The sequence below is a fragment of the Streptomyces nanhaiensis genome (genome assembly GCF_046614825.1).
GTDB lineage: Bacteria > Actinomycetota > Actinomycetes > Streptomycetales > Streptomycetaceae > Streptomyces > Streptomyces radiopugnans.
Genome location: NZ_JBKJFM010000027.1, coordinates 1 through 48,397 on the forward strand (window position 1 = coordinate 1; position 48,397 = coordinate 48,397).

Consider the following 48,397-nt stretch of genomic DNA (forward strand, 5'->3'; position numbering starts at 1 on the left):
CTCCGGCGACGGCGGTGGCAGCGGCGGCGGTGCGCTGGGGGGCCTGCTGGGCTGAGGGCCCTCGCGCGGGCTGCGGCCGCGGCTGCGGCCGCAGCCCCGGCGCCGCCCACCGGGGCCCTTGGAGCGGACGGGACCGGACCGACGGGACCGGGCTAACGGGAACGGCCGTGGCCCGCGAGCTCCCTGGCGGCCTCGCTGAGGTCCTTGGCGGTGTCGATGGCCCGCCAGTACGCGCCCTGCGGGATCTGGAAGCCCGCCAGGGCGCGTTCGCGCGCCAGCCGGGGGAAGGTGGTCCGCTCGTGGTCGCCGCGGTCGGGCAGCAGCGCCGTGAAGGGCGCGGAGAAGACGTAGACGCCCGCGTTGATCAGGTACGGCGAGGGCGGGGCCTCGATGAAGTCCAGGACATGACCGAACTCGTCGGTCTCCACGGCGCCCCAGGGGATGCGCGGGCGTGCCAGCGCGAGAGTCGCGGTCGCGTCGCGCTCGGCGTGGAACTCCGCCATCTCCCGCAGCGAGAAACGCGTCCAGATGTCCCCGTTGGTGGCGTACCACGGCTCGCCGGGGCGGGGGAGGGAGGCGGCGGCGTACTTCAGTCCGCCGCCGCGGCCGAGGGGCTCCTTCTCGACGACGGTCGTCACCCGCAGCGGCAGGCCGGCGCCGTCCAGCCACTCCTGGAGCACCTCGGCGAGATGGCCGCAGGAGACCACGGCGTCGGTGACGCCCTCGGCGGCCAGCCAGGCGAGCTGGTGGCCGATGATCGGGGTGCCCGTGCCGGGGATCTCGACCATCGGCTTGGGGCGGTCGTCCGTGTACGGACGCAGCCGCGACCCCTGGCCGCCGGCCAGGACCACGGCCTGGGTGGGATACGTGTGCGCGAGCTGGTCGTCGAGTGTCATGCGGCGACGATATGCGCACCCGCTCCCGGACTCCTCCGGCACCCGCTCCGCGCGGCCGCGCCCGAGCACGCGGGAGGCGCGGAAGAGGCCGGAGGCGCGGGACGTACGGCGGAACGGCCCCTCGCGCCCGGGGACCGCGCCGGCCGGTCAGCGGGCGTCGGCGACACCCGCGGCGAAGGAGGTGTCGCACACGGGCCGGGAGTAGGCGTGGGCCCGCGCGGGTCCGTACTTCTCGACCGCGGCCCGGCCCAGCGCGCGGGCGATGGAGGTGCAGTGCCGCGCCAGCGACGGCCGGCGGGCGATCTCCTTCTGCAGGCCCGTCAGGGCGGTGCCCGGGTCCTTCTGCTGGAGCTCGGCGACGAGCCGGTCGCGCACCACCTCGTGCGGGGCGCGGGGGCTGTCGCGGGGGGCCGTCCGCTCCGCGGAGGCGGTCAGCACCTGCGTCCCCGACTGCGGCGCCCAGGGAACGGCGGTGACGGCGAGGGTCCCGGACAGGACCAGGACGACCGGGAGGACGAGGGCGAGAGTTCGGCCGATGCGGCGCGCTGCCTGATTCACTGTGGAGTCTTCCTCGCGAAGGACGGTATCGGGTGTCGGGAGCCCGTTCCGGGGCGTTTGCGATGGTAGCGAGGAGTGGTGATTTGGCGACATTCGGTCACTCTCGCGAGTGACGGAAAACCCCGTAGTCCCAGGTGCGGCGGTGTCCTCGTGTTGACGCGGACCCGCGGAGCGCAGGCGGCGGACGGCGCGACCCCGGGAACCGCCGGACGACCGGGGGCCCGTACGCCCGCGGTTCGCGGAGGTACGGGCCCCTTGCCGGCCGTGTGGAGGACGGCCGCCCAGGCCGTCGACGGCTCGGCCGTGCTCGGTCGTGCTCGGCCGGTCAGTCGCTCAGGCGCTCACCGGTGGAGGTGGAGAACACGTGGGTCTCGCCGGCGCGCGGCACCACGTGGATGACCGCGCCCTTCTCCGGCACCTCGCGGCCGCCGACGCGGACCACCAGGTCCTTCGCCTCGCCGCCGACCTGGGCGGTGCCGTAGACGTAACCGTCGGCGCCCAGCTCCTCGACGACGTTGACGGTGACGGCCAGACCGGCGTCGCTGCCCTCGCCCGCGATGTCCAGGTGCTCGGGGCGGATGCCGACCGTGACGGTCTTGTCGCCCTTGTTGGCGGCCTCGGTGACGGCGTCGCGCTCGACCGGCACGATGCTGTTGCCGAACTTCACGCCGCCGTCGGCGATCGGCACCTCGACCAGGTTCATCGCCGGGGAGCCGATGAAGCCCGCGACGAAGAGGTTGGCCGGCTTGTCGTACATGTGGCGCGGCGAGTCGATCTGCTGCAGCAGACCGTCCTTGAGCACCGCCACCCGGTCGCCCATGGTCATGGCCTCGGTCTGGTCGTGGGTGACGTAGACCGTGGTGATGCCCAGACGGCGCTGGAGGCCGGCGATCTGGGTACGGGTCTGGACGCGGAGCTTGGCGTCGAGGTTCGACAGCGGCTCGTCCATGAGGAACACCTGCGGCTCGCGGACGATCGCGCGGCCCATCGCCACACGCTGCCGCTGACCGCCGGAGAGCGCCTTGGGCTTGCGGTCCAGGTACGGCTCCAGGTCCAGGATCTTCGCGGCGTCCTCGACCTTGGCGCGGATCTGGTCCTTCGGCACGCCCGCGATCTTCAGCGCGAAGCCCATGTTCTGGGCGACGGTCATGTGCGGGTAGAGCGCGTAGTTCTGGAACACCATGGCGATGTCCCGGTCCTTCGGCGGAAGGTGGGTGACATCGCGGTCACCGATGCGGATGGCGCCGCCGTTGACGTCCTCCAGGCCCGCGAGCATGCGCAGGGAGGTGGACTTGCCGCAGCCGGAGGGGCCGACGAGGACGAGGAACTCGCCGTCCTCGATCTCGATGTTCAGCTTGTCGACGGCGGGCTTGTCGCTGCCCGGGTAGATCCGGGTGGCGTTGTCGTACGTGACCGAGGCCATGGTCGGTTTCTCCTTCACCGGCAGGAACGTGCCGGACGATCCGAGTAAAGGTCGCGTTCCACAGGTGTGAACCTGTGTGAACGTGGGCCGACGGTAACCCGCCGGGGGTTGTCTTGTCAGTACCTCCACGGTCACGAAAGGCTCCGGGCCGGCGCCGGGAAGTAGGTACACTGCACACTGCGTACGCGCCGAGGCCCCGCCGGGCCCGCGGCGCCGCCGCACAAGCCGCCTTAGCTCAGCTGGTAGAGCGCCGCTCTTGTAAAGCGAAGGTCGTCGGTTCGAACCCGACAGGCGGCTCCACGCCCGAACAGGGAAGAAGCCCCGAGCCGTGATCGGCTCGGGGCTTCCGGCGTGCGCGGGTGCCGGGCGGTGCGGGCGAGTCCTGGCCGCCCGGCGCGGCGGGCGGACCGGTGGCCCCGGCCGGACTACCCTCCGGGAGCGGGCGGTGCGAAACGGGCGAAACGGATGTTCGCGGTGAGCGGCCGCCCCGCCGGGGGAGAGCACCCCCGGTGGTCCGCACACGGCCGGAGTCCGGAGCGTCACCCATGACCGAACCCTCCCCGGAGCAGACAGCGACCCCGCCGCACCGGTGGATCTCGCTGTTCGGGATCTGCGCGACCGCGGGGATCGTCTGGCTCGCCTTCGCCGACCTGGGTGTGGCGATCCCGCGGATCGCCGACGAGTTCGACAGCAACTTCTCGATGCTCCAGTGGGCGAACAACGCCTTCAGTCTCGTCACCGGAGCGCTCGTGATCGCCGCCGGCAAGTTCGGCGATCTCTTCGGGCGCCGGCTGATGCTCCAGGTCGGTACCGTGCTGCTGGCCGTGTTCTCCGTGGTCGCCGCGCTCTCGCCGGGCGTCGGATGGCTGATCCTGGGCCGCGGGCTCATGGGGATCGGCGCGGCTCTGATCCTTCCGGCCTCGCTCGCCCTCATCCCGCCCGAGTTCTCGGGACGGGCGCAGACCGCGGCGTTCGGGATCTGGCAGGCGGTGGCCTGGGGCGGGCTGTCCGCCGGGCCCGCGATCAGCGGCTTCGTCACCGACGGGCTGGGCTGGCGGTGGCTGTTCTGGCTCAATCTGCCGCTGGCCGTCCTCACCCTCGTCGTCGTACGGCTCACCACCCCGGAGTCGCGCGACCCCGAGGCCTCGGGCCACATCGACTGGCCGGGCCTGGCCAGCATCGGTCTCGCGGTCTTCGCGCTGCTGTACGCGCTCACCGAGGGGCCGAGCGTGGGCTGGGGCGACCCCCGCATCGTGGCGCTGCTCGCCGCGACCGTCGTGCTCGCGGTCGCGTGGTACCTGATCGAGCGCCGGGCACGCCTGCCGCTGGTGGACCTGCGGCTGTTCGGGATCCGCGCCTACAACGGGGCGCTGACGGCCAATCTGACGATGAACCTCGCCTACGCCGGCCTCAGCTTCCTCCTGGTGCTGTGGCTGCAGAACGTGCGCGGCTACAGCGCGGTGGAGGCCGGGTCGCTGATGATCCCCGCGACGGTCGGGGTCTTCCTGGGCATCCCGATCGGGGGCGCCCTCGACACCAGGCGGGGCGGGAGGCCGCCCGCGACGGTCGGCCTGGCGGTGGCGAGCGCCGGTCTGACCGCCCTCGCCCTCCTCGACACCGGCACCCCCATCGCGGTGATCGCCGCCGGGCTCCTCGTCGTCGGTTTCGGCCTGGGCCTGGTGAGCACGCCCGTGGCCAACACCGCAGTCGGGGAGGTCCCGGCCGATCTGGCGGGGACGGCCGCCGGCGTCTTCAAGATGTCCAGCATGCTCGGCGGCTCGCTTGGGGTCGCCGTCCTCACCGCGCTGGCCCGGGAGCTCACGGCGCGCGAGGCGTCCGGCGTGCTCGAGGAATCCGGGCTGTCCGAAGCGGAGATCACCCGGGTACGGCAGACGCTGGTGAACTCCGACTCCTACCAGGAGGCGATCGGCACCCTGCCGCCGGACATCCGGGGCGAGGTCGTCCGGGTGGCCGAGGAGTCCTTCTCGCTCGGTGTCGCGGACGCCATGGGCGTCACGGCGCTCCTCACCCTCCTGGCGGCGGTGGTCGTCTTCTTCGTGTGGCCCCGCCGCGCCCGTCGCGCCCCCTCCCGGACCGCCCGGGAGGCATGACGGCCGGGCGCCGTACCGCGGTCCCGGCCGGTAGGTTCCGACGCGTCCGGATGCGGGAAGTCCCACATCACGGCCGGGGGAAGGACGGGACGATGACACACGATCAGGCGGAGCGGGACGCGATCACGGTGGAGATCGGCTACGCCGTCGTCTCCGCGGCCCTCCTCGCGGGGGCGGTGTGGCTGGTCCTGGCCAGTCCGGTCCTCCTGTTCGGTGTGGAGGGCTCCGCCGCGAGGGCCGTCACGGGCACCGCCACCGTCCTGGCGGCGGCCGTACTGCTGTGGCGGATCGTCGGCGTCCTGTGGGGTTTCGACACGCGGCGGCGGACGGGGCGGACGGACGGGGCCGGGTGAGGGCCTTCGCGTACCGGTTGGCCGCGGGTCTCGGCCCGGGACACGACTTCCCGCCCGCCGAAGGGGCAGACGGGCACGGGGAGGTGATGCCGTGTCGTCCGGGAAGAGCTGGATGTTCCAGGCCCTCGGCTCCCTGTGCTTGGTCGTGGTGGGCGCGATCAACGTCGCGCCGGCCCTCCGTCCGGGCGGTGGTACGGGCCACTGGGCCATGGCGGCCATCGCCTGCGCCGGAGCGCTGAGCCTGGGAGGCGCGGCCTGGTCGGGGCGGCGGAGGGCCCGCGGTTCCGTGCCGGAGGGGCGGGAGAGGGAGCCCTGCTGAGGCGGGGCGGGCCGGCGGGCGGGTGCGGGGAGGGACGGGTCCGTGATCCGGCCCGTCCCTCCCCGCCCTGCGTCGCCCCCGGGCCGAGACGGAGACGCTGTACGACGACGAGGAGGGCGGCCACGGCCGCCACCACCGGCCGTCGCGGCCGTCAGGTCCACCGCGGCGCCGCGGCCATCGGCGATCGGTCACGGGGTGTCCGGCAGCAGGGGCCCCGGCGCGTCGGTCTCGGCCAGGCTCACCAGGCCGGCGGCGATGTCGCGGAGTTTGGTGTTGGTGCGCTGGGAGATGGTCACCAGGATCTGGAAGGCGTCCTCGGGGCCGCAGCGCCGCTCGGCCTGGACGATGCCGATGGCCTGGTCGATCGTCGCGCGGCTGCGCATGGCGCGTCTGAGCTGGGACGCCTCCTCCTCCAGTTCCCGGTAGCGCCTGATGTCGTACGCGGCCTGCGCCAGATGGCGCTCGTAACCGCGCTGGGCGACGGCGTTGTGGGTACGGGCCGTCGGGGTGTCGGTGTGCCGGTAGGCGTACTGGATGCGGGCCAGCTCCTCGTGGAAGCCGGTGACGTCCTCGACGTGGTGCAGAAGGCCGGTGACCTCCCCGTCGGGGCCGAGAACGGGGCTGCTGACCGGGCTCCAGTACTTCTCGTGGAAGCCGGTGGGGTTGACGGGGGAGGGCACGTCGTACTTCAGGACGGGCAGCGCCTGGGCCGTCCCGGTCGCCAGGACACGCCGGAACAGGGCGTCCAGGTCGTGCATGCCGCCCCCGTCCGGGTCGTTGGGGTTGGCGGGGTAGGCGTCGAAGACGTGCCGCCCGACCACCTCGTCCCGCTCGCGGAACGTCGCCTCCTCGCAGGCGCGGTTGACCTCCACGATGACCAGGTCGGTGCCGAGCACCAGCAGGGGTGAGGTCGTGGCGCGGAATATGGCCTCGAAGTCGGCGGGGGACGGGGGAGACGGAGCCATATCTCTACTCATGCTCCAAGTCCGGCGTTCAATGCATACGGCCTCCGCGCGCGGTGCCGTCGCGGCCCGCCGGGTCCGGGGGCTTCACGGCGGACCCCCGGACGGTCCATGGTGCCGGTGCGGGGGAAGGCCGGAACGGTGCGGACCGCAGGGGAATGCGGTGGGAACGACACCTTTGGCTGGATCGTGCGGGTTGGGTGGTTGGCATCCGGCCCACTCGGCAACAGACCAGTATCGGGCGGGCTCCCGGAGCCCGGCAGCCTACGTTCAGGAGCGCGCAGTGAAACGTCGTACGACCATGACCGCGATCGCCCTCGCGTCGGCCCTCCTCGTGGCGGCCTGCGGTGGGGCGGAGGGGGAGGAGGGAGCGGGAGGCGGCGCGAGTACGGCCGCGACGGCCGACCGGTCCGAGGACGCCGGACGGAGCGCCTCGCCCTCCGAGCCCGCCGGCACGTCCCCGCCCGCCTCCCCTCCGCCGTCCCCGTCCTCGTCTCCGCCATCGTCCGGGGGCGGAGACGAGGGCGTGGTGCTGCGCGACACCTCCCGCAAGACGGGGGCCGCCCGGGACGCGGGCGTGAACGACTTCCCGGAACTGCGCGGGGTGCGGGTGGGGATCCACGACACCTACGACCGGGTCGTCTTCGACTTCGACGAGGGCACCCCGCGGTTCGTCGCCGAGTACGTGGACACCCTGCACCAGGACGGTTCCGGCGACGTCATCACCCTCAAGGGCGACCAGGACCTGAAGATCTCCTTCCTCCGGGCCGTGCCCGACCCCGGCTTCGACGACGGCGGCAAGAACACCCCCGTCATCCGCGAACTGCGGCTGGTGAGCTACTTCGAGGGCGAGACGCTCTTCGGCGTCGGCACCGACCCCGAGGGCGAGGGCCGCGCGGGCTTCCGGGTGACCACGGGCAAGAACAAGATCATCCTCGATGTGGCGCACAGGGCGGCGGGCTCGGCGGGCTGAGGCGGCCGATGCGGCCCCGGGGCAGCCGGAGGGACCGGAGCACCCGGGGCAGCCGGAGGGACCGGAGGAGCCGTGAAGTCCCGGCGCCCTGGCCGGTGATCACTCCTCGGCCGGGGCGAAGCGGGCTAGGAGGTCGGAGGCGGCCAGGAGGCGGGCGTCCGGGCCGAGACCTGCGTCCAGGGGGCCGGGGAAGAGGCGGTAGACCAGGCAGTTCTCCCACCGGGCGGGCACATCGCCGTCGACCAGGGCCGCGAAGCGGACGTCCGCGCCGGTGGAGTCCGCCAGGAGCCGGGCGTTCCGCGCCGGGGTGCCGGTGTGCCGTTCGTCCGGGTACCCCTCCGCGATCCGGGTGGCGAAACCCTCCGCGCTCTCCCACTCCCCGATCCGGTAGTGGTCCAGAAAGAGCCCGTCGGCCGAGCGGACCCACACCCGCGGGGAGGCGGCCGCGGCCAGGCGGACGGTGAGGTCCCAGAGGGTCGCGCGGGTGCCGGACGCGAAGTGGGCGGTCAGGTCGGAGGCGAGCCGGCCCAGGCGGTCGCGGTGGCGGTACACGTTGTGCAGGCCGCCGGCCGCCGACAGGCCGGCGTCCGTCCACAGGCCGTCGCGCTCCTGGAGGTCCAGGACCATGGGGACGCACACCCGGGCGTTCCCGGCCAGGTCGAAGCGCTGCCGGACCCGGCGGGGGTCGTATGCGCGGCCGCCGCGGCCCTCGCCGTTCTCCCGGCCGTGCTCCGCCAGGGGCATGAAGCCCGCGAACGCGTCGGCCAGGTCGTCGAACGGCACGTCGTTGTAGCTGAAGACCACGACCACCGCGTACCGGGCGCCGGCCCGGGCCAGCGCGGGCGTGTCCAGGTCGACGAACTCCGTCGCGCCGTGCGGCGGCGGCGCGGAGGTGAAGTCGCCGGAGTGGACGGCGGCGCGGGCGCCGAAGATCAGGCGTGTGTAGTCGCACAGGCCGACGAAGCGCCACTGCGCGTCGTACAGCGCCACCGACAGGTCCAGGTCGACACGCTGCCCCCGCATCTCCGTCCAGTGCAGGAACAGCCGCAGCCGTCCGGTGGCGGGCAGCGGACGGCGGCTGCCGCGCGGCAGGGCCACCAGGCTCCTGGACGCCGCCCGCTCGGCGAACGGCACCGCCAGATCGGCCAGCGCGGCGTCCAGGACGGACACACCGGCCGGTTCGCCCGCCGACTCGCGTGCGCGGAGCATCAGTTCGGCCTCCAGGGGCACGCACACCGCGGCCGCCGCGGCGCGCGGCACCGGCGGGGCGTGGTCGTCGACACCGTGGGCCAGGGCGATGGCGCCGCGCGGGAAGAACACCCGCCGCTCACCGGCCTCGCGCGGGACGCGCAGCCGTCCCCAGGCGCCCAGCAGCGGCCCGGGGCCGACGCGGCGCAGGGCGGCGGGAAGGCCGTCGAGCAACCCCGGCGGGAGGCCGGGGGCGTCCTCGCCGCCCGCGTTCCACACGCTGTGGACGCGCAGCAACCGGTGCAGACGGCGCACCAGTTCGCCGGGGCGGCGCAGCAGCAGCGCGGTCGCTCCCGCGGTGTCCCCGCGGGCCAGCAGCTCCTCGGTCTCGGAGGCGAACGTCCGCACCGCCAGGCGGACGGCCCCGCCGGGACGGCCCGCGACCAGCCGCGTCCGGTCGCCGGGGAGGGCGGCGGCGGCCTCCAGCAGCCATTCGGCCCGCGCCGGAGTCAGGTCGGTGCCGCGTACGGCGGCGAACGCCACGGCGGCGCGCGGGAAGCGGTTCCGGTACTCGAACGGGTGCAGCACCTCGCCCGCGCGCTTCCACGCCTCGGGCCGGCGCAGCATGTCCTCGGCCACCGGCCCGGGCGGCAGGGCGTCGAGCACCCCGAGGAGTTCACGGCGCAGCGGGCGTGGCAGCGAGCGCAGGCGCGGCGGCTCCAGCAGATCCGGCTCGCCGCCGGAGTACGCCCACATCAGGCGCAGCACGTCGGTGGCGGTGTCGAGGCGGTCGCGCAGCACCTCCCGCGCGGACGCGGCGGTCTCGGGGGCGCGCAGCAGCGCGGCCAGGACGGCGGCCCCGGTCTCGCGCACCGGGATCTCCTCCGGCAGCCAGTCCAGGCCGGGGCCGGCGTGCGGCAGCAGGGCGGCCAGGTCATCGCGGTCCTGCGGGGACAGCGGGGTGCGCCGGGCCAGCAGGTCGGCCAGCACCGCGCGTGCGGCCACCCGCACCCCCGTCTTCTCGCCCAGCCGCAGGGGGCGCAGCGAAGCGTCCGCCGGCGTGCTCGCCGGTGCGTCCGCCTGCCCGGCCGGCCGCTTCCGCGCCCCGGCCGGGGCGCCGGGATCCGGTCGCGGCGCGGCGGGGTCCAGGTAGGGGTTCGCCCGGTCGGTCACGGTGGTCAGGCACAGCGGGCAGCAGGGGTCGAAGAAGTCGGCGCCTCCCTCGCAGCCGCACAGCCGGGTGGTGTCGCGCAGGCACTCGGAGCACACCAGGTGGGCGCACGGCGCGAGCGCGCCGATGTCGCCGGTGCGCCCGCACACCACGCACGGCTGGTGCGGCTGGGCGAGCAGGAAGGACAGGACGCGCTCGCTGTACAGGCTGTGCGCGTGGTCCGGTACGGAGTCGGGGAAGTGGCGGAAGAGCGGCTCGTGGCGGCGGTCGGCGCCGAGGAGCGCGTCGATCCGGCCGAGCAGGCGGATGCCGTGCTCCGCCAGGCCGGCCGGCGGCAGGGCGGCGAGCGCGGAGCGCAGCGGGGCGGTCAGGACGTGTCCGCGTCCGGCCAGATCGGCCTCCAGGGCGGTCAGCCCTTCGGCGTTCGCCTCGGGCCCGGCCTGTCCGCCGTCCGCCGGGGCGTCGACGTACACCGTGGAGAGCCGCCGCAGCAGCAGCCCTTCGAGGTCCTCCGCGGCCGTGTTCGTCGTGACGCGGGTACGGTCGCCGGTACGTGTGGCAGCCATGCTGCAACCCCCGTTGAGAAGCCTGGAGAGCCGTGTCCGGGCGGGAAGCCGGGACGTTCGGCGGAAGCGGCACGGGGGCGGGGAGTGGGCGCGCTCGGATTCTTTCAAGAGAAGAAGAGGAGAAGGAAGCGCGCCGCGGAGCCGCCCCCGCGCGACGCTCACCCTAGGCCGCGGACGCGGCGGCCGGCGAGCCGTTTTCCGCCGCGGCGGTACGCCGGGGTCCGGTGACGCGGCACGGACGCGGCCGACGGCTCTCAGGACCTCGTCGCGGTTCCTTCCGCGCTTGATCCACGCGGGCAGGGAGGCCACCAGCGTCTTCTCCGTGCCGATGTCGTGCCAGTGGGCCCTCTCGCGCAGCGACGCCCGCACGTACCGCTCGATCAGATCGAGGTGTCCGGGGTTGTGGGCCCACAGCAGGCCGTGGCGGGTCCGGGTCTGCAACCGCAACGGCACGCCGAAGTACGGGTCCCGGGCGGTCCCGCCCGGGCTCCGGTGGAAGACCGGACCCCCACCCTTCCACGTCCGGGACAGTGCGCAGGCGCGGCAGACCAGCCGCCGGGGCGCGAGAGCCGGATACAGGGGGTGGCCCGGCTCGTGCGGGATCCTGACGACGCGCGCTTGCGCGCCGCAGGCCGGGCAGGTGACGAGGATCGGGTCGAGGAAGTCGTACCTGGTGTGGCGCCGGTCCCGGAACCGGTGGGAGCGGGGCGGTGGCGACGGGTTCACGCGGACGAGTATGGGCGGCGCTGCGGAATCCGGCTTGCCGTGCATCTGGCCGACGATCCTCCGGGCCGCTACGTTACCCCCGGTAACAAAACCCGTCCGTCCGAACCGGGAGCGCGCCATGACGCCCACACCGTCACCCCACAGCCCCTCCCCGCGACACCGACCCTCCCGCCCGTCCAGCCGGGCCCGCGGGATCGGCGGATGCGCCGCGGCCCTCGTCCTGGCCGTCACGGCCGCCGTGCCCGCCTCCGCCGTACCGGCCTCCGCCGCGTCCGGCGGCGCGGGGGCCGCGGGGGCGGGCGGCGGCCTGAACGAGGTGCTGTTCGTCGGCAACAACTGGGACGGGACCGCCGACGTCATCGAGTCCACCGGTGACTACGCGAAGGTCGGCCGGATCGACGTCATCCCCGACAAAAAGGAGCGGATGAGGGAGATCTACCTCAACCCGGTCAGGCTCGCCTTCTTCCTCGGCATCCGCCAGACCGTCGGCGAGGGCCACGACCAGTACGTCGACGACATGTACTCCACCCCGGACGGCTCGGCCGTCGTCGTCTCCCGGCCCAGCTTCGCCGACGTGGTGTCGATCGACGTGGCCACGGGGAAGGTCAACTGGCGCTTCCCGGTGTCGGGTTTCCGCTCCGACCACATGGCGGTCTCGCCCGACGGCCGCCGCGTCGCGGTGTCGGCCTCCACGTCCAACACCGTCCACGTCCTGGACATCGTCACGGGGAAGGAGGTGGGGTCGTTCGGGACGGGCGACAAGCCGCACGAGAACGTCTTCACCGACGGCGGCCGGCACATCTGGAACATGTCCATCGGAGAGGTCAACAACGACCTCGACGCCCCCTGGCTGGACTGGACGAAGGGCGACCGGCGGATCACGGTCGTCGACGCTGCCACCTTCGAGCAGGTGAGGGTCGTCGACATGCGCGAGCGGCTGGACGCCTTCGGCCGCGAGGACCTCTCCGACTCGGTGCGGCCCGTGGCCTTCACCCCCGACGAGTCGAGGCTCTACTTCCAGGTGTCGTTCTTCAACGGCTTCCTGGAGTACGACGTGGCCGCCGACGAGATCACCCGGATCAAGGAGCTGCCCAAGAACCCGGCCACCGACGAGGACCGCACCACCTGGGTCAACGACTCGCGCCACCACGGCATGTCGATGAACCCGCGGGGCACGAAGCTGTGCGTCGCCGGGACGATGGACGACTACGCCACCGTCGTGGACCGCGCGACGCTGGAGGAGGGGCCGCTGGTGCCGGTCTCCAAGCCGTACTGGGCGACGGTGAGCGGCGACGGCAGGCACTGCGTGGTCTCCGAGAGCGGATCCGACCAGGTCACCGCGATCGACTTCGCGACCGGCCGGAAGGTGGCCTCCGTGCCCGTCGGCGACCATCCGCAGCGGGTGCGCGTGGGGCACGTCCCGGCCGGGTGGAGCGGCCCCTCCGCGGGCTGACCCGCACCCCGTCTCCCCGCCCCGGCTCAGGGGCGGGGAGACGGCGGTTTCCTTTCCGCGCACGGCTCTTGCCGTCCCGTCACGGCCGCCTCTATCGTCTCGGGAGCGCTCCCACACCTTCCGTCGGCGCCCTGGCGCGCACGTCTCCGCCCGGCGCATCGATGAATCGATTCACAAAGGCTCTTCCCCGACCCGTGGGCGCGCCACCCCCTACTAGGAGCCGCCATGCCCGCCCACAGCACATCCGCCAGACCCCGCTCCCGCCTGAGAGGGCTGTACGCCGTCGCGTCGGCCGCGCTGCTGGCCGCCGTCTCGCTCGTCGCCCTGCCCGCGCAGGACGCCGACGCCGCCGAGATCGACACCTCCGCCTACTACCAGCTCGTCTCCCGCCACAGCGGCAAGGCGATCGACGTCTTCGAACGCTCCACCGGCAACGGCGCGTCCGTGGTGCAGTGGACGCCGGGGACGGGCGCCAACCAGCAGTTCCGCTTCGTCCCCTCCGGCGACGGCTGGTACCGGATCGCGGCCCGCCACAGCGGCAAGGTGCTGGACGTGGAGGCCCGCTCCACCGCCGACGGCGGGAACGTCGTCCAGTGGACCGACAACGACTCCGCCAACCAGCAGTTCCGCGTCGCCGACTCCGACGGCGGCCACGTCCGGCTGATCAACCGCCACAGCGGCAAGGCGCTGGACGTTTGGGAGTGGTCCACCGCCGACGGCGCGCGGATCTCCCAGTACACCGACACCGGCGGCCACAACCAGCAGTGGCGCCTGGTGGAGGCGGGCGGCGGGGACGGGGGGAGCGGTGAGCCCCCGGCCGGGGGCGCCAAGCAGATGGAGGACCTGAACCGGGGCCTGGTATCGGTCCGTTCGGGCACGGGCAACCTGGTCTCGTGGCGCCTGCTGGGCACCGAGAGCCGCGACACGGCCTTCAACCTCTACCGGGGCGGGACGAAGGTCAACTCCTCGCCCGTCACCGGCTCCACCAACCACCTGGACGCCGGCGCCCCGGCCGACGCCTCCTACACCGTGCGCGCGGTGGTCAACGGCGCCGAACAGGCCGCGTCCGCGCCCTCGTTGCGCTTCACCGGCGGCGACCACCTGGACGTGCCGCTCTCCCGTCCCAGCTCCACCCACATCCCCGTCGAGGCCTCCCCCGGCGACCTGGACGGTGACGGGCAGTACGAACTGGTCGTCAAGTGGGACCCGGACAACGCCAAGGACAACTCCCAGTCCGGCACCACCGGCAACGTCTACATCGACGCCTACCGCCTCGGCGGCCAGCGGCTGTGGCGCATCGACCTGGGCCGCAACATCCGCGCCGGGGCGCACTACACCCAGTTCCAGGTCTACGACTACGACGGCGACGGCCGGGCCGAGATCGCCATGAAGACCGCCGACGCCACCCGCGACGGACGCGGCACCGTCATCGGGAACGCGAGCGCCGACCACCGCAACTCCAGCGGCTACGTCCTGACCGGCCCCGAGTACCTGACGATGTTCGACGGCCTGACCGGCGCCGCGCTGGACACCGTGAACTACGAGCCCGGCCGCGGCAACGTCTCCTCCTGGGGCGACTCCTACGGCAACCGCGTCGACCGCTTCCTGGCCGGCACCGCCTACCTCGACGGCACCCGGCCCTCCCTGATCATGGCCCGCGGCTACTACACCCGCGCCACCATCGCCGCCTGGGACTTCCGCGACGGCAAGCTCACCCGGCGCTGGCTGTTCGACTCCAACGCCTCCGGCAACGGCGCGGCCCACGGCCAGGGCAACCACCAGCTCTCCGTCGCCGACGTGGACTCCGACGGCCGCCAGGAGATCGTCTACGGCTCGGCCACGGTCGACGACGACGGCACCCTGATGTACGCCACCGGCTTCGGCCACGGCGACGCCCTGCACGTGGGCGACTTCGTGCCCTCCCGGCCGGGCCTGGAGGTCTTCACCATCCACGAGCCCGGCAACCAGCCCGGCTCCGACCTGCACGACGCCCGCACCGGCCAGGTCATCCACCGCACGCCCACCAGCGGCAGCGAGGGTCCGGGACGCGGCGCGGCCGGCGACATACACGCGGGCAACGCCGGAGCCGAGTTCTGGGGCTCGGGCCCGAACATGGACCGGCTGCGCGACGCCTCCGGCGGCGAGGTGGGCCGCAACCCGTCCTCGGCCAACTTCCTCGCCTGGTGGGACGGCGACCCGGTGCGCGAACTGCTCGACGGCACCCGGATCGACAAGTACGGCACCGGCGGCGAGACCCGTCTGCTGACCGGCAGCGGGGTGGCCTCCAGCAACGGCACGAAGTCCACGCCCGTCCTCTCCGGCGACCTGTTCGGCGACTGGCGCGAGGAGGTGATCTGGCGGCACGGCGACAACTCCGCGCTGCGCATCCACGCCACAACCGCCACGACCGGCCTGAAGCTGCACACGCTGGTCCACGACGCACAGTACCGGGTGGCGCTGGCCTGGCAGAACACCGCCTACAACCAGCCGCCGCACCCGAGCTTCTTCCTGGGCCAGGGCATGAGCACCCCGCCCCAGCCCGACGTCTACCTGCGCTGACCCCCCACGGGACCGGGCCCGCCCGCGCCGCGTCACGCGGCCCGGGCGGGCCCTCGGGGCTTCCGCGGTCCCCGGGCCGTCGCCGCTCCCGGACTCCTTGCCGCTTGCCAAACCTACCTATCAATAGGTAGGTTTCATGTCGCGGCCGGACCCACGGCGCCGGCCATCCGGCCGGCCGGGCCCGGCCGGCCCACTCGCAGAGGAGTTCGAACCGCCATGCCACGCCAGCCCGACACCCGCGACCGCGCCCGCCGCGAATTCGCCCGCCTGCTCGCCGAACGCGGCTACCTCGGCGTCTCCCTCGACGAGATCGCCAAGGTGGTGGACGTGAAGAAGGCCAGCCTCTACCACCACTTCCCCGGCGGGAAGCCCGCACTGTTCATGGAAGTCGCACACCGCTACGTCGAGGAGACCGCGGCCGTCCTGCACGAGGCGCTGCGCACGGAGGGCGGGCTGCGGGAGAAGCTCCTCGCGGTCGCCGGCACGTACGCCCGCGGAACCTACGACTCCGCCCTCGGCGACCAGATCTACTACGCCACCCGCCACCTCGACGAGGAGCGGCGCACCGAGATCTCCCGCGCCTACGTCCGCGCCCTGATCGAGCCCGTCACCGAGCTGATGGCCGGCGCGGTCGGGTCGGGGGAGCTGCGTGAGGCCGAGCCCGGCTTCCTGGCCATGTCCTTCATGGAACTGGCCGGGACGCTCCAGCCCATGCCCGAGGAGCTGGCGACGCCCCCGCGGGAACGCCCCGCGCCGTCTCCGGCCGACCGGCGCGTGCGGGAGGTCGTCGACCTCTTCCTGCACGGCGCCGCCCCTGACGGACCGGCGGCCTGACGGACCGGCGGCCTGACGGCCGGACCCGGCCCCGCCCCGGACCGATCCCGGAGCGGGGCCGGGTCCGGTCAGGGGACGAGGACGACCTTGCCCAGCGTGGCGCGGGTCTCCAGCGCGCGGTGGGCGCGGGCGGCGCGGGCCAGCGGGAAGTGGTGGACGGGCGGGACGAGGACGCCCGCGGCGGCCAGCGCCATGGCCTCCTCCTCCAGCACCCGGATGTTCCCCATGCCGCCGACACGGTCGAACATCGGCTTGCCCAGCACCGAGAGCGAGGTGATCCCCAGCTCCCGCTGCTCCTCCTCGCTCAGCACGGCCTGCCCCTCGGGTGAGAAGCCGGTCGAGGCGTAGCCGTAGGAGAGGTGGCGTCCGCCGGGGGCGAGGAGAGCGGTCGCCCTGCGGCCGAGAACGCCGCCGACGCCCTCGAAGAGGTACGTGGCGGGCCGGTCCCCGAACTTCTCCCGGATCCGCTCGGCCCAGTCGCCCCGGGTGTAGTCCACCGCCAGGTCCGCGCCCAGCTCCTCCACCGCCCGTACCTTCTCCGGCCCGCCCGCCGCGCCGACGACTGCGGCGCCCCTGTGCCGGGCGTACTGGACGAGGAGCGAGCCGATGCCCCCGGCGGCGGCCAGGACCAGCACCGTGTCGGCGGGGGAGAGCTCGGCGAAGCGGAGGATGCCCATGGCGGTACGGCCGGTGCCGACCAGGGCGACGGCGTGGTCCTCGCTCAGACTGCCGGGCAGCGGATGCAGCCGCTCGGTACCGGTGACGGCCAGCTCGGCGTACCCGCCGGGCGCCGTGCCCAGGTGGGCGGCGACGCGGCGGCCCAGCCAGGCCGGATCGGCGCCCTCGCCCAGCGCGTCCACCGTGCCGGCGACCTCCCGTCCGGGGATGGTCGGCAGTTCGGCGGGCGTGGGCACCGGGCCGAGCCGCAGCCCCTCGCGCAGGGCGGTGTCGACCAGGTGCACCCCGGCCGCCGCGACGGCGATCCGCACCTGGCCGGGGCCGGGCTCGGGGTCCGGGACCCGCTCGTAGCGGAGGTTCTCGGCGGGGCCGAAGGCGTGCAGACGTACGGCGTGCATGGTCTCTCCCCGTGGCTGTGGTGGATGGTCACCGCCGGTCCGGCGGCCGCCGGACCGGCGGTGACCACTCTCCAGCCTCAAGCGGGCTTGAGGTCAAGGCCGCTGGGGAGGGGCGCCTGGGGCGGCGGGGTCACACCCTGGGGAAGCGGGCCTGGAGGTCCCAGACCACTGGGTTGTCGCCCAGCCCCTCGTGGATGTCGGTGAGGTCGGCGATCAGATCGTGCAGGAAGTCGCGGGCCTCGCGGCGCAGCTCACCGTGGTTGACGGTCAGCGGCGGCTCGTCGGCGGGCAGCCAGTCCGCGGTGACGTCCACCCAGCCGAAGCGGCGCGCGAAGTGGAGGCTGTCGGCCGACTCCACGAAGTCCAGCTCGGCGTACTGCGGCTTCGAGGCGCGGCTGCCGAGCGGGTCGCGGTCCAGGCGCTCGGCGATGTCGCACAGCGCCCAGGCGAAGTCGAGCACCGGCACGGTGCCGCGCGCGGTGGACAGCTCCCGGTCCGCCACGGTGTCCGCGAGGTAGACGTCGCCGCAGAACAGGTCGTGCCGCAGCGCCCGTACGTCCGCCGAGCGGTAGTCGGTCTGCGGCGGGTCGGGGAAGCGGCGGGAGAGGGAGTAGCCGATGTCGAGCACGGAAGCGATGGTGGCACGGCGGGGCGCGTGCACGCCCGCCGGGCGGGACTACTCCTCGCCGTCGCCGGGGCCGGTCCCCTCGCTCTGCTGCTCGACGACGAAGGTGCCCTTGCCGACGCCTTCCGGGCGGTGCCCCAGGCGGTGCCGCACTCCTGCACCAGCCGATCCGCGCCCGGCACCGCGCCCGGCACCGCACGCGGTGCCGGGCGCCCTCGCGAGGCGTCGGACTGGTCAGACGTTGACGCCGAAGTCCTTGGCGATGCCGGCCAGGCCCGAGGCGTAGCCCTGGCCGACCGCGCGGAACTTCCACTCCGCGCCGTGGCGGTAGAGCTCGCCGAAGACCATGGCGGTCTCGGTGGCGGCGTCCTCGCTCAGGTCGTAGCGGGCGATCTCGGTGCCGCCGGCCTGGTTGAGGATGCGGATGTAGGCGTTGCGCACCTGGCCGAAGTTCTGGCTGCGGCTCTCGGCGTCGTAGATGGAGACCGGGAAGACGATCTTGTCGATGTCGGCGGGCAGCGCCGCGAGGTTGACGTTGATCTGCTCGTCGTCGCCCTCGCCCTCGCCGGTGCGGTTGTCACCGGTGTGGACGATCGCCTGGTCCGGGGTGGCCTTGTTGTTGAAGAAGACGAAGTGCTGGTCCGAGTAGACCTGGCCGCTCGCGTTGACCGCGATGGCGCTGGCGTCGAGGTCGAAGTCGGTGCCGGTGGTCGTACGGACGTCCCAGCCGAGGCCGACCGTCACGGCGGTCAGGCCGGGGGCCTCCTTGGTGAGCGAGACGTTGCCGCCCTTGGACAGGCTTACAGCCATGGGGATGCCCTTCTGTGGTGTTTCCGTGCTGGCCCTTACTGGTCCATTTCCTACCCTCTCCAACGCCGACGGTGGTGGACCGGGTTCCATGTTTCTTTGCTTTCTTTACCCTCCCCGCCGAAGTGGCGGGCGGGAGGGGAGCCGGAGGGCGGGGAAAACGCCGTGACGGCGGGCCCGGAGGGCGGGATCATGGGAGCCATGTCCGGGCCCTACCTCATCCGCGGCTCGGTCTCCCTGCCGGAGGCCGAGCTGACCTGGCGTTTCTCCCGCTCGTCCGGGCCCGGCGGCCAGCACGTCAACACCAGCGACAGCCGGGTCGAGCTCCGCTTCGACCTCGCGCGCACCGAGGCACTGCCCGAGGTGTGGAAGGAACGGGCGCTGGAGCGGCTGGCCGGACGGCTGGTGGACGGGGTCCTGGTCGTACGGGCCGCCGAGCACCGCTCCCAGTGGCGCAATCGCGAGACCGCGGCCGTACGCATGGCCTCGCTGCTGGCGGAGGCGACCGCGCCGCCGCCGCGCCCGCGAAGGAAGGGCAAGGTCCCGCGCGGGATCAACGAGCGGCGGCTGCGGAACAAGAAGCACCGCTCCGACGTCAAGCGCGGCCGCTCCGGCCGCGACTGGGGGTAGGCCGAACGCATCGGCCCACCCCCGCTCCTCAGTACCGGGGCGCTCCTCAGTACCGGGGCCGCGTCTGTGCCCGGCGCCGGAAGGCGACGGCGGTCACGACCGCGGCGACGGCGACGAGAGCCGCGGCTCCGATGCCTATGGCCGTCCACGGCGGCCCGCCGCCGTCGGTTTCCTCCTGCGCGACTGCTGCCTGCTCGCCGCCCTTGCCCGGCTTGGCGGTGGGCGGCCCCTCGTTCCCGCCCTTGCCGTCCTCGGGGGAGGGCGACTTGGAGACTTCGAGGGACGCGTAGTACTTGGAGAAGATCGGGCTCACATCCGCCGGCCCGGGGTCGCCGTCACCGTCGACCAGTACCTGCGCGGGTCTGACGATGCCGTGCCCGAGGTACATGCTGGGCTCCTCGCCCCGCTGCGACATCCCCGTCGTCTCGATCATCACGCGCAGGACTTGGTGGTGGGTCCAGTCGGGGTGCTCGGCCCAGATCAGGGCGGCGGAGGCGGAGGCGATCGCGGACGCCACACTTGTGCCACCGGGATCGCCGGGAGCGGAGAGCGCAAGGTGAGGGCCGTAGTTGGAGAAGTCGGCCACCCTCCCGTTCTTGTCCACCGCTCCTACTGGCACGACGCCTGGGAGCACAGCGGGGTAGTCCCTCGTTTCCACCCGACGGCCGTCATTCCCCGAGGCAACGAAGATCAGCTTGCCGCGCTCGTTGGCTTCGTCAATTGCGTCCTGCATCTCGGCAAGGGTCTCATCATCCAGATTGGATACCCCCTGCGAGATGTTGATGATCTTGGCGTCGCTCCGAGCCGCGTATCGGATCGCGTTTACGAGCGTCTTGTCCCAACTGGTGACGAAGTCCGCTTTTATGTGTGTCCGCACGGGAAGGATCTTCGCTTCGGGAGCGAGACCGCGGAGGCTGTTCCCTGCCCCGGATCCGGCGATCAACGCGGCCATGTCCGTCCCGTGGCCGCTTACGTCTTCCTGAGACTCGGAAGCTTTCGGAGCGAAGCTCTTCCCCGGCAGCAACCTGCCCTCCAAGCCACGGATCGGCTTAACCCCGGAGTCGACCACGGCGACCGTCACGCCTTCGCCCTTGCTGATCTTCCACAGCCCCGAGGCGTTCATGGCGTCGAGGTACCACTGCTGGTCCGGCCTGATACTTGCGGAGGCAGGAGGTGCGAGCAGGCCCAGAGACACGAGCATGGCCGTGAACAGACCGACCAAGGTCAGTGCTCGTCTCTGTGGGGGTAGGGCATGGAATCGCATGGGACAGTGCACTTCCTCGGAGTTAGTCGATGACCGGCGGCACCACGTCCCGCCGTCCTGCCCAGGTCTCCTCGTCCTCGGCAAGGTAGTCGGGACGGTCCTGTCCACGCCGCCGGTTCTCCGACGGCGAATTCGTGCCGACCGGCCGCCCTGCCATGCCGGGAGCGGTGTTCCCCCGGACAAGCCCGGTGCCACCTGGCGTGAAACTCGTGCCCCTGAAGCCACTTCCCGTACGGGACGCTCCCGCCGGACCACCCGGTGATGGAGTAAACGGACGCCCAGGAGGCACGCCCCTGCCCGCTGGGGCCCCGCCTCCTGCGGCGCCCGGGTAGCCACCCATGGGGCGGCCCATGGGAGCACGGTCACCGGCGACAGTTCCGCGTGGAGTTCCGCTCCCGGGTGCGGGGTTGCCCACATGTCGGGGAGTGCCGCCCGTGATGCCGTCCTTTGCCGGGCCGCGTGGCGAAAGGCCGCCCCCGCCGCTGCCAACCGACGGTCTGACGCCGTTGGGAGCGCGACCGGTCTGCTGGACTGGTCCGGCGGGTGGCATCGGAGCTACTGGAGGAGAGGACGGTCCGGCAGATTGCAGAGAGGGCACGGATGGTGCGGTCTGCGGCCGCTGCTCGGCAACGGGGAGAGGGGTGACGGAGTCGAGTTTCGTGTTCGTGGAGCGCTCGAATACGGGGGCGGAAGGGTCAGTGGCAGGGAAAGAGCGTACTTCCGACCCTTCTCTGGCAGAGGTGCTCCTGTCGAAAGCGGCCCCCGAGTCGCGGTAAGTCGCCGACTCCTTTACCCCTCCGCTTGGTGCTGCGGCCGACGTACCCGGGCCGGATTGCCTTTCCTCCCTGGTGTCCGGCAGGGGCTTGAAGTCCGGTTCCTCCGCCGCGCGGAGGCTCTCCCCGGTCGTCCTGTAGTACGACGACAGCCGGTTGAGCTGGTTGATCGCCTCCTGGCGCTTGCTCTCCTCGCGCTCCTGGCGGGCCTTGTCCTTCTCCGGGTCGGCGTAGCACATCGTCTCGGGCTCGGGGACGGCCGCCTTGGCCTCGGTCAGGGCCTGGCCCGCGTTCACCATGTGCTGCCCGAGCGTGCGGACGTAGGCGGCGAACCGCATGGACTCCAGGGCGAACTGACGCCCCCACTCGCGGAAGGCGTCGCCGCCCTCGCCGTCCCACTCCACGCGGTCGATGTAGGTGCGCAGTTCACTGCCGATGCCGTCCATGTCGGAGCCGGCCTTGCCGAGGGCCTGGCCGCGCGAGGTGAGCAGGCCGGGATCGGCCTTCGCGACCATCGCGTTGAGCGCGGCGAGTGACTTGCCCTCGAACTCTCCTGTGGCCATTCCTGCCCCCCTTTAATCGAAGTCCGTGTCCGCGTCGAGGCCCTTCTTGGCGCCTTCGGCGGAGGAGTCCCGGTCCTTCTCGGAGTCGCCCCGCCGGCTCGCCGTCCAGTGCTCGTCCACCTGCGTCTGAATGGCCTGGAAGCGCTGCCGCTGGTCCGCCTCGACGTTGCCGTAGCCCTTCTCCACGATCTCGGTGGCGATGCCCAGCGCCTCCAACTGCTCGCCGAACAGCCGGGAGAGGGTTTCCAGGCGCGTGTGCACCTTGTCATAGAGGGCTGACAGATCCTCAGCCGCGCTGAAGCCCGTGCCGTACGCGTCCGGGGTGACGGTCTGCTCGCCGATCTGCTTGTGGGACGCGGGGGACTTCCCCAACTCGGCCAGGAGTTCGTCGATGCGGCCCTTGAAGGCGGTCAGCGTTTCGGCCTGGTAGTCCAGGCCCTTGCCGCCGCCGAAGTCACGCTCGCCCGTCACGCCGTGCCCCCGTCCCCCGATTAGTCGCCACGCTGTGCCAAGGTCGTGCCACGTCAGTGTAGTCAGCGCACGGCGCGGCCCGTCGGGCCTGTGGACGGCGGGCGTGCTTTCCGGCCGGGTGGCCGCTGTGCCGGGCTGTACCGGGCTGTGCCGGGTGGCCGCTATGCCAGGTGGCGGTAGCGTCCGCGGAAGTACGTCAGGGGCCTGCCGTCCGAGGAGGGCAGCGAGGTGGTCAGCACCCGGCCGATCACCAGCGTGTGGTCGCCCGCGCCCACCCGCTGCTGGGTACGGCACTCCACCGTCGCCAGCGCGCCGTCGACCAGGGGCGCGCCGGAGGCCTCGCCGCGGGTGCAGGGCATGTCCTGGAAGAGCAGGCGGTCGCTGACGCGGCCGCGCATGGAGAAGCGGCCCGCGATGTGGCGCTGGCCCTCCGCCAGGAGCGAGGCGGCCCACAGCGGCTGCCGTTCCAGCAACTCGTCCATCCGGGAGCCCTCGCGCACGCTGACCAGTACCAGCGGCGGGTCCAGGGAGACGGAGAGGAAGGAGGTCGCGGTCATGCCCGCGTCCTCGCCGCGCGGCCCGTCCTCCGGGTCGTGCGCCGTCACCAGTACCACGCCCGCGGCCAGCCGTGCCAGGGCCGCGCGGAACTCCTCCTCGCCCACCCCCTCAGGATGCGGGACACCGGAGGTGCGGCGCGAGGTCGAAGTAGGGGCGTTCCGGGACATCTGCTGCTGCGGTGTCGGGTGCACACCTCGCACGCTAGACGCTGCTCCGGGGGGCCGCATCGGGCCCGGGGACCAGGCCGGACCTAGGTACATGGGCTGAACGATCCGCAGGTCAGGGCCGGAATTTGCGTTCGGTACGGTTGTGGTCCGGGCAGGAGCGCTCCCACGCAGCGCACCCGCGCGCCCACACTCGGTTGTGACATGAGTCACACACGGGGGCAATTGTTGACCCTGTGTACCGGCTGGACAGCTCGCTGTGATTCAGTGGCCTGAAGACAGGAGAAAGTCCAAAACCGGATCATCTGGAGTCACTCACTCGAGTCTCAGGGGGAGGGCGGATGGAAGCCGAGTCGGAGCCGTACGTGCGCCTCGCCACCCTGCGCAGGCTCCACCAGTCCATGGCGGACCTCAACACCGCGCGCAGCCTGGCGGACACCCTGCAGACCGTCGCCGACGGCATAGTGAACGGCCTCGACTTCGAGCTGGCCGCGGTCAACCTCGTCAAGCCCGACGGGGACCTCGTGGTGGCGGCCGTCGCAGGCAGTGAGGGCGCCGAGGCGATGATGGCGGGCCGTACGGGCTCGCGGGCGGCCTGGGAGCGGCGGCTGGCGCTGGGGGAGCGCTGGGGCGAGCTGCGCTTCATCCCGTACAGCGAGGCGTGGGTCCTGACGGACGACGACGTGCCGCAGTGGCACACCGCCGGGCCGGCGCCGCGGTACCCCGACGAGTGGCACCCGATGGACCTCCTGATGGCGCCGATGCACTCCTCCGACGGGGAGCTCCTCGGCGTCATCTCCGTCGACAAGCCGCGCAACGGGCGGCGCCCGGGCGCATGGGGGCGCGAAGCGCTGCAGATGTACGCCTTCCAGGCGGGGATTGCGATCAGCAACGCCCGGCTGCGCGCAAACATGCAGCGCGCGCTGGTCCGCCTGGAGCGCGAGCAGCAGGCGCTGCGGGCGAGCGAGGAGAGCTTCCGGCAGGCGTTCGAGTACGCGCCCAGCGGCATGGCGATCACCGAGCTGGGCGGCGACCAGCACGGACGGCTGGTGCGCACCAACGACGCGCTGTGCCGGCTGCTGGGCCGGCCCGCGGCGGCGCTGCGGCGCTACAGCTTCTCCGACCTCGTCCACCCCGAGGACCTGACCACCCTGCTGCGCACCTCCGCCGAGGGCGGCCGGGCCGAGCTGCGGCTGGCGCGGCGCGACGGCTCCTATCTGTGGGTCTCCCTGCGCAACTCGGTGGTGGCCGACGCCACCGACGGCCCGCGCTTCCTGCTCACCCACGTCGAGGACATCGAGGAGCGCAAGCGCCACGAGCTCCAGCTCGCCCACCGAGCCAGCCACGACTCGCTCACCGGCCTGCCCAACAGCGCCGAGCTGCGGGCCCGGCTCAGCGCCCGGCTGTGCGACAAGCCCGCTCCGGTGCCCGACGCCGCGCAGATGGGTCCGGGCGGCGCCGGCGGAGCCTTCGACGGCGGTTTCGGACCCGGCGGTTTCGGACCCGACGGCCTCGGTGGCGGTCTCGTTGGCGGTCCCGGTGCTGGGTTCGGCGGCGGTCCCGGCGGTGGGCTCGGTCTCGACGGCTTCGGCCCGGACGGCTACCGGGACTGCTTCGGGGGGGCCTTCCCGGAGCCGGCCGGCGGCTACGACCACCACGTCCACACCGTCCCGCCCGTGAGCGACGACCCCTCGGAGAAGGGGCTGGCGGTCCTCTTCTGCGACCTCGACGGCTTCAAGTCGATCAACGACCGCTTCGGCCACCACTGCGGCGACGCCGTGCTGATCGAGGTGGCGAGGCGCCTTTCGAGTGGTGTTCGCGACAACGACACCGTCGCCCGGCTGGGTGGTGACGAATTCGTCGTCCTGGCGGACGGACTGTGCCGCGGCGACGCCGCTGACCTGGCCGTACGGCTGCGCAACGCCATCATTCCGCCCATCCGCGTGGAAGGGCGCGCGGTACGGGTGGGAGCGAGCTTCGGCATCAGCTGGGCGGGGTGCGGCATGTCCGCCGAGGAGGTCCTGCACTCCGCCGACCAGCGGATGTACGTCGAGAAGCGGTCGCGGTCCAAGGCGCACCGCAGGGCCGGATGAGGTCCGGCCCGGCCCGGCGCCGGAGGCAGGGCCGGGCGGGGGTGCGAGAGGTCACAGGCACCGCGTTCTTTAACCCGAAAGAGGTAGGCTGCGCCGGGCAGGCACCCGTCATGGAGGAGCGCACGGAATGACCGCCGGTAACAACGGCTCGGGCACGCCGGAGAACGACGACCCGTTCGCCTACCTCTACCGCTCCGAGGGCGGTACGGGCGGCGACGGGGGCGCCGCGGCGTCGCAGCCGGGAGTGCCTCGCACCTCGTACAACCAGGTCCGCGCCGTGGGCGAGCGCCGCTACGGCGGGCAGCAGGGCCAGCAGCAGGCGCCGCCGCGCCAGCACCAGCAGCAGGCGCACCAGTCCAGCGCGCACTACGCGGCTCCCGAGACCGTGCCCGGCGGCCGTGCCGCCGCGCGGCGCGAGGCCGCCGCGGCGGGTCCGGCCGGCCGGGGGCGCGGCCGCAACCACAACGGTCTGCTGGTCGGCGCGCTGGCGGTCGTCGCCGCGGTGGTCCTCGGTGTGGGCGCCGCGATCTTCTTCAGCGACGGCGACGACGCGAACGCGGACCAGACCGGCGGTGTCCAGGCCGCCACGGCCGGAGCCGGCGACGGTGGCGGGGACGACGGGGACGGCCAGGACAAGAGCTCCGACAAGAACAAGAACAAGGAGAAGGAGCCGGGCGCCCTCCCCTCGGAGGACGCGGCCAGCCTCCAGCTCGGTGGCGGAGCGACCACGGACAAGGCCGTCCAGGGGGCCCAGTCCAGGAGCGGCGCGTACGTCACCGGCCTCGACAGGCCCGGCTCCTCGGCGACCTGGACCTTCGATGTCCCCGAGGACGGCAAGTACACGCTGTTCGTCGGTTACGGAGTGCCGGGCAAGGACGCGGACTCCACGCTCGCCGTCAACGGCACGCCCCACAAGGGCGGGCTGAACATGAAGAACTTCGCGAATGCGGGCGAGGGCGACTGGGAGAAGGGGTGGACGCGCACCTTCGCCTGGGTCGAACTGAACAAGGGCTCCAACACCGTCAGCATCTCCTGCGAGGAGGGCAACCAGTGCGGGTTCGTCCTCGACCGGGTCTGGCTCAAGGAAGGCCACGTCCGCGGCTGACGCCGCCGCGGCGGACCGTGTGACAGGGGCCGGCGGCGCGGCGCGGGCGCGTCAGCCGCCGACCACCTTCAGGAAGGCCGCCACCGTCTGAGCCATCGCCTCCCGCGCCGGGAGCAGGTACCTGCGCGGATCGACGGTCCGCGCGTCCTGCGCGAGGTAGGCGCGGACGGCCCCGGTGAAGGCGGTGTTCAGCGCCGTCCCCACGTTGATCTTCGTCATTCCCGCCGCGACCGCCCGCCGCAGCTCCCCGTCCGGCACCCCGGAGGAGCCGTGCAGCACCAGCGGCACGGGCACGGCCTCGCGCAGCTCTCCGATCAGGGCGTGGTCGAGGACGGCGGTGCGCTCGGTCATGGCGTGGGAACTGCCGACCGCGACGGCCAGGGCGTCCACCCCGGTGGCGGCCACGTACGCCGCGGCCTCGGCGGGATCGGTCCGCACGCCGGGGGCGTGCGCGTCGAGCGTTCCGCGCGCCTCCCCAGACTCCCCGTCCCCCGGCTCCCCGTCGCCGGGCTTGCCGCCGATCCGGCCCAGCTCGGCCTCCACCCACATCCCGTGCGCACGGCCGAAGCGCACGGCCTCCGCCGTGGCCGCCACATTGCGGTCGTAGGGCAGCTTCGAGGCGTCGAACATCACCGAGCCGAACCCGGCCTCCGGCGCGGCGCGCAGCAGCCCGGGGCTCTCCACGTGGTCCAGGTGCAGCGCCAGCGACGCGCCGGAGGCCCGCGCCACGGCCGCCGCCGCGGCGGCGACGGGGGCGAGCCGGCCGCCGTGGAAGCGCACGGCGTTCTCGGAGATCTGGAGGATGGCGGGCACGCCGGCGGCCTCCGCGCCGGCGGCGATCGCCTCGGCGTGCTCCAGGGTGATGACGTTGAACGCGGCGACGCCGCGGCCGGACGCGCGCGCCTCCGCCACGAGTTCCCCGCTGCCGACCAGTGGCATGCCCGCCCTCCTCCGTACCCGTCTGCCGTACCTGTCTCCCGCGCCCGTCTTCTCCGCCCGCCGCCGCCCCGCCGCCGTTCCGCGGTCTCCCGCCGCCTTCCCGTGATCCCCGGCGCCGCCCGCGGGCCACCGGACGGACCGTCAGACGGCCGCCATCTGCCGGTCGATCCGCACCCCGGGCAGCAGCTCCTCGTACAGCATCCGGTCGAACTCGCCCGCCGCCTCGGCCCGTACGGTCGCCGCCGACAGGGCGGCGGCGCGGGCCAGCCGGTCCGGCCAGGGCAGGCCCTCCACGAGCCCGGACAGCAGGGCGGCCACCACCGAGTCCCCCGCCCCCGTCGGGTTGCCCGCCAGCCGCCGGGGCGGCTCGACGCGCCAGACGCCCTCCGGGGTGAGGGCCAGCAGGCCGTCCTCGCCCAGCGATGCGACCACCGAGTGCGCCCCGCGCCGCCGCGTCAGCCGCGCGGCCCGCAGCGGCTCGGTGGTGCCCGTTATCCCGGCCAGCTCACGGGAGTTGGGCTTGACGACGTCCGGCCGGGCGGCCAGCCCGCGCAGCAGCGGCTCCCCTTCGGTGTCCAGCAGCACGGGCACGCCCGCGGTGCGCGCGGCGCGCACCAGCACCCCGTACGCCCCCACGGGCACCCCGGGCGGCAGGCTGCCGCACAGGGCCACGGCGGTGGCGTCGTGCAGCAGCCCGCCGTAGACGTCCAGGAAGCGCTCCCACTCGGCGGGGGCTATCTGCGGGCCGGGCTCGTTGAGCACGGTGGCGTCGCCGGACGCCTCGTCCACGACCGTGACGGTGCGGCGGGTGTCCCCGCCGACGGCGACGAACGCGTCCCCGACCGGGCCCTCCTCCGTCACCTCCGACAGCAGCGCCCGCAGCCGGTCGCCGTTCGGGCCGCCGGTGAAGCCGGTCACCAGCGTCTCGTGGCCCAGCGCGCCCAGGACCCTCGCCACGTTCAGGCCCTTGCCGCCCGGACGCTCGGCGACATCCCGGACCCGGTGGGAGGCGCGGGGTTCCAGGCGGGGGACGCGGTAGGTGATGTCCAAAGCCGCGTTGAGCGTGACGGTCAGGATCATCCGGTACTCCGCCTCCCACCGGCGAGTGTGAACGTTCGGCCTACCCACGGCGGCGCGGGGCGGCCGACCGTGCGAGTGATCATGCCAAAGCGGAGGCGGTCGGCCCAGAGGGCGGAGACGCCCGCCTCCGCTCGATGTGGGAACGAGACCGGAACGCAATCAGCCCGTCGCGCCGCCGCGTACAACCCCGGCGGCCCCGGCGGTGTCCGGGAGGGGCGGGGGCACCAGCCACTCGCCCCGGCGCATGACGCCCGCGACCCGGTAGCCGTCGTCCAGCACCACCAGATCGGCGTCCTTGCCGGGCTCGATCGACCCCACCCGGTCGGCGACCCCCAGCAGCCGCGCCGGGTTGAGCGCCAGGGCCCGCACCGCGTCCTCGATCCGCAGGCCGTCCACCGTCACCGCGCGCCGCAGCGCCTCGTCCAGGGTGAGCGTGGACCCCGCGATCGAGCCGCCCTCCACCAGCCGGGCGACGCCGTCGGTGACGCGCACCTTCAGCGGGCCGAGCGGGTAGAGGCCGTCGCCCATCCCGGCCGCGCCCATGGCGTCGGTGACGAGGGCGACCCGGCCGGCGCCGGCGCGTGCGAAGGCCAGCTCCAGGACGGCCGGGTGCAGGTGGACGCCGTCGTTGATCAGCTCGACGGTGACCCGCTCGTCCTCCAGCAGCGCCGCCACCGGGCCGGGGGCGCGGTGCAGCAGGGCGGGCATCGCGTTGAACAGGTGCGTGGCGACCGTCGCGCCCGCCCCGATGGCCTCCAGCACGGCCTCGTACGAGGCGTCGGTGTGGCCGACGGCGGCGATCACCCCGCTGTCGGCCAGCAGCCGCACCGACTCCAGACCGCCGGGCAGCTCCGGCGCGAGCGTCACCATCCGCGCCGCGCCGCGCGCCGCCTTCACCAGTGCGCGCACATCGGCCGGGTCGGGATCGCGCAGCAGGCCGGGATCATGGGCGCCGCAGCGGTTGCGGGCGATGAAGGGCCCCTCGAAGTGGATGCCCGCCAGGTCGCCCTGCTCCACCAGCTCCGACAGTACGGCCGCCTGCCGTGCGAGTTCGTCCAGAGCGCCGGTGACGGTGGAGGCGACCATCGTCGTGGTGCCGTGGGCGCGGTGGGTGGCGATCGCCCGCAGCGCCTCCTCGGCCGAACCGGCGGAGAAGGACGCCCCACCGCCGCCGTGGACGTGCATGTCGACGAAGCCGGGCACCACCCAGTGGCCGGCCAGGTCGAGCGTGCCCGCCTCCCCGGGGACGTCGGCGGCGATGCGCGAGCCCTCCACCGTCACCCTGCCGTCCTCGGCCACGCCGCCCGGCAGCACCACCCGGGCGCCCGTCAGCACGGTGCGCCGCGCTCCGCCCGGCCGCGTCCTCGCAGGCCGGGCGCTCACCACCGGTGCTTCCGCCGTCCGCGCCCCCGTCGTCTGCGCCGTCTTCGGACCGGTCATAGGCTCGCAACCTCCGCGGAGAGTAGGTCCCAGGCGAGGAGCCCCGCGCCCAGGCACCCGGCGGCGTCCCCCAGGGCCGCCGGAACGATCGTGGGGACGTGCTGGAAGGTGACCTTGGCGCGTACGGCCTCGCGCAGCGGCGCGAGAAGCGTCTCGCCCGCCTCCGCCAGCCCGCCGCCGACGATCAGCACCCGCGGATCCAGCAGGGTGATCGCGGTGACCAGGCCCTCGGCGAGGGCGTCGACCGCGTCGTGCCAGACGGCCGCGGCCCGCGGGTCGCCGGCCTCCACCGCCCGGGCGGCGCCGGCCGCCGTCGCCTCCGGATCACCGCACGCCCCGGCCCAGGCCCGGCCCACGGCGGCGGCGGAGGCGAACAGCTCCAGGCAGCCGCGCCGCCCGCAGCCGCACTCGGGCCCGCCGGGCCGTACGGTGATGTGGCCGATCTCGCCCGCGCCGCCGTGCGCTCCCGGCTCCACCCGGCCGTCGATCCCGACGGCCCCCGCGATGCCGGTGCCCAGCGCCGTGAACAGGAAGCGGTCCACGCCCGCCCCCGCCCCGATCCGCCCCTCGGCCAGTCCGCCGGTGCGCACGTCGTGCCCGAGGGCGACGGGCACCCCGCCCAGCCGCTCGGCCAGCAGATCGCGCAGGGGGACGTCCCGCCAGCCGAGGTTGGCGGAGTAGACGGCCGTCCCCGTCGCGCCGTCGACGATCCCGGGCACGGCGACCCCCGCGGCCACCGGCTCGGCGCCGTACCGCGCGACCCCGGCCTCCCGCAGCTCGGCGGCGAAGGAGAGCACGTTCTCCACCACGGCGGCCGGCCCGTCCTCCCGCCCGGTGGGCCGCCGCGCCTGGTGCAGCAGCGTGCGGCCGGCCCCGACGAGGGCGGCCTTCAGCCCGGTGCCGCCCACGTCGAGGGCGACGACATACGCGGTTTCGTCATGCCGAGGAGTCACGGGGACAGTCTCACCTGTCACCCGCGAAAGGTCTAGTCCACTCCTCGGTCTGTGCCGTGCCCGCCGGGCCGGGCCCGGAGCAGGCCCGCCGGGCCGGGCACTGCTCGGCAAGCCACAGCTTTGAGAAGACACTCCCCGGGCGCTCTCCCAGCTGGACGCTGCCGGACGGCGGTCTGTGGGCCACCGCCACCTGTCCGGCTCCGTTCGCGGGCGAGACCGCTCTCTTCGCCGTCGAGCCCCTGGGCAGGAAACGGGAGAAGCCGACGCGGGAGAAGCCGACGCGGAAGGAGCAGGCGTACGAGCGGGCGGCACTGAAGGCCTTCGCCGAGGCCTCGGCCGAACACCACGGCTGCTCCGCACCGCGGCTCCACTGACCGCCCGGAAGTCCCGATCCGAACGCTTCGTTCCTATCGGAAAAGCGGTTATTTGCCGCCGTCCGGGCCGAAGTTGGCGGCCACTATGCTCCGGTGCGAAACCCATTGTGATCACATGGATCCGGTCCGCGCCCCCGCACGCGCACGGGGAACGGCGCGGCGGGCGGGGCGCGGACTCCGGCAGCGGACGACGACGAGGGAGCGGGGAAGCACGTGTCCATTGAGGACCAGCGGCCCACGAGTACACGGCTGAACGAACTGGCACATCCGGGAGGAGGGGGCGGCCAGGGGCCCGGCGGCGACCTGGCGCACTCGGAGGCGCAGAAGAAGAAGGCCGCCGGCTACATCGAGCAGCACCTGGGCCCGGACACCAGGAAGGCGAGCATTCTCGCCGAGGACGAGAGCGAGGCTGCTGCGGGCGGCTCGAACGCCACCGTCTGCACCACCGGGAAGCTGAACGGCTGGGAGGTGGCCAAGGGGCTGTCCCACCGGCTGAACAAGTGGAAGCGGAACTCCAGACGGCTCCAGGGCCGCCTGGACGCCGAGCTCACCGGACTCCGGCAGACCAACACTCTCTTCGGCAACAACGAAGCCGGCACCAAGGCGTCCTTCGACGGCATCCCCCCTCTCCACCGCAGCGCTCTGAGCGACTACGCGCCCGGCGCCGGCACCTCTCCGAACCCGGGCTCGGGCCGCCCGGCGGCGAAGAGCCCGATAGCGGACTTCTGAGAGCAAGAGGGCAAGAGGGGGAAGCGACATGGCAGTCGACTACGAGACGATCATCAGCACAGGCCTGTCGAGCCTCTCCCGGGCGGCGACCGCCTGGGAGGACATGGGCAAGCGCTTCGGAAACCTGCACGACGACTACCGCGACCACGTCAAGGCCGCGGTCGAGGCCGACGGCTGGCGCGGCGAGTCGGCCACGACGTTCAAGAGCCAGGCACAGGTCACGCTGGAGGAGTACGCGGGCGCACGCGACGAGGCCAAGGCCGTCGGCGCGCTGCTCAAGGAGGCGTACGGAACACTCAACTCCCGGCGCGACAAGGTCATCGAAGCGCGCGACCAGGCCGTCGAGGCGGGCATGACCGTCAACCCGTACTCCGGCCGCTGTACCGCGGACCTCGCCAGGATGGACGAGGACAAGGCGGAGGTCTACCGCAGAAACCAGCTCGCCCGCCAGGAGCTGGAGGAATCCTGGACGAAGAAGATCGCCGACGCGGTCAAGGACGTCCAGGACGCCGACGAGAACTTCCGCATGGCGCTCATGTCGGACCCGTCCGACGGCGACAAGGGCCTGCTGGACGGCTTCAACGGGGCGCTCAAGAGTGATGCGGGCGAGGCCAACGCCGCACGCGCCGAGGAGTTGTACGACAAGATCAGGCGGGGCGAGAAGCTCTCCGGTGCCGAGCGCGAAGAACTGGACCTCCTGATGCGGGAGAACAAGTCCGACCAGGAGTTCAGCCGCACCCTCATCACCTCCCTGGGCGGTCCCGACGGCGTCATCCGGACGCACAACGAGCTGACCGACCGCGCGTACTTCGAGGAGACCGGCCGGAAGAAGCACTACCTGAACATGGACCGGCACCTGGCCGACGTCATCGCCACCGCCACCAGGGTCGAGGGCAAGGGCAGGGAGAGGGAAGAGGACCAGAGGTTCTACGACAAGTGGATGAAGGACCTCAGGGAAGCCGGCCTCAAGGAGTACGACGCCGAGATCGTCGACCAGGTCGGCAGTGACCAGAGGATGCGGGGCTACCAGTCGATCGTCACCCTGATGCAGAACGGCAGCGGCTACAGCGAGCAGTTCCTGCACGACATCGCCGACGACGTCCGCGCCGCCGAGGATCCGAAGCAGGGCGGCGACCCCGACATCTGGGATCTCGACCGGGGGTTCGCAGGGACGAAGGGCGAGGACGGCACCTTCGCACGGGACAGGGACAGTTGGTTCGCCAACGATCCCTACGACGGTGTCCTCGGCATCATGAGCAAGACCCCCGACGTTGCCACCGCCTACTTCGACCCTGACACCGCCGCCGGAAAGGACCGTCTGGAATACCTCCAGAAGGAACGCGACTGGGATCTGGTCAACACCTCCGAGTACCGCAAGGTCGAGGTGTCCGGCCCGGACAAGGCCGACGCCGACAGCCACGTCGGCTTCGGCGCGGCCCTGGAGGCCGCCATGACCGGCCAGGTCCCCGGTGAGGGACCCAAGGACCCTGCGGCAGGTACTGCCGGAGCGCAGACCGATGAGGAAAAGGAAAAGACCGAACGCGACCTCAGGAAGCGAATCCGGGTTTTCGAGGAGGTGGTGGATTCATACGCCAAAATATCTGCAGTGGACAAGTCGGCGATCCCGGAAAACATTCGCCATAACATGGCGAATGCCGTCGCCTGCTACCCGAACGATGTCCACGACATCATTGGGAAGGATGGGTACTTCTCGGGAGGGCTGTCCACGGAACCGAACGGCGTTGGTGTCGATCGGGCAGCCATGCTGCAGTTCATCCGTGGAGTTTCCGAGGACGGCGGGGCCTACCGGACAATTCACGACTCACAGATGCAGATTGTCGCAAACGAAATCCACGGTCTTGGGAGAGAGGATTTCGAGAAAGGCTCCCCCAAGGCGCAGGGCGTGGCTCAGGTGAGCGGGCAGACCATGGGAGCGTTGGACCACATACGTGCTGACGTGCTCGGATCTCATCGGGATGATGCTATCTCCCAGAATAACTGGAGCAAAGTTTACGCATATCACACGATAGGTGCCCCGGTTACCGCCATACCAGTTTTCGGCGACACCCTTCAGCGTCTCGTCGACATCGGAACCGGTCACGTGGCGGAGGATCTCAACAACGAGATCAGCGACAAAACTACAGAGGACCTGATTAAGCATTATTCGACAAAGGGCTACCCCCGGCTGGAGGAAATGATGGTGGAGCGAGCGGTGCAGACCGGTATACCCAGGAGTGAGTTGGGGCCCGCCGACTCGGCCTTTCAGCGCGTGATCACGGCGGATGCCAGGCAGGAGTACAGCGCGGCCATTCACGATGCTCAGGGATCCACTGGGACAGGCTCATGACCCGGAGGCGCGGGACGTCCGGCGGGCCAGCTCTGGTCGCTCTCGGCGCGGTTGTCCTACTTGTGATCGCGGTTGTCGGCTCATGGCTCTGGTTGCGGGATGTGAGCGGAGAGGAGCGGAGTACTTTCTGCTGGAGTCTTGTGCCTGGAGGCAAGCCGGAGGAGGGCGGATCGACGACCGAGTGCGGAGACGCATTGGAGAGCGCCATGACCGGTCGGCCGCCCGGCGCCCCCGCACCGGAGGGGGACCCCGAACACGGTGGCGAGCGGGTCCGGGTTCTCCAGGAGACCGTGGGAGGTTATGCCGACCATACGATGCCGTCCGAGATCCGCCGGAACATGGCGAACGCCCTCACCCACTACGCAGCGGACGTTCACGGAATTCTCGCCGGGCGGAAGGACGAGACCGATGTCGGTGTGGGCAGGAGAGACCTGATTCTCTTTCTCCGCGAGGTGTTCGGCGACGAGAATTCCTTCCACGCCGTCTACGAGGGGCAGGCCACCCGGATCGACGAGAAGCTGCGGGAACTCGACCGTGATGACTTCACGCGTTTCCCCCGTGGTGCGACGGACCGGGCGGCGGGGACGGTGATGGACAGTGCGGCCGTGCTGGGGACGCTGACGCAGATCCGAATGGTGATCCTGTCCGGCCCCGAAGGCGAGGACGACGCGGTTGCCACCAAGGCGCGGATCGACCTCTACACCGGGTACGGCAGGCCGCGGCTCGAGCGGATGGTGCAGGACCGCGCCTTGGAAGCCGGTGTGCCGGGCGAGGAGATCGCCGAGACCGGGAGCCGTGCTTCTCTTCTCCTCAACGAGGTCGGACAGTCGTATACGGTCGCGGCCAAGACGACGGAGGGCGTACTTCTTCGATAGGTCGTGTGCCGGGCGCCGCCCCGCCCCGCCCCGCCCCGCCCGCCCGCCCGGCCGGGCGGGGCGGGCGGGGCGGGCGGGGCGGGTCAGTCGCGGATGATGTTCCCGAACTCGTCCATCACCGGGTGGAGCCGCATCGGCGGCTCCGGGTCCCAGTCCGAGGGGCGGGACGTCTCCGGCCCGTCGGGGCCGACGCGGATCAGCCGCTCGACGCGGACGATCCGGAAGCAACGGCCGCGCACCCGCAGCTCGTTGCCGCGCGGGGTGCTGGTCACGTACTCGTCGGCCGCCCGCGCGTCCTCCTCGGCCTCGTCCGGGGGGACGTCGTGGAGCATGGGCCGGATCTCCTTCAGGTGGTTCACCATCGACCGCCGGGCGTCGTGCGGGGTGGGCAGGGAGACGCAGACCGGCTCCCAGGAGTCCTCCTTCTCCTCGGCGAAGGCGAAGGCGGCGGGCAGGAGCACCACGCCGGGGTGGGTCTGGAGGGCGCGCAGGGAGTCCGCCCGAACCTCCTCCGGGTAGCGCACGGCCCGGTAGGCCAGTGACAGCAGCTCGACCCGCTGGATGCCCGTCATGAGGCCGACGGCGGCGGAGTGGTCGATGACGAAGCCCTTCGTGCGCGAGACCGACCGGTCGCCCAGGCCCCACGAGAGCGGCCCGGGGGGCTCGGGATCGGTGGGGCGGGGCGGCTCCAGCCCGCCGGGGCCGATACGGGCGAACTCGTCGCCGCGCACGACGCGGTAGCGGGTGTCGCCCACCGAGACCTCGTCCACCGGCTCGTTCTCCAGCCGGGTGACGGCGGCCAGCAGCCGGCGGCGCAGCGCCCGGTCCTCGGTGTCGTCCCGGGCCGTGAACCACAGGTACGAGTTGAGGCCGTCCCGGGCGTGCTGCGGGAAGCCGCTGTCCATGTCGCTCAGCAGCCGCCAGCGGGTCCCGTCCTCGGGCCGCTGCTCGGCGAAGCCGAAGACGGGCCCCCGGACCACGACGTGCGGGTAGCGCACGGACGCCTCGGCGGTGTCCTGCTCGGTGACCCGGGGGACGGGGTCGTCCTGTGCCTGTACGCGGATGGTCAGGTGGTCGGGTGAATTCTCACGGTGTTCCTCCATGTACCCAATGTGTTCGCGGCGCCCCGCCGCGTCAGCCGGTTCCGGGGGTTTCCGCACGTACAGTTCCCGGTTGTACGAGGGCTGTACGGGTTGTGCGGGTTGTACGGGCCGTATGAGCGGTACGGCCCGGCGCGGGGGCGCCGGCGGGCGCGTCAGCCCAGGACCACGCTGCGCGTGAGGTTGCGCGGCCGGTCCGGGTCCGCGCCGGAGGCCTCCGCCAGGGCGACCGCCAGGCGCTGGGCCCGGATCAGGTCGGCCATCGGGTCCAGCGCCCGCTCGCCCGTCCCCGGGCAGTCCGAGTCCGCGAGCAGCGCCCCGCCCGCCCGCGCGATGTCGCCGGACAGCCCCTCCGGCAGGGAGCCCAGCAGCCAGACGGCACGGCCCGGGCGTGCGATCGCGATGGGGCCGTGGCGGTACTCCATCGCCGGGTACGCCTCCGTCCACGCGCCCACCGCCTCGCGCATCTTCAGCGCCGCCTCCAGCGCCAGGCCGTACGTCCAGCCGCGCCCCAGGAACGTCCACTGCTCGGCGTCCAGCGCGGCCGGGGGCAGCGGCTGTACGACGGCCAGCTCCGCGTCGACCGCCGCCTGCTCCACCGGCTTCACCCCGGACGGCAGCGGGCCGTGCCGCTCCAGGCCCGCGCGCAGCAGGGCCAGCGCCGTCGTGGCGAAGCGGGTCTGGACGACCGACTCCTCGTCGGCCCAGTCCAGGACGGCGGTGTGGTCGGCGGCCTGTGTCACGGGTGTGGCGGGGTCGGCGGTCAGGGCGGTGGTCGGCACGCCGCCCCGCAGGTCGGTCAGGAGGCCGAGCACCTCGGAGGTGGTGCCGGAGCGGGTGATCGCCACCACGCGGTCGTACGCGCGCCCGGCCGGGAACTCCGAGGCCGCGAAGGCGTCCGTCTCGCCCTGCCCGGCGGCCTCGCGCAGCGCCGCGTAGGACTGGGCCATGAACCACGAGGTGCCGCAGCCGGTCACCGCCACCCGCTCGCCCGGGCGCGGCAGCGCCCCGGCCGACCCGGACTCCACCGCCTTCGCCGCCCGCCGCCAGCAGCCGGGCTGGGTGGCGATCTCGGCGGCGGTGCGGGACTGCTCTGCGGCGGACATGCGGGGGCTCCTCGCGACGGGGGCGTGTGCGTGTGCGTGGGTGCGGGCGGGGGCGTGGCGCGGTCGGCGGTGGAATCCGGTGGGCGGGTACACGCACGTGGATAGCAGCCCCGACCTGGGAGAGTGAAGCACCGTTGTCGAAGCGATACGCGATGGGGCGCGGGCCGTCCGGCCGCCGGGATGCGGTGTCCGAGCGCGGCAGTAGGTTGGAGGCGTGAGCACCGGCAGCGAGCAGCCGAGCGGCGGCAACGGCACCGGCGGCCTGTCCGAGGAGGACGAGGCCGTGCTCGCCGTCGAGCGCCGCGGCTGGCCGAACCCCGGCGCCAAGGAGCGTGCGATACGCGAGCGCCTGGGCATGTCCCCCACGCGCTACTACCAGGTGCTCAACGCCCTGCTCGACGACCCGCGCGCCCTGGCCCGCGATCCGGTCACGGTCAACCGGCTCCGCCGCCGGCGCGACGAGCGGCGCGGGCTGCGGTAGGAGCGCGGCCCGCGGCGGCGGTACGGCCCGTGGCGGGTGGTGCGGTCCGTGACGGGTGATACGGCCCGTGGCGGGCCGTCGCCGGGAGCGGTGAGGAGACGGCCGGTGGGTATGGTCCCAGGCATGGGCAGCCACTCCTCACACACCTTCCCGGAGCAACTCCCCGTACCGACCACCCCCGCCGGACGCGACGGGCTGGCCGCGCTGCTGGCCGACCCCGGGCGGGCCGTGGTCGCCCTCGACTTCGACGGGACGATCGCCCCGATCGTCCCCGACCCCGACAGCGCCCGCGCCCACCCGGAGGCGGTGCCCGTCCTCGGCCGGCTGGCGCCGCTGCTGCGGGCCGTCGTCATCGTCACCGGGCGCCCGGCCGGGACGGCCGCGCGCTACGGCGGCTTCGCCGGGGCACCGGGCCTGCAGCGTCTGGTGGTGCTCGGCGCGTACGGCGCGGAGCGCTGGGACGCGGCCACGGACGAGACCCGCACCCCGCCGCCCCACCCCGGTGTGGAGGCCGTACGCGCCGAACTGCCCGGTCTGCTGGAGAAGGCCGGGGCGCCGCAGGGCGTCCGGACCGAGGACAAGGGCCGCGCGCTGGCCGTCCACACCCGCCGGGCCGCCGATCCGCAGGGCGCCTTCGAGCTGCTGCGCGAACCCCTGGCGGAGCTGGCCGGACGGCACGGGCTGGCCGTGGAGCCCGGCCGCCTGGTGCTGGAACTGCGGCCACCGGGCATGGACAAGGGCATGGCCCTGTCGGAGTTCCTCCGCGAGACGGGTGCCGCCTCGGTCCTCTACGGCGGCGACGACCTGGGCGACCTGGCCGCCTACGACGCGGTGGACCGGCTGCGCGGCGAGGGCGTGCCCGGGGTGCTGCTGTGCAGCGGCAGCGACGAGGTCACCGCACTGGCCGAACGGGCGGATCTGGTCGTGGACGGTCCCGCCGGGGTGGTGGGTCTGCTGGGCGCGCTGGCGGACGCGCTGGGGGCCTGACGGCCCGGTGGCCGGCGGCCGCCGCGCGGGATGCGGCGCGGGGTGGGTGCGGGCGCGGGCCCGCACCCACCCCACGCGTACGAGGGTCCGGCAGGCGGCCGGCGGTCAGTCGCGCAGCGCGTTCAGCTGGTCCAGGAACCACTTCGTGGGCGGCAGGGCCGTGGCCGCCGCGGCCAGGCGCTTGGTGCGCTCGGCGCGCTCGCCCGCGTCCATCGTCAGCGCGCGGTGCAGGGCGTCCGCCGTCGCGCCGATGTCGTAGGGGTTGACGGTGATGGCGTCCTCGGCCAGTTCGGCGAAGGCGCCCGCCTCGCGGGAGAGGACCAGCGCGCAGCCGCCGTCGGAGAGCACCGGGATCTCCTTGGCCACCAGGTTCATGCCGTCCCGGATCGGGTTGATCAGGGCGACGTCGGCCAGCCGGTAGGCCGCCAGGGAGCGCGCGAAGTCGTCCTTGAGGTGCAGCTCGACCGGCGTCCAGTCGCCCTCGCCGTACTCCGCGTTGATCCCGTCGGCGACACGGGCGACCTCGTCGGTGTACTCGCGGTAGACCGCCAGGTCCTGCCGGGAGGGGTAGGCGAAGGCGACGTGCACGACCCGGCCGCGCCACTCGGGGCGGTCCGCCAGCAGCCGCCGGTAGGCGAGCAGCCCGCGGACGATGTTCTTGGACAGCTCGGTGCGGTCCACGCGCACGATCGCCCTGCGCGGCTCGCCGTCGGGCCCGCGGCCGATCTGCTCGCGCAGCAGCGCGATGCGGTCCTCCACGTCCGGACGCCGGGAGCGTTCGCGCAGGAAGTCGGCGTCGGCGCCCAGCCCGTGGACGCCTATGCGCGTCCGGCGGCCCTCGTGGGTGACGATCATCTCGTCGCCGCCGTCGGCCACGGCGACCTCCGCGCCCAGCAGCTTCACGCAGCAGTCGGTGAAGGCGTTGGCCCAGCGCTGGGTGAGGAAGGCGGCCCGGTCGGCGCCCAGGATGCCGCGCAGCACCTCGGCGGCCACGCCGCCGTCGGGGTCGTCCGGCAGCATCCGGAAGTAGTCCGGCGGCGCCCAGGGGGTGTGCGAGAAGTGGCCGATGCGCAGGTCGGGCCGCCGCTCGCGCAGCATGGCCGGGACGAGGGTGAGGTGGTAGTCCTGCACGAGGACGGCCGCGCCCTCGGCGGCCTCCTGGGCCAGCGCGTCGGCGAACGCCGCGTTGTACGCCTCGTAGGAGCGCCACTGCCGTTCGAAGTCCGCGTCGAAGACGGGCTCCGTCGGGGTCTGGTAGAGCATGTGGTGGACGAACCACAGCACGGAGTTGGCGATGCCGTTGTAGGCGTCCGCGAAGACGTCGGGCGCGATGTCGAGCATCCGCACCTGCTGGCCGCCGGTGTCCGCCGGGTCCAGCTCGCCGCCGGTGCGGCGCACCGCCTCGCGGTCGCCCTCGCCCAGCGCCGCGCAGACCCACACCGCGTCGCCCTTGACGGCCGACAGGCCGGAGACCAGCCCGCCGCCGCCGCGTTTGACGGTCAGCTCGCCCCCCTCGCCGAGCGTGTGGGAGACGGGGCCGCGATTGGAGGCGACGAGTACCTGGTGCCGAGTGACCATGAGCGGAACCTAGCCGCTGTCCGTACCGCTCAAACGTACGGTTCTCGTCACACGGGGGGGCCGGACGGGCAGGGACGGGCCGGCCGGGGTGCGCGTGGGCGGTGCGGGCAGGGGTGGTCCGGCGAGAGGCGGGCAGGGGCGGCGGCGCACGCGGCGGAGCTCCCGCACCGGCCGGTGCGGGAGCGGTTGGAACGGCGCGCGCCGGGCCGGGTACGCACTTCACCGGCGCGCGCCGGGCCGGGGTTCCCCCTCTCAGGCCGCGGTGCGGCGGGCGGTGTACTCGGGAACGGTGCACATCGGCGGGCGCTCCTCGGTGTCCACCGGGTGGGTGTGCGGGACGAACCCGCCCCCGGGCACCCGCTCGAACTGCGTGAGCACCGGGCGTATCAGCGGGCCGCGCGCCTGCCGTACGTGGGCGGTGCGGTGTATCGCCGCGGCCATCCGCCCCAGCGCCAGCCCGTCCTGGTTGCGGTGCCTGCGCACGCCGACGTCGACCTGGGCGAGCGCGTCGAGCCCGACGGTGTGCAGCGCGTCCACCAGCAGGCCCAGCTCGACGCCGTAGCCGACGGGGAAGCTGAGCCGCTCCAGCAGGGAGCGGCGTGCCGCGTACTCGCCGCCCAGCGGCTGGACGAAGCCCGCGAGCTGCGGCCAGTACAGGTTGAGCAGGGGGCGGGCGACCAGCTCGGTGACCCGGCCGCCGCCGGCCGGGCTGTCGCCGATGGCTCGGTCGTACATCGCCTTGACCATCGCCAGGTCCGGGTCGGTCAGCAGCGGCCCGACGATGCCCGACACGAACGTGGTGTCGAAGTCCCGCAGGTCCGCGTCGACGAAGCAGACGATCTCGCCGCTGGTGGCCAGCAGCGACCGCCACAGCACCTCGCCCTTGCCCGGCACCGTGGGCAGCCGGGGCAGCACCTCGTCACGGTGCACCACCTTCGCGCCCGCGGCGGCCGCCACCTCGGAGGTGCGGTCGGTGGAGCCGGAGTCCACCACCACCAGTTCGTCGACCAGCGGTACCTCCTCGGTCATCAGCCCGCGGCGGATCGCGGCGACTATGTCGCCGACCGTCGCCTCCTCGTTCAGCGCCGGAAGCACCACGCTCACGCTGCCCGCCGGTCCGGCCGCCCGCTTGGCGGCCAGCAGCCGGGGCAGCGGGCGTTCGGCAGCGCTCCATGAGCGTCGCTCCAGCCAGTGGTCGACCTCATTCAGCACGTGTGCCTCCCTGTCCTCGGCGGTCTTCGGCGGTCTTCGGCGGTCCGGGCGCCCCCTGCGGCCCCAGGCATTCTGCGGGACCGGGATCGCCCGGGTGTTCCCGGTGTGTCTCCTGCTGTCGGTCTCCGCGCCGGTGCGGGGCGCCGGTCCGGGGTCCGTGCGCGGTGCCGGCCGCCGCGGCGGCCGACAGGTCGGCCGGAGTCCGTCGGTCGCGGTCGGACCGTGGTTGCCCGCCACCGGCCGTCCATGCCCGGTGGCGGGCATGTTTCCGGGGCATTCGCCGGGGCCTCGCGTTCCCGGGGCGGTCCGCGCCGCCCCGTGTGCCTCTCGTCTCGCGGTTCGGACGGCCGGACTTGTGGCCGAGGGCTTCGGTTACAGTCTTGGACGACACACGGGAGTTCCGCATCTCGGGGCCTCCGGCGTGCACAAACGCACCGGTCAGGCTGCTGGCCGGCGCCATAGAGCTCATCCAGAGGGGCAGAGGGAACGGCCCGTTGAAGCCCCGGCAACCCTCCCGCCGGCACTCGTTCACAACAGTCCGAGGCCACGGTGGGGAAGGTGCCAATTCCGGCCTGCGGCGAAAGGCGTCGCGGGGAAGATGAGGAGAAAGGGCCTCGCCGACCATGGCTGTGCAGACTGTTGCAACCCACACCGACCTTTCGCTCGGCCCCGCCGCGGCGCTCTCCTGCCGCGAATGCGGTGAGCGTTTCCCGCTCGGGCCGGTCTTCGCCTGCGAGGCGTGTTTCGGTCCCCTGGAGATCGCGTACGACCTGCCCGAGGGCGACCCGGAGGAGCTGCGGAAGCGGATCGAGGCCGGCCCGGACAGCATCTGGCGCTACGCCCCGCTGCTGCCGGTCCCGGCCGACGTGGCGGAGAAGCCCAATCTGAACCCGGGCTTCACCAGGCTGGTCAAGGCCGACAACCTCGCCCGCGAGCTGGGCGTCACCGGCGGCCTGTACGTCAAGGACGACTCCGGCAACCCCACGCACTCCTTCAAGGACCGGGTGGTGGCCATCGCCGTCGAGGCCGCCCGCGCCTTCGGCTTCACCACCCTGTCGTGCTCCTCCACCGGCAACCTCGCCGGCGCCGTCGGCGCCGCGGCGGCCCGCGCGGGCCTGCGCTCGTGCGTGTTCATCCCGCACGACCTGGAGCAGGGCAAGGTCGTCATGGCCGCGGTCTACGGCGGCGACCTGGTGGGCATCGAGGGCACCTACGACGATGTGAACCGCTTCTGCTCGGAGCTGATCGGGGACCCGATCGGCGAGGGCTGGGGCTTCGTCAACGTCAACCTCCGCCCGTACTACGCGGAGGGCTCCAAGACCCTGGCGTACGAGATCTGCGAGCAGCTCGGGTGGCGGCTGCCGGACCAGCTCGTCGTCCCGATCGCCTCCGGCTCCCAGCTCACCAAGATCGACAAGGGGCTGCGCGAGCTGATCGCCCTGGGGCTGGTCGAGGACAGGCCCTACAAGATCTTCGGCGCCCAGGCCGAGGGCTGCTCGCCGGTGGCGCGTGCCTTCAAGGACGGCCACGACGTGGTGCGGCCGGTGAAGCCGGACACCATCGCCAAGTCGCTGGCCATCGGCAACCCGGCCGACGGCCCGTACGTGCTGGACATCGCCCGCCGCACCGGCGGCGCGGTGGAGGACGTGAACGACGGGCAGATCGTCGACGCGATCAAGCTGCTGGCCCGGACCGAGGGCGTCTTCGCCGAGACCGCGGGCGGCGTGACCGTCGGCGTGACGAGGAAGCTGATCGAGGCCGGCGTGCTCGACCCGACCCTGACCACCGTCGTCCTCAACACCGGCGACGGCCTCAAGACCCTGGACGCGGTGGCCCCGACCACCGGACCGTCCGCGATCATCCGTCCCAACCTGGACTCCTTCCGAGAGGCTGGCCTGGCATGAGCGTCACCGTCCGAATCCCGACCATCCTGCGCACCTACACCGGCGGCCGGGCCGAGGTGCCCGCCGAGGGCGCCACGCTCGCCGAGGTCATCGCCGACCTGGAGAAGAACCACCAGGGCATCTCCGCCAGGGTGCTGGACGACTCGGGCAAGCTGCGCCGCTTCGTGAACGTCTACGTCGACGACGACGACGTCCGCTTCGCCGACGGCCTGCAGACGCCGACGCCGGACGGCTCGGGCGTCTCCATCATCCCGGCCGTCGCGGGCGGCTGCTGAGCCGGTCCGGCCAAGCCCGGCCAAGCCAGGCCAGGCCAGGCCGGGCCCGGCCTGAACTGCTGAGACGCCGGGAGCGGCCCACGGCTCCCGGCACCGAACGCGGGCGGCCCCGCCCCCCGGTCCGTACGTCTCCGTACGGCTCCGTACGAGGGGGAGCGGGGCCGCCCGCGCGTGTGCTCCCGGGAGGGAGCGCATACCGCCGACGGTGAACGGAATTGGTAATTCCGCCCCTCGGAGAGCGGTAGAGTGAGCGTGCCTCCCCCCGAATGCGCACTCGGCGCCCATGAGAACGCGACAACTTGCGCCTGGATTTACCGGGTGAATTGTCGTGTTGGTCTGCTATGCCCGGCCCAGGTTGCCCTACTTTCCCGCCGTTCATGTGCTTATCGGCAATCCGGCGTGACCGGAATTCTCGTCTGACAGACCTGTTGCGGAGGGCGTCTGCCCAGATACATTCAGCCGCGGTCGACGCGTTCCGGCGCACGCCTCCCCCTCTCGCCGGGGGGTGGCAACTGACCCGGGTCCGCGGAGCGCGGGCCCGCGCAAGGGCCGGCAATAGGGGAGTTAGGAATGGCTCAAGGCACCGTCAAGTGGTTCAACGCGGAGAAGGGATACGGCTTCATCGCGGTCGACGGTGGGGCGGACGTGTTCGTCCACTACAGCGCGATCCAGATGGACGGATACCGCACCCTTGAGGAAGGGCAGCGGGTCGAGTTCGAGATCTCGCAGGGCCAGAAGGGCCCGCAGGCGGACATGGTCCGCGTGACGGCCTGAAGCGCCGGACACACGCACCACGACGCACATCAGCAGTAGACGGCACAGGAGGGCCCGCGTCCCCGCAGGGGGGCGCGGGCCCTCCCGTCGTGCGCCCGCGCACCGGCGCGCGCCCGAGGCCCGCCCGCGCCCCCCGCGTCCGTCCCGTACCCGGGAGTACGGGCGCGCGGAACCCCTGACGCGCTTGCACTCGGAGGGGTCGAGTGCTAATCATTGGCGTTAGCACTCTGAAGGTGAGAGTGACAAAGCAAGGACCGGTTCGGTGAGGTCCGCAAGCCCGGTGGAGCAAGGAACCGCCGGGCCGGTGGGCCGTCCGTCGCGGGCGCCAGAGCGGTCCGGAGACATCCCAACCCGCCCCTGGCCTTCGGCATGGGGAACCCCAGGGAGGACCACTTCACATGGCCAAGATCATCGCGTTCGACGAGGAGGCGCGGCGCGGCCTCGAGCGCGGGATGAACCAGCTCGCCGACGCCGTCAAGGTCACGCTCGGCCCCAAGGGCCGCAACGTCGTCCTTGAGAAGAAGTGGGGCGCCCCCACGATCACCAACGATGGTGTCTCCATCGCCAAGGAGATCGAGCTCGAGGACCCGTACGAGAAGATCGGCGCCGAGCTGGTCAAGGAGGTCGCGAAGAAGACCGACGACGTCGCCGGTGACGGTACGACCACCGCGACCGTCCTGGCCCAGGCGCTGGTCCGCGAGGGTCTGCGCAACGTCGCCGCCGGCGCCAACCCGATGGCCCTCAAGCGCGGCATCGAGAAGGCCACCGAGGCCGTCTCCGCCGCCCTGCTGGAGCAGGCCAAGGAGGTGGAGACCAAGGAGCAGATCGCCTCGACCGCCTCCATCTCCGCCGCCGACACCCAGATCGGCGAGCTGATCGCCGAGGCCATGGACAAGGTCGGCAAGGAAGGCGTCATCACCGTCGAGGAGTCGCAGACCTTCGGTCTGGAGCTCGAGCTCACCGAGGGCATGCGCTTCGACAAGGGCTACATCTCCGCCTACTTCGCCACCGACATGGAGCGGATGGAGGCGGTCCTGGAGGACCCCTACATCCTGATCGCCAACTCCAAGATCAGCGCCGTCAAGGACCTGCTCCCGCTGCTGGAGAAGGTCATGCAGGCCGGCAAGCCGCTGCTGATCATCGCCGAGGACGTCGAGGGCGAGGCCCTGTCGACCCTGGTCGTCAACAAGATCCGCGGCACCTTCAAGTCCGTCGCCGTCAAGGCCCCGGGCTTCGGCGACCGCCGCAAGGCCATGCTCGGCGACATCGCCATCCTCACCGGCGGCCAGGTCATCTCCGAGGAGGTCGGCCTCAAGCTGGAGAACGCCGGTCTGGAGCTGCTGGGCCGCGCCCGCAAGGTCGTCATCACCAAGGACGAGACCACCATCGTCGACGGTGCCGGTGACAGCGAGCAGGTCAACGGCCGGGTGAACCAGATCCGCGCCGAGATCGAGAACTCCGACTCCGACTACGACCGCGAGAAGCTCCAGGAGCGTCTGGCGAAGCTGGCCGGCGGCGTGGCCGTCATCAAGGCCGGCGCCGCCACCGAGGTGGAGCTGAAGGAGCGCAAGCACCGCATCGAGGACGCGGTGCGCAACGCCAAGGCGGCCGTCGAGGAGGGCATCGTCGCCGGCGGTGGCGTGGCCCTGCTGCAGGCCTCCGCGGTCTTCGAGAAGCTGGAGCTCGACGGCGACGAGGCCACCGGCGCCGCCGCGGTCAAGGCCGCTCTGGAGGCCCCGCTGAAGCAGATCGCGGTCAACGCCGGCCTCGAGGGCGGCGTCATCGTGGAGAAGGTGCGCAACCTGACCCCGGGCCACGGTCTGAACGCCGCGACCGGTGAGTACGTGGACATGATCGCCGAGGGCATCATCGACCCGGCCAAGGTCACCCGCTCCGCGCTGCAGAACGCCGCCTCCATCGCGGCGCTCTTCCTCACCACCGAGGCCGTCATCGCCGACAAGCCGGAGAAGGCCGCGGCCGGCGCCGACGCCGCCGCCGCCGGCATGGGCGGTGGCATGGACTTCTGATCCGCCCGGCGGATCGGCGGTTCCCACCGGGCGCGCACCGCGCGCACGGTGACGAGGGCGGCACCCCGAGGGGTGCCGCCCTCTCACTATGTCCAGGATGTGAGATTTGGCACCGTGTCGCGGCCTGACCGGCAGGCGGCGCACCGGATAGCCTCCCGGGGGCCGCGTACGGGCGATCCCCTCCCGCGGTGCTTCCACTCTGTTTCCAGAGCCGAAACCACCCCACACGACTCCTGGACGGCAACGACGCGATGAGCACGCTCGAAACCGTGATCGTCGAGATCAACGATCACTTCTGGACCTATCTGCTGATCCCCCTGGTGGCTGTGGCGGGTCTGTACTTCACCATCCGCTCCCGGGCCCTGCAGATCCGGCTCCTGCCGGAGATCCTCAGAACGGTCGGGGAGCAGCCCCGCGCCGGGGCCGACGGCAGGAAGCCGGTCTCCCCGTTCGGGGCCTTCACCATCTCCGCCGCCGCCCGGATCGGCACCGGCAACATCGCCGGCGTCGCGGCGGCCATCACCGTGGGAGGGCCCGGCGCGGTCTTCTGGATGTGGGTGATGGCGCTGGTCGGCGGCGCCTCCGCGTTCGTGGAGTCCACCCTCGCCCAGCTCTACAAGGTGCGCGACCGCGGCAGGGGCGGCGAGGGCGCCTACAGAGGCGGTCCCGCGTACTACATGCAGCGCGGCCTGGGCAGGCGCTGGCTCGGCGTGCTGTTCGCCGTGATCATCACCCTGACCTTCGGGCTCGTGTTCACGGCCGTGCAGTCCAACACGATCGCCTCGGTCACCGCCGGATCGCTGGGCACGGGCGGTGACGGCGGCTCCGACTGGGTCGCCCCGGCCGTCGGCGCCGCCCTCGCCGTGCTGCTCGGCCTGGCCGTCTTCGGCGGAGTGCGCAGGATCGCCTCGGTCACCAAGGTGCTCGTCCCCGTGATGGCCGTGGTGTACCTGCTGGTGGGACTGGCCGTCGTGGTGCTCAACGTCTCCGAGGTGCCGCGCGTCCTCGCCGACATCGTCGGCGGCGCCTTCGGGCTGCGCGAGGTCGCCGGAGGCGGCATCGGCGCGGCGATCCAGCAGGGCGTGCGCCGCGGCATGTTCTCCAACGAGGCCGGTCTGGGCTCCGCCCCGAACGCCGCCGCCGCGGCCGAGACCTCCCACCCGGTCAAGCAGGGCCTGGTGCAGACCCTGGGCGTCTTCTTCGACACCCTGGTGGTCTGCACGATGACCGCCTTCGTCATCCTCTCCGCCAACCCGGAGCTCTCCGGGCGCCAGGGCGCCGACCTCACGCAGTCCGCGCTGCAGGAGACCCTGGGCGGCTGGGCCGGCCATCTGCTGACGCTGGTGGTCTTCCTGCTCGCCTTCAGCTCGATGATCGGCAACTACTACTACGGCGAGTCCAACATCGAGTTCATCACCCGCCGCCGCTCGGTCATGCTCGGCTACCGGGGGCTCGTCCTGGCCGCCGCCTTCCTGGGCGCGCTGGGCTCGCTGAGCGTGGTGTGGAGCCTCGCCGACGTCACCATGGGCGCCATGGCCCTGGTCAACCTGCTGGCGATCCTGCCGCTGTCGGTGATCGCCTTCCGGCTGATGGAGGACTACCTCGCCCAGCGCCGCGCGGGTCTGGACCCCGTCTTCACCCGCGACCGCCTGCCCGACCTGACCGGGGTGGAGTGCTGGGACCCGGCGCCCGCCGCGCGCGGCGCGGAGAGCGAGCCCGTGCGGGCGGGGGCGCGGAACGGCTGAGCCGGCCCGCCGTCCGGCGCGGGCGTACGGCGGGACACGCGTACGCCCGCGCCGCCGGCCCCCGGCGCGCACCGCCCCCTTCGGTGCGCGCCGGGGGCCTTTGCGTGCCCGTGCGTGCGTGCGCACGTGCGCGTCCCGCCGTGCGGACGCGGAAGGGCGTGCCGGACGGCGTGCCGGGCGCGTCCGGGCCCCGGCCCTCCGGCGCGGCGCCCTCCGGCCTCCGGCGGGGTGGGGCACGCCGGGCCGGTGC

The 48,397-nt window shown here is 72.8% G+C and carries 41 protein-coding genes, 1 tRNA gene and 1 riboswitch; of the genes, 22 read left to right on the forward strand and 20 right to left on the reverse strand.

Translation table 11 applies throughout. The features are described 5' to 3' along the window. Nucleotides 1-152: 152 nt before the first annotated feature. The 3 genes from ACLIYP_RS09515 to ACLIYP_RS09525 all read right to left on the reverse strand — a co-directional run bounded on the left by ACLIYP_RS09515 (nucleotide 153) and on the right by ACLIYP_RS09525 (nucleotide 2,877). A complete protein-coding gene (locus tag ACLIYP_RS09515; protein ID WP_412712697.1) occupies nucleotides 153-896 on the reverse strand; it encodes a nucleotidyltransferase family protein in 744 nt (247 codons plus the stop codon). Between the two features lie 147 nt (nucleotides 897-1,043). After that, entirely contained in the window at nucleotides 1,044-1,454 is a 411-nt protein-coding gene (locus ACLIYP_RS09520; RefSeq protein ID WP_410538008.1) for a hypothetical protein, read from the reverse strand. 325 nt (nucleotides 1,455-1,779) lie between these two features. Next, complete coding sequence (locus ACLIYP_RS09525) at nucleotides 1,780-2,877, reverse strand: ABC transporter ATP-binding protein (RefSeq protein WP_412712698.1); 1,098 nt, start codon at nucleotides 2,875-2,877, stop codon at nucleotides 1,780-1,782. A 224-nt stretch (nucleotides 2,878-3,101) separates the two neighbouring features. Here ACLIYP_RS09525 and ACLIYP_RS09530 point away from each other — a divergent pair. From ACLIYP_RS09530 to ACLIYP_RS09545, 4 genes are all read left to right on the forward strand, one after another. Further along, nucleotides 3,102-3,177, forward strand: a tRNA-Thr gene (locus tag ACLIYP_RS09530). Nucleotides 3,178-3,422: 245 nt separating this feature from the next. Beyond that, on the forward strand, nucleotides 3,423-4,988 hold the full coding sequence (locus ACLIYP_RS09535) for an MFS transporter (RefSeq protein WP_412712699.1): 1,566 nt from the start codon (nucleotides 3,423-3,425) through the stop codon (nucleotides 4,986-4,988). A gap of 92 nt (nucleotides 4,989-5,080) precedes the next feature. Continuing rightward, nucleotides 5,081-5,341 (forward strand): DUF6332 family protein, encoded by a 261-nt coding sequence (locus ACLIYP_RS09540; protein WP_412712700.1) that lies wholly within the window; start codon nucleotides 5,081-5,083, stop codon nucleotides 5,339-5,341. 91 nt (nucleotides 5,342-5,432) lie between these two features. Then, nucleotides 5,433-5,660: a hypothetical protein gene (locus tag ACLIYP_RS09545; protein ID WP_412712701.1), complete on the forward strand. Its 228-nt coding sequence runs from the start codon at nucleotides 5,433-5,435 to the stop codon at nucleotides 5,658-5,660. Nucleotides 5,661-5,848: 188 nt separating this feature from the next. On the opposite strand, the gene ACLIYP_RS09550 is transcribed toward ACLIYP_RS09545, so the two are convergent. Further along, entirely contained in the window at nucleotides 5,849-6,625 is a 777-nt protein-coding gene (locus tag ACLIYP_RS09550; protein WP_412712702.1) for an ANTAR domain-containing protein, read from the reverse strand. 280 nt (nucleotides 6,626-6,905) lie between these two features. Here ACLIYP_RS09550 and ACLIYP_RS09555 point away from each other — a divergent pair, with 280 nt between their 5' ends. Next, nucleotides 6,906-7,595, forward strand: a complete 690-nt coding sequence (locus ACLIYP_RS09555; RefSeq protein WP_412712703.1) for an AMIN-like domain-containing (lipo)protein — start codon at nucleotides 6,906-6,908, stop codon at nucleotides 7,593-7,595. A 99-nt stretch (nucleotides 7,596-7,694) separates the two neighbouring features. Here ACLIYP_RS09555 and ACLIYP_RS09560 read toward each other — a convergent pair whose 3' ends face one another. After that, nucleotides 7,695-10,520 (reverse strand): MXAN_6230/SCO0854 family RING domain-containing protein, encoded by a 2,826-nt coding sequence (locus tag ACLIYP_RS09560; RefSeq protein WP_412712704.1) that lies wholly within the window; start codon nucleotides 10,518-10,520, stop codon nucleotides 7,695-7,697. Between the two features lie 844 nt (nucleotides 10,521-11,364). On the opposite strand from ACLIYP_RS09560, the gene ACLIYP_RS09565 reads away from it, so the two are divergent. From ACLIYP_RS09565 to ACLIYP_RS09575, 3 genes are all read left to right on the forward strand, one after another. Next, nucleotides 11,365-12,699 (forward strand): YncE family protein, encoded by a 1,335-nt coding sequence (locus tag ACLIYP_RS09565; protein ID WP_412712705.1) that lies wholly within the window; start codon nucleotides 11,365-11,367, stop codon nucleotides 12,697-12,699. Nucleotides 12,700-12,924: 225 nt separating this feature from the next. Beyond that, complete coding sequence (locus ACLIYP_RS09570) at nucleotides 12,925-15,258, forward strand: rhamnogalacturonan lyase family protein (protein ID WP_412712706.1); 2,334 nt, start codon at nucleotides 12,925-12,927, stop codon at nucleotides 15,256-15,258. A 216-nt stretch (nucleotides 15,259-15,474) separates the two neighbouring features. Beyond that, entirely contained in the window at nucleotides 15,475-16,092 is a 618-nt protein-coding gene (locus tag ACLIYP_RS09575; RefSeq protein ID WP_412712707.1) for a TetR/AcrR family transcriptional regulator, read from the forward strand. Nucleotides 16,093-16,160: 68 nt separating this feature from the next. Here the strand turns inward: ACLIYP_RS09575 and ACLIYP_RS09580 are convergent, their stop codons facing one another. From ACLIYP_RS09580 to ACLIYP_RS09590, 3 genes are all read right to left on the reverse strand, one after another. Further along, nucleotides 16,161-17,168 (reverse strand): zinc-binding dehydrogenase, encoded by a 1,008-nt coding sequence (locus ACLIYP_RS09580; protein WP_412712708.1) that lies wholly within the window; start codon nucleotides 17,166-17,168, stop codon nucleotides 16,161-16,163. Between the two features lie 130 nt (nucleotides 17,169-17,298). Then, nucleotides 17,299-17,796, reverse strand: a complete 498-nt coding sequence (locus ACLIYP_RS09585) for a hypothetical protein (protein WP_412712709.1) — start codon at nucleotides 17,794-17,796, stop codon at nucleotides 17,299-17,301. 231 nt (nucleotides 17,797-18,027) lie between these two features. Then, nucleotides 18,028-18,603 (reverse strand): TerD family protein, encoded by a 576-nt coding sequence (locus ACLIYP_RS09590; RefSeq protein ID WP_412712710.1) that lies wholly within the window; start codon nucleotides 18,601-18,603, stop codon nucleotides 18,028-18,030. Nucleotides 18,604-18,792: 189 nt separating this feature from the next. On the opposite strand from ACLIYP_RS09590, the gene arfB reads away from it, so the two are divergent. Then, nucleotides 18,793-19,230 (forward strand): alternative ribosome rescue aminoacyl-tRNA hydrolase ArfB, encoded by a 438-nt coding sequence (arfB, locus tag ACLIYP_RS09595; RefSeq protein ID WP_412712711.1) that lies wholly within the window; start codon nucleotides 18,793-18,795, stop codon nucleotides 19,228-19,230. A gap of 46 nt (nucleotides 19,231-19,276) precedes the next feature. Here the strand turns inward: arfB and ACLIYP_RS09600 are convergent, their stop codons facing one another. From ACLIYP_RS09600 to ACLIYP_RS09615, 4 genes are all read right to left on the reverse strand, one after another. Continuing rightward, the gene (locus ACLIYP_RS09600) at nucleotides 19,277-20,431 is read right to left on the reverse strand and encodes a S8 family serine peptidase (protein ID WP_412712712.1); all 1,155 of its coding nucleotides are present in this window, start codon (nucleotides 20,429-20,431) and stop codon (nucleotides 19,277-19,279) included. A gap of 85 nt (nucleotides 20,432-20,516) precedes the next feature. After that, nucleotides 20,517-21,830, reverse strand: a complete 1,314-nt coding sequence (locus tag ACLIYP_RS09605; RefSeq protein WP_412712713.1) for a hypothetical protein — start codon at nucleotides 21,828-21,830, stop codon at nucleotides 20,517-20,519. Between the two features lie 12 nt (nucleotides 21,831-21,842). Then, the gene (locus tag ACLIYP_RS09610; RefSeq protein ID WP_412712714.1) at nucleotides 21,843-22,301 is read right to left on the reverse strand and encodes a hypothetical protein; all 459 of its coding nucleotides are present in this window, start codon (nucleotides 22,299-22,301) and stop codon (nucleotides 21,843-21,845) included. A gap of 161 nt (nucleotides 22,302-22,462) precedes the next feature. After that, entirely contained in the window at nucleotides 22,463-23,026 is a 564-nt protein-coding gene (locus tag ACLIYP_RS09615; RefSeq protein WP_412712731.1) for a flavin reductase family protein, read from the reverse strand. Between the two features lie 338 nt (nucleotides 23,027-23,364). Here ACLIYP_RS09615 and cdgB point away from each other — a divergent pair, with 338 nt between their 5' ends. Together cdgB and ACLIYP_RS09625 are read left to right on the forward strand one after the other, a co-directional pair. After that, on the forward strand, nucleotides 23,365-25,116 hold the full coding sequence (gene cdgB, locus ACLIYP_RS09620) for a diguanylate cyclase CdgB (RefSeq protein WP_412712715.1): 1,752 nt from the start codon (nucleotides 23,365-23,367) through the stop codon (nucleotides 25,114-25,116). A gap of 127 nt (nucleotides 25,117-25,243) precedes the next feature. Continuing rightward, the gene (locus ACLIYP_RS09625) at nucleotides 25,244-26,221 is read left to right on the forward strand and encodes a carbohydrate-binding protein (RefSeq protein WP_412712716.1); all 978 of its coding nucleotides are present in this window, start codon (nucleotides 25,244-25,246) and stop codon (nucleotides 26,219-26,221) included. 51 nt (nucleotides 26,222-26,272) lie between these two features. Here the strand turns inward: ACLIYP_RS09625 and ACLIYP_RS09630 are convergent, their stop codons facing one another. The 4 genes from ACLIYP_RS09630 to ACLIYP_RS09645 form a co-directional block, all read right to left on the reverse strand. Beyond that, nucleotides 26,273-27,160 (reverse strand): class II fructose-bisphosphate aldolase, encoded by an 888-nt coding sequence (locus tag ACLIYP_RS09630; protein ID WP_412712717.1) that lies wholly within the window; start codon nucleotides 27,158-27,160, stop codon nucleotides 26,273-26,275. 141 nt (nucleotides 27,161-27,301) lie between these two features. Further along, nucleotides 27,302-28,240 (reverse strand): 1-phosphofructokinase family hexose kinase, encoded by a 939-nt coding sequence (locus ACLIYP_RS09635; protein WP_412712718.1) that lies wholly within the window; start codon nucleotides 28,238-28,240, stop codon nucleotides 27,302-27,304. A 159-nt stretch (nucleotides 28,241-28,399) separates the two neighbouring features. Continuing rightward, the gene (nagA, locus tag ACLIYP_RS09640) at nucleotides 28,400-29,680 is read right to left on the reverse strand and encodes an N-acetylglucosamine-6-phosphate deacetylase (RefSeq protein WP_412712719.1); all 1,281 of its coding nucleotides are present in this window, start codon (nucleotides 29,678-29,680) and stop codon (nucleotides 28,400-28,402) included. After that, on the reverse strand, nucleotides 29,677-30,633 hold the full coding sequence (locus ACLIYP_RS09645; RefSeq protein WP_412712720.1) for an ROK family protein: 957 nt from the start codon (nucleotides 30,631-30,633) through the stop codon (nucleotides 29,677-29,679). The genes nagA and ACLIYP_RS09645 overlap by 4 nt, the downstream gene beginning before the upstream one ends. 56 nt (nucleotides 30,634-30,689) lie before the next feature. Between ACLIYP_RS09645 and ACLIYP_RS09650 the strand changes: the two genes are divergently transcribed. The 4 genes from ACLIYP_RS09650 (at nucleotide 30,690) to ACLIYP_RS09665 (ending at nucleotide 34,958) form a co-directional block, all read left to right on the forward strand. Further along, complete coding sequence (locus ACLIYP_RS09650) at nucleotides 30,690-31,007, forward strand: hypothetical protein (protein ID WP_412712721.1); 318 nt, start codon at nucleotides 30,690-30,692, stop codon at nucleotides 31,005-31,007. A gap of 213 nt (nucleotides 31,008-31,220) precedes the next feature. After that, nucleotides 31,221-31,736, forward strand: a complete 516-nt coding sequence (locus ACLIYP_RS09655; RefSeq protein WP_412712722.1) for a hypothetical protein — start codon at nucleotides 31,221-31,223, stop codon at nucleotides 31,734-31,736. Between the two features lie 28 nt (nucleotides 31,737-31,764). After that, entirely contained in the window at nucleotides 31,765-34,083 is a 2,319-nt protein-coding gene (locus ACLIYP_RS09660) for a coiled-coil domain-containing protein (protein ID WP_412712723.1), read from the forward strand. Nucleotides 34,084-34,373: 290 nt separating this feature from the next. Beyond that, nucleotides 34,374-34,958 carry a hypothetical protein gene (locus ACLIYP_RS09665; protein ID WP_412712724.1) on the forward strand — a complete coding sequence of 195 codons (585 nt, stop codon included), beginning with the start codon at nucleotides 34,374-34,376 and terminating at the stop codon, nucleotides 34,956-34,958. An 83-nt stretch (nucleotides 34,959-35,041) separates the two neighbouring features. Here ACLIYP_RS09665 and ACLIYP_RS09670 read toward each other — a convergent pair whose 3' ends face one another. After that, nucleotides 35,042-36,061: a DUF5954 family protein gene (locus ACLIYP_RS09670; protein ID WP_412712725.1), complete on the reverse strand. Its 1,020-nt coding sequence runs from the start codon at nucleotides 36,059-36,061 to the stop codon at nucleotides 35,042-35,044. 152 nt (nucleotides 36,062-36,213) lie between these two features. Continuing rightward, complete coding sequence (locus ACLIYP_RS09675; protein ID WP_412712726.1) at nucleotides 36,214-37,164, reverse strand: SIS domain-containing protein; 951 nt, start codon at nucleotides 37,162-37,164, stop codon at nucleotides 36,214-36,216. A gap of 214 nt (nucleotides 37,165-37,378) precedes the next feature. On the opposite strand from ACLIYP_RS09675, the gene ACLIYP_RS09680 reads away from it, so the two are divergent. Beyond that, nucleotides 37,379-37,645, forward strand: a complete 267-nt coding sequence (locus ACLIYP_RS09680) for a DUF3263 domain-containing protein (protein ID WP_093658895.1) — start codon at nucleotides 37,379-37,381, stop codon at nucleotides 37,643-37,645. A gap of 123 nt (nucleotides 37,646-37,768) precedes the next feature. After that, nucleotides 37,769-38,632, forward strand: coding sequence for a trehalose-phosphatase (otsB, locus tag ACLIYP_RS09685; protein WP_412712727.1), 864 nt, complete (start codon nucleotides 37,769-37,771; stop codon nucleotides 38,630-38,632). Nucleotides 38,633-38,737: 105 nt separating this feature from the next. Here the strand turns inward: otsB and ACLIYP_RS09690 are convergent, their stop codons facing one another. Further along, complete coding sequence (locus tag ACLIYP_RS09690) at nucleotides 38,738-40,210, reverse strand: alpha,alpha-trehalose-phosphate synthase (UDP-forming) (protein WP_412712728.1); 1,473 nt, start codon at nucleotides 40,208-40,210, stop codon at nucleotides 38,738-38,740. A gap of 252 nt (nucleotides 40,211-40,462) precedes the next feature. Next, the gene (locus ACLIYP_RS09695; protein WP_412696202.1) at nucleotides 40,463-41,422 is read right to left on the reverse strand and encodes a glucosyl-3-phosphoglycerate synthase; all 960 of its coding nucleotides are present in this window, start codon (nucleotides 41,420-41,422) and stop codon (nucleotides 40,463-40,465) included. Nucleotides 41,423-41,884: 462 nt separating this feature from the next. Further along, a riboswitch (SAM riboswitch) is annotated at nucleotides 41,885-42,027 on the forward strand. Between the two features lie 18 nt (nucleotides 42,028-42,045). Here ACLIYP_RS09695 and thrC point away from each other — a divergent pair. The 5 genes from thrC (at nucleotide 42,046) to ACLIYP_RS09720 (ending at nucleotide 48,147) form a co-directional block, all read left to right on the forward strand. Further along, a complete protein-coding gene (gene thrC / locus ACLIYP_RS09700; RefSeq protein WP_412712729.1) occupies nucleotides 42,046-43,326 on the forward strand; it encodes a threonine synthase in 1,281 nt (426 codons plus the stop codon). Further along, nucleotides 43,323-43,601 carry a MoaD/ThiS family protein gene (locus ACLIYP_RS09705; RefSeq protein WP_093658905.1) on the forward strand — a complete coding sequence of 93 codons (279 nt, stop codon included), beginning with the start codon at nucleotides 43,323-43,325 and terminating at the stop codon, nucleotides 43,599-43,601. Before thrC ends, ACLIYP_RS09705 begins: the two co-directional genes overlap by 4 nt. A 570-nt stretch (nucleotides 43,602-44,171) precedes the next feature. Next, nucleotides 44,172-44,375 carry a cold-shock protein gene (locus tag ACLIYP_RS09710; RefSeq protein WP_004986573.1) on the forward strand — a complete coding sequence of 68 codons (204 nt, stop codon included), beginning with the start codon at nucleotides 44,172-44,174 and terminating at the stop codon, nucleotides 44,373-44,375. A 398-nt stretch (nucleotides 44,376-44,773) separates the two neighbouring features. Beyond that, entirely contained in the window at nucleotides 44,774-46,402 is a 1,629-nt protein-coding gene (gene groL, locus ACLIYP_RS09715; RefSeq protein ID WP_093658907.1) for a chaperonin GroEL, read from the forward strand. Nucleotides 46,403-46,653: 251 nt separating this feature from the next. Continuing rightward, nucleotides 46,654-48,147, forward strand: a complete 1,494-nt coding sequence (locus tag ACLIYP_RS09720; protein WP_412712730.1) for an alanine/glycine:cation symporter family protein — start codon at nucleotides 46,654-46,656, stop codon at nucleotides 48,145-48,147. Nucleotides 48,148-48,397: the final 250 nt, after the last annotated feature.

Bases quoted from the DNA above. Each gene is read 5' to 3' on its own strand.
- ACLIYP_RS09565 (WP_412712705.1), top strand. From the start codon at position 11,365: ATGACGCCCACACCGTCACCCCACAGCCCCTCCCCGCGACACCGACCC.
- thrC (WP_412712729.1), top strand. From the start codon at position 42,046: ATGGCTGTGCAGACTGTTGCAACCCACACCGACCTTTCGCTCGGCCCC.
- ACLIYP_RS09560 (WP_412712704.1), bottom strand. From the start codon at position 10,520: ATGGCTGCCACACGTACCGGCGACCGTACCCGCGTCACGACGAACACG.
- ACLIYP_RS09720 (WP_412712730.1), top strand. From the start codon at position 46,654: ATGAGCACGCTCGAAACCGTGATCGTCGAGATCAACGATCACTTCTGG.
- nagA (WP_412712719.1), bottom strand. From the start codon at position 29,680: ATGACCGGTCCGAAGACGGCGCAGACGACGGGGGCGCGGACGGCGGAA.
- ACLIYP_RS09550 (WP_412712702.1), bottom strand. From the start codon at position 6,625: ATGGCTCCGTCTCCCCCGTCCCCCGCCGACTTCGAGGCCATATTCCGC.
- ACLIYP_RS09575 (WP_412712707.1), top strand. From the start codon at position 15,475: ATGCCACGCCAGCCCGACACCCGCGACCGCGCCCGCCGCGAATTCGCC.
- ACLIYP_RS09675 (WP_412712726.1), bottom strand. From the start codon at position 37,164: ATGTCCGCCGCAGAGCAGTCCCGCACCGCCGCCGAGATCGCCACCCAG.
- ACLIYP_RS09540 (WP_412712700.1), top strand. From the start codon at position 5,081: ATGACACACGATCAGGCGGAGCGGGACGCGATCACGGTGGAGATCGGC.
- ACLIYP_RS09590 (WP_412712710.1), bottom strand. From the start codon at position 18,603: ATGGCTGTAAGCCTGTCCAAGGGCGGCAACGTCTCGCTCACCAAGGAG.
- ACLIYP_RS09705 (WP_093658905.1), top strand. From the start codon at position 43,323: ATGAGCGTCACCGTCCGAATCCCGACCATCCTGCGCACCTACACCGGC.
- ACLIYP_RS09615 (WP_412712731.1), bottom strand. From the start codon at position 23,026: ATGTCCCGGAACGCCCCTACTTCGACCTCGCGCCGCACCTCCGGTGTC.
- ACLIYP_RS09600 (WP_412712712.1), bottom strand. From the start codon at position 20,431: ATGCTCGTGTCTCTGGGCCTGCTCGCACCTCCTGCCTCCGCAAGTATC.
- groL (WP_093658907.1), top strand. From the start codon at position 44,774: ATGGCCAAGATCATCGCGTTCGACGAGGAGGCGCGGCGCGGCCTCGAG.
- otsB (WP_412712727.1), top strand. From the start codon at position 37,769: ATGGGCAGCCACTCCTCACACACCTTCCCGGAGCAACTCCCCGTACCG.
- ACLIYP_RS09690 (WP_412712728.1), bottom strand. From the start codon at position 40,210: ATGGTCACTCGGCACCAGGTACTCGTCGCCTCCAATCGCGGCCCCGTC.
- ACLIYP_RS09525 (WP_412712698.1), bottom strand. From the start codon at position 2,877: ATGGCCTCGGTCACGTACGACAACGCCACCCGGATCTACCCGGGCAGC.
- ACLIYP_RS09710 (WP_004986573.1), top strand. From the start codon at position 44,172: ATGGCTCAAGGCACCGTCAAGTGGTTCAACGCGGAGAAGGGATACGGC.
- ACLIYP_RS09670 (WP_412712725.1), bottom strand. From the start codon at position 36,061: ATGGAGGAACACCGTGAGAATTCACCCGACCACCTGACCATCCGCGTA.
- ACLIYP_RS09535 (WP_412712699.1), top strand. From the start codon at position 3,423: ATGACCGAACCCTCCCCGGAGCAGACAGCGACCCCGCCGCACCGGTGG.
- ACLIYP_RS09580 (WP_412712708.1), bottom strand. From the start codon at position 17,168: ATGCACGCCGTACGTCTGCACGCCTTCGGCCCCGCCGAGAACCTCCGC.
- ACLIYP_RS09635 (WP_412712718.1), bottom strand. From the start codon at position 28,240: ATGATCCTGACCGTCACGCTCAACGCGGCTTTGGACATCACCTACCGC.
- arfB (WP_412712711.1), top strand. From the start codon at position 18,793: ATGGGAGCCATGTCCGGGCCCTACCTCATCCGCGGCTCGGTCTCCCTG.
- ACLIYP_RS09630 (WP_412712717.1), bottom strand. From the start codon at position 27,160: ATGCCACTGGTCGGCAGCGGGGAACTCGTGGCGGAGGCGCGCGCGTCC.
- ACLIYP_RS09515 (WP_412712697.1), bottom strand. From the start codon at position 896: ATGACACTCGACGACCAGCTCGCGCACACGTATCCCACCCAGGCCGTG.
- cdgB (WP_412712715.1), top strand. From the start codon at position 23,365: ATGGAAGCCGAGTCGGAGCCGTACGTGCGCCTCGCCACCCTGCGCAGG.
- ACLIYP_RS09625 (WP_412712716.1), top strand. From the start codon at position 25,244: ATGACCGCCGGTAACAACGGCTCGGGCACGCCGGAGAACGACGACCCG.
- ACLIYP_RS09570 (WP_412712706.1), top strand. From the start codon at position 12,925: ATGCCCGCCCACAGCACATCCGCCAGACCCCGCTCCCGCCTGAGAGGG.
- ACLIYP_RS09605 (WP_412712713.1), bottom strand. From the start codon at position 21,830: ATGGCCACAGGAGAGTTCGAGGGCAAGTCACTCGCCGCGCTCAACGCG.
- ACLIYP_RS09660 (WP_412712723.1), top strand. From the start codon at position 31,765: ATGGCAGTCGACTACGAGACGATCATCAGCACAGGCCTGTCGAGCCTC.